This window comes from Curtobacterium sp. MCLR17_055 (assembly GCF_003234305.1).
In the GTDB taxonomy this organism is placed as follows: Bacteria; Actinomycetota; Actinomycetes; order Actinomycetales; family Microbacteriaceae; genus Curtobacterium; species Curtobacterium flaccumfaciens.
Genome location: NZ_QKSX01000017.1, coordinates 1 through 56,212, shown reverse-complemented (window position 1 = coordinate 56,212; position 56,212 = coordinate 1). Strand labels below are relative to the sequence as shown.

Here is a 56,212-nt window from a genome sequence, read left to right as displayed (position 1 = left end):
GCCGCCGGGCTTGCCGAGCGGACCGAAGTCGCGCAGCACGCGGCCGTGCGGGGTCCGGCCGTAGCCGATGGAGAACACGACGCGGTCGCGGCTCTGCGCCACCGACTGCTCGAGCGTCGCCACGATGAACGGCTCGGCGCGGTCGCCGATGACGAACTCGGTCAGGTCCTTGTGGCCCTGGGCGGCGGTCAGCACGGCCTGCTCGACGCGCACGGCGTGCTTCGCCGATGCGGTGATGACCATGAGCGACTCGGTCGGACGGGTGCGAGCGTGGTCGATGACGAGGCGGACCACGCGGTCCACCTCGGCGTCGACGCTCTCGACGGCACCGGACTCGGGGTCGGGCACGGCCTTGCCGTCGCTGACGTAGTCGAGCGCGATCGAGCCGTGGCCGAGGAACGAGCCGGCCCACGGCAGGGACTCGATCTTGCCGCCGTAGAAGCGACGGTTCACGAGCTCGGCCAGGTCCTCGCCGCCGGCGCGGTACGACCGCGACAGTGACAGGGTCGGCAGCAGGGTGGACAGCTTCGCCAGGGCGGAGTCGGCGTGGAACGCGTCGAGCGTGCCCTCGTCGACCTGCAGCGCCCGGTGCTCGGGGTCCACGGCGATGCGGAACGGCGACGGCGTCTGGGTGACCGGGTCGCCGAACACGACGGTCTGCCGGGCACGTCGGACGGCACCGACGGTCTCGGCGATCGTCACGGCGCCGGCGTCGACCAGGATCACGGTGTCGAACGGCATCGTGTCGGCGATCTGCGGCACCTCGTACGGGCTGGCGAGCCAGACGGGTGCGATCGACCGGGACAGGTGCGGTGCGGAGTCCTGCAGCAGGCGCGAGGTGATCGCGCCGTCGCGGAGCTGGGTCTTGAGCGCGGTCGCTTCTTCGGGCCAGTCGACGAGACCGACCTTCCAGTTCTCGGCGAGCTGCCACGCCAGGCCCTGGGAGACCCCGGCCGCGTGGGCGTCGTCCACCAGGCGGAAGTCGGCCTCGACCCGGTCGAGCATGTCGGTGTTGGCGCCGAGCAGCGCCCGGTCGGACTCGAGCATGGTCTCGAGGGCGGACTGCCACCAGGCGAGCTCGAGCTCGGCCGGCACCTGCACGTCCGGCACGTGCCGGTTCGCCAGGTCGGTGATGAGCGGTTCGAGCTGCAGGTCGCGCAGGGTCTGCATGAGCTCGGTGCGCTCCTGCAGGTTGTGCAGGACGTCGGACTCGGCGGCGAGCTCGGCGATGGTCGGGACGAGCTGGTCGACCGGGGTGTTCGCGAGCTGGCGGTCCCGCTCGGTGCGGCCCAGCGGATCGTCGAGGCGCGCGAGGTCCTCGGCGACGTTCGAGAACAGCACCTGGACGTCGGCGATGCCCGTGGGCACCTCGGGGTTCACGCCGGCGGCGACGTAGCGCTGCCAGAGCACCCGCTGCTGCTGGACGCGGGTCAGGGCCTCGTGCAGGTCGGACACGTGCACGCCCGGTCGGACGTACTCGCGGGCGAGCTTCTTGAGCCGGCGACGGTTCGTCGACGACATCGGGGCGCCCTCGCCGCGGGGGGCGGTGGCGGCCACGAGCTCGGACACCGAGCGGTCGAAGACCACCGGCAGGAAGCGGTCGAGCGTGTCGCGGATCTCGGTGAGCAGGCGCAGGTAGATGCCGAGCTCGTTGATCGTCGTGAACTGGCGCATGTGCGTCGAGCTCACCAGGTCGTGGGCGCGGCGGAGCAGGGTCGGCAGGCCGTCGGCGTCGAGGTCCTTCGCGATGCGGTGCGCACGCTGGGCACCGTCGCTCGAACCGAACTTCGCGCCGTACCAGGGCGAGTCGTCGGGCCCGTAGCGGAACTCACCGAGGTTCGCAGCGCTGACCATCGTCTCGGCGACGCGCGAGCGGCCCTCGACCATCGAGGCGACGGACTGCTTCGACAGGCGCGCGGTGGTCGACGGGGCGACGGGCAGCAGCGACAGGCGCGACAGCTCCACCAGGCAGTCGAGCACCGAGACGCCGAAGTCGGGGTCCTTGCGGGTGAGCGAGCCCCGGTAGTCCTTGAGCACCTTGCGCAGGCGGACCAGGGCGTCGTCGACCTCGCGGAGGTTCGGACGCGCGGCCTTCTCGTTCCGGGCGATGGCACGGACGACGTCACGGCGCAGGGTCGACGGCGTGACCGCGACCCCGGGCAGCTGGACCTCGCCGAAGCGGGCGGCGATGCCCCGCAGGGTGGCGCGGCGCGGGCTCACGACGAGCACGCGCTTGTTCGCGGCGACCAGGCCACCCAGGGCGTTCACGATGGTCTGCGTGCCACCGGTGCCCGGCAGGGTCTTCACGACGATGGAGTTGCCGGCCGTGATCTGCGCGATCACGTTCTCCTGCTCGTCGTCGGCGTCGAGCAGGAGTGTGTCGGTCTCCGGGCTGCGCTCGTCCGACGGGGTCTGCTCGACCGGGTGGTAGGACTGCTCGACCTGCCACTTCGCGCTCGGGTTGCCGGCGAGGGCGTCGAGCACGGGGTGCGACAGGTCGCCGGTGTCCTCGACCATGCCGGTCGCGACCTCGGCGAAGGTGGACACCACGAGGCGTGCGTGCACTGAGAAGCCGGGGATGTGCGCGGTCAGACCACGCAGGCGGTCGATGACGGGGTTCGGCGTGAAGGAGCCGTCCTGCTGCGCGAGGGCCACGAAGGACTGCGCGTCGAGGATGACCCCGAACTGCTCGTGCAGCGCGTCGGCGAGGCCCGGGTTGAGCACCGGTTCGCCGAGCAGGCGAACCTCGAAGTCGCGTCCGTGCCGGCGGATCGCCAGGGGGCGCAGGAGCACCGGGCCGCGGAACTGCTCGTCGCCGTGCTTCCAATCGGCCATGCCGATGCCGAGCTTCACGGCGTCGATGCCGCGCACGGTGGCCAGCTCGGTGCCCTTCGCCTCGACGTGTCCAGCGGCCACGCGGGCGGCACGGAGCGCCACCTCGTCGCGGATCAGGCTGGACAGCAGGGTCGTCTTGCCGGTGATGAACTGCGCGAGACCGCCCGGGTGGGTGGTCGAGAGCTCGATGCGGGCGCGCGGGTGGTCACTGAAGTGCGTGAGCGGGCTCGTGCCGCCGACACCGGTCAGCTGGGTGCGCCAGCCGTCCCACGTCGGTTCGGCCGCGTTGCCGGCCTGCAGCCGCGGGTCGCCGAGGCTGATCGCCTGCGGGCTCGTCATCTGCAGCTCCGGGCGGAGCGTGCGGTCCGGCTCGTCGTCGGTCCGTTCCTGGTCCACGTCCTGCTGCTCGTCTCGATCGTCGTCGGGGCGCGCGCGGGCACCCTCGACGGGGACGTCGTCGATCACGTCGTCCTCACCGTCGGTCACCCTGTCCGCTCGCCACACATCCGACACTGTAGGCGGAACCGGACGGCCTCTCTGGCAATGAACCGAGGTTTCGGGGTTTCCGCACGGACGTGACCGCCGTCCGGCCCGCCGTGCGCCACCGTCCGACCCGACGTGCGGCGCGCCCGATCCGACGGCGGCCCCGTCCGGTGTGGTACCAACGGGGCATGGCCATCGACGACCGCACCGCTCCGTCCGCCCCCACGCCGAACCGGCGTCGATCGGTCCCCGCCGAGATCTCACGGTCGTGGCTGCTGGTGTCCGGCACCGCCACCGACCGGTTCGACAAGTCCCAGCGCTCCCGCGCCGACCAGATCATCCTGGACATCGAGGACGCCGTCGACCCCGCCGCCAAGCCCTCGGCCCGGCAGGGCGTCGCCGCCTGGCTGGCCGGCGGTGGCGAGGCCTGGGTGCGCATCAACGACGTCACGACGGACTTCTGGGCGGACGACGTCGAGGAGCTCCGCGGCCTGCCCGGGCTGCAGGGCGTCATGCTCGCCAAGACCGAGTCCCCCGCCCAGGTCACCGACACCTGGCACCGGCTCGGCGGCCAGACGCCGGTGATCGCCCTGGTCGAGTCGGCCCTGGGCATCGAGGAGTCCGTGTCGATCGCCAAGGCGCAGGGCGCGTTCCGCCTGGCCTTCGGTTCCGGCGACTACCGCCGCGACACCGGGACCAGCGCCGACACGCTCGCGATGGCGTACCCGCGGTCGAAGCTGGTCGTCGCTTCGCGCGTCGGCGACCTTCCGGGCCCGATCGACGGCCCCACGGTCGGGTCGTCGCACCCGATCCTCCGCGAGCAGTCGCAGGTGGCGGTGTCGCTCGGCCTCACCGGCAAGCTCTGCCTGGACACCGAGCAGCTCCCCGTCATCAACGAGGTCATCTCCCCCACACCGACCGACGTCGCCTGGGCGCAGGACTTCCTCGACGACTTCGAGGCCCGCGGCCGGGTCATCCGCGACGGTTCCGACCTGCCGCGGCTCGGTCGGGCGCAGAAGATCCAGCGGCTCGCACAGGCGTTCGGGGTCGAGGCGCGGTAGGACTGCACGCATGACCTGGTCCAACGTCCCCGGCCCTCCGCCGCAGTCCTCCTCCGGTCCCACGGACGCGCAGCGCGCGGCGTGGGAGCGCGGTGGCACCACGCTGTTCCCGCCGGCGAAGCTCGCCGACCGGATCTCGACGGTGCTGCTCCTGGTGTTCGGTGCCGTCATGACCGCGATCACGGCGGTCGTCGGCATCGTCGCGATCGCCTCGGCCACGGCGGAGTGCGACGCCTCGTCGGGCTGCACGCCCGGCGGGTACTTCGGTGGCGCGGCCGTCGCGGTCGGTGGTGCCTTCGTCATCGGGGTCGCCACGATCGTGCTGTCGATCGGCGCGTGGATCCGGCGGAAGCCGTCGTGGTGGATCGCGGCGATCGGCTTCGTGCTCGCGATCGTCGTCATCGTGTGGGGCGGGGTCGTCTTCGCGAACGCCGTCGACAGCGGTTCCGCCTCGTCGTCGGTGTCCGCCAGCGCCTGACCGGCGCACCGACACCACCCTTCCGACCGGACGCCGTCGTCCGACGCCTGCCGGGTCCGAGAACGCGTGTGCGTTCCGGCCTGGAGGCGCGAAGGCGGGGCCGCCACGCGCCTCCAGTCCGCCTGTCGGTCACGGCCACGGCGTGACCACCTGGGCGTGCGAGCGCACCCCCGGCGCATGCTGGGCCGATGAAGCAACGAGTCATCGGAGACGTGTCCGTCAGTGCCATCGGTCTGGGCGGGATGCCCATGTCGATCGAGGGCCGACCGGACGAGCGTCAGTCCATCGCCACGATCCACGCAGCGCTCGAGAACGGTGTCACGCTCATCGACACCGCCGACGCGTACCACCTGGGCGGCCACGACGAGGTGGGGCACAACGAGGAGCTCATCGCGCGGGCCGTCCGGGAGTTCCACGACGACACCTCGGACGTCCTCATCGCGACGAAGGGCGGACACCTGCGCCCCGAGGCCGGCAACTGGGCGCAGAACGGGCACCCGGAGTACCTGAAGGAGGCGGCGAAGGCCTCGGCGAAGCGGCTCGGCGTCGAGCAGATCGGCCTGTACCAGTTCCACCGCCCCGACCCGGCAGTGCCGTACGCCGACTCGATCGGGGCGCTCGCCGAGCTGCTCGACGAGGGCGTCATCCGGATGGCGGGCATCTCGAACGCCGACCCGGACCAGATCCGCACCGCGAACGAGGTGCTCGGCGGACGCCTGGCGTCGGTGCAGAACCAGTACTCGCCGAAGTTCCGGTCGAGCGAGCCGGAACTCGAGCTGTGCGACGAGCTCGGCATCGCGTTCCTGCCGTGGAGCCCCCTCGGTGGCATCGGGAGCGCGGCGGACCTCGGCACGGCGTTCGAGGACTTCGCGTACATCGCCCGCGACCGTGGGGTCACCCCGCAGGTCATCGCCCTGGCGTGGGAGCTGCAGAAGAGCGACGTCGTCGTGCCGATCCCCGGTGCGTCGCGGCCGCAGTCGATCCTGAACTCGATCACGGCGCCGACCGTGCGGCTGCGGCCGGAGGACGTCGCACGCCTCGACGCCTCGCAGCCCGCGGCCGTCTGACGCCCGTTCCCCCGACGGGGGAAGCACGATGCCCCGCCGCTCCTGGTCCAGGAGCGGCGGGGCGTCGTCGTGCGTGGCCGGGCGTGTGCCCGCTCAGCTCTTGGCGGGGCAGACCGCCGAGACCTGGTCGAGCGTGGTCTGCACCTCGGACTGGGCCTTCGTGACCTCGGTGGAGTCCTCGGCCGCGCCGGAGCGGATGGCCGAGCTGTAGCCCTTGGCCGCGCCGGAGAAGTCCTCGAACGTGTCGTGCACCTGGTCGTTCGAGACCTTCGTCAGCGCCGAGTCGATGCGCTGGACGAACTCGTCGACGAGCGCCGCACGGGCCTTCGGCTCGGCCGGGGCAGAGCTGGAACCCTGCTCCTTGAGGAACGACGCGAGTTCGTTCTCGAGCAGCGAGCAGGCTTCCTGCTTGGTCTGGGCGGGTGCCGCTGCGGCGGTCTTCGAGGCCGACGGGGCGCTGGACGAGCCCGAGTCGCCGCCGGAGGAGCCGCCGTCGGACGAACCGCCGTCGCCGCCCGAGCAGCCGGCGAGCAGCGTGAGCGCGAGGCCGGCGGTGGCGAGCGCCGTGAGGGTACGGCGCATCAGGAGTTGCACTCCTTCTGGAACGCGTTGCCGGCGTCCTGCACCTTGGTGCTGGACTTCGTCAGGGCCGAGACGTCGGCAGACTGCGGGTCGTCGGCGATGTCCTCGATGTCGTCGACCAGGTCGCCGTACGCCTCTTCGAAGGCGTCGCCCTTGGCCTTCAGGTCGTCGTCCGACAGGTCGTCGACGCCGTCGGAGATCTTCTCGTCGAGCTCCTTGAGCTTCGTGACGGCGGCGTCCGGGTCGGACTGCAGGTTCGCGGCCTCGGACTGGACGCCCTGGGCGGCGGACTTGACGGTCTTCTCGAACTGCGTGCACTGCTCGGCCTTGGACGGCCCGGTCGAGCAACCGGCGAGCAGCGTGAGTGCGAGGCCGGCGGTGGCCAGCGCGATGAGCTTCTTGGGCATGGTGGAGAGTCCCCCTCGATCTGTCCGCACTCCCCCGGATGAGGTGCAGATCCGTCATCGAGCGTACAGGGAACATCCACAGGGGGACCGGCCGGGTTGTGGGCGACCGGCACCCGGCCGGAGGCACGTGGCGCGTACCGTCGAGGGCATGCGAGCCATCACGTTCGACGACGCTTCCATGTCCGTCACCGACCTGCCCGACCCGGAACCCGGTAGGGACGAGGTCCTGATCGAGGTCGCCGCTGCCGGCGTCAACAACGCCGACCTGCAGCAGCGCGCGGGGAACTACCCGCCGCCGCCCGGAGCCTCGCAGATCCTCGGGCTCGAGGTCTCCGGCACCGTGCGGGCCGTCGGTGCGGGCGTCACGACCGTGGCGGTGGGCGACCGGGTGTGCGCGCTGCTCTCCGGCGGCGGGTACGCGGCACTCGTGGTCGCGCCGGTCACGCAGGTGCTGCCGGTCCCCGATGGCGTCGACCTGGTCGAGGCGGCCGGGCTGCCCGAGGCCGCCTGCACCGTCTATTCCAACATCGGCATGCTCGCCGGGCTCCGACCGGGGCAGACGCTCCTGGTGCACGGCGGTACCGGCGGCATGGGGTCGCACGCGGTGCTGTGGGCGAAGGCCCTCGGTGCGACGGTGATCGCGACGAGCGGCGGCGACCGCAAGGTCGCCGCGTCCCGTGAGCTCGGCGCCGACCTGGTGGTCGACCACCGCACCGAGGACTTCGTGGAGCGCGTCATGGCGTTCACCGACGGTGTCGGCGTCGACGTGGTGCTCGACGTCGTCGGACCGTCCTACCTGGAGCGGAACCTGCAGGCCCTCGCCCCGAACGGGCACATCGCGGTCATCGCCTCGGGCAGCGGCCGCACCGCCGAGCTCGACTTCGGGGTGCTGATGCGGAAGCGCGCGACGATCAGCGGCACGACCCTGCGCGCACGGCCGCTCGCCGAGAAGGCCGCGATCGTCGAGGCGGTCCGCTACAACGTCTGGCCGCTGGTCGCCGACGGCCGGGTGCGCCCGGTCATCGACTCGGTGCTGCCCCTGGCCGAGGTCGAGGAGGCCCACCGCCGCGTGCGCGACGGCGAGGTGATCGGCAAGGTGCTGCTGACGCCCTAGGCGTGCACGCGGGCGAGGAACTCGACGAGCGCCGGGTGCTGCGGGTGGTCGAGGACGTCGGCGGGGGAACCCTGTTCGACGACCTCGCCGCGGTGCAGGAACACGATCCGGTCGGCGACGTTCCGCGCGAAGTGCATCTCGTGCGTCGTCATCAGGATCGTCGAACCCTGCCGCTTCAGCTCGGTGACCAGGTCGAGCACCTCGCCGACGAGCTGCGGGTCGAGGGCGCTCGTGACCTCATCGAGCAGCAGGAGTTCCGGGTCCGACGCGATCGCCCGGACGATCGCGACGCGCTGCTGCTGCCCACCGGACAGGCGGTCGGGGTACGCATCGGCGAACGAAGCGAGGCCGATCCGGTCGAGCAGCCGGCGCGCGGTGTCCTCGGCCTGGGCCCGTCCGATGCCGTGCACCTGGCGGGAGGCGAGCGTGACGTTGTCGAGCACGCTCATGTGCGGGAACAGGTTGAACTGCTGGAACACCACGCCGATGCGTGCTCGAACGGCGTCGACGGCGACGCGCGGGTCGGCGATGTCCGTGCCCTGCAGCAGGATCTCGCCGTCGTCGATGCCCTCGAGCAGGTTGACCGTCTTGAGCAGCGTCGACTTGCCGGAGCCCGAAGCCCCGATGACGCAGATGACCTGGTGGCGGTGGACCGTCAGGTCGATCCCGCGCAGGACCTCGTGCTCGCCGAAGGCCTTGCGCAACCCGCGCAGTTCGAGGACCGCGGCGTCCGTACCGGACGCACCACGGGCCTCCTGGTCGGCCTCGCTCATACGGTCCCTCCGATCTGCTCGCGCCGCTGCTGGCGACGCGCGATCGCGTCCGTGACGCGGATCAGCGGCAGGCTGATCACCACGAACAGCAGCCCGGCGACGAAGTACGGCGTGAAGTTGTAGGTCTCGGCCTGCGCGATCTGGGCGGAGCGGACCGCGTCGACGGCCCCGAGGATCGACACCAGGCCGACGTCCTTCTGCATCGACACGAAGTCGTTCATCAGCGCCGGGGTGACCTTGCGGATCGCCTGCGGCAGCACCACCAGCCGCAGGGTCTTGGCGTGCGAGAGTCCGAGCGACCGGGCGGCCAGGCGCTGCGAGGGGTGCACGGCCTCCATGCCGGCGCGGAGCACCTCGGCGATGTACGACGAGTAGGTCAGGGTGATCGCGATCGTGCCCCAGACCTCGGCGGGGAGCCGCGGGAACACCCCGAGCCCGGGGATGCCGTAGCCCACCAGGTAGAGCACGATGATGAGCGGCAGGCCACGGAACAGGTCCGTGTAGCCGGTCGCGAGCATCCGCAGCGGGAAGAACACCGGGTTGCGCAGGCCGCGGACGACCGCGAGCAGCGTGCCGAACACGGCGACGCCGATGGCGCTGAAGAACAGGATCCGGACGTTCAGCCAGAGGCCCAGCAGGATGTCCGGGAACGTGTCGACCGCGGTCTCCGGGTCGAAGAACGACTGCTGCACCGCTGCCCAGCCGGGGGTGTTCACGACGCCGAAGTACACGACGGCGAGCACGACCAGGGTGGAGACGACCGACACCACGACCGAGCGACGGCCACGCTGGCGGCGGTAGAGCCGACGCTCGAGCTCGACCTGGCTCGGCGCGGGTGCGGCGACCGGGGTGCCGGCCCCTGCTGGCAGGGTCATCCGGTTACTTCAGGACCGGCGTGCCGGTCTCCGACGACAGCCACTTGGTCTGCAGGTCCCGCAGGGTGCCGTCGTCGTCGAGGGTCTTCAGGGCCTTGTCGACCTTGCTCGTCAGCTCCGAGTCCTTCGGCAGGACGAAGCCGAACTGGTCGCCCTTGCCGTCGTCGGGGAACTGCGCGGACACGGTGCCGTCGTCGACCTGGGCCGAGGCCATGTAGAACGCCGTCGGCAGGTCGGTGACGATCGCGTCGATCTGCCCGGACTTGAGCGCGAGCACGGCGTCGTCGTTGGAGTTGAACACCTGCGGCGTGACACCGAGGACGTCCTTGACGCTCGCGATGCTCGTCGAACCGGTCGCGACGCCGATCGCGTCCTGCTTGAGGGCAGCGATCGTGGTGTCGCCGGCGGCCTTCGACCCGGAGGTCGTCACGACCGCCTGGGTCGTCGTGTAGTAGGCGCTCGACATGTCGACGGCCTTCTTGCGCTTCGCGTCGATCGAGAACTGCTGGACGTTGAGGTCCCAGTCCTTCGGGCCCGGCGCGATGGCACTGTCGAAGGTGCTGCGCTTCCACACGACGTCGGACTTGCCGTAGCCCATCTCCTTCGCGACCGCGTAGGCCACGGCGGACTCGAAGCCCTTGCCGGACTGCGGCTTGTTGTCCTCGACCCAGGGCGAGTACGCCGGGTCACCGGTGGCGATCGTGAGCTTGCCGTCGGTCACGGTGCCGTCGGCGTTGCTGCTGCCCCCGGCGGAGCAGGCCGACAGGGCGAGGGCGGCGACCGCGGCGGTGGCGACGGCGAGGGTGAAGCGGAGGGGACGGGTCACGGTCGGGCCTTCGTGCGAGGGGGGTGGGGGCAGGTCGAAGTGTACTTCGCGGTGGGATACCAACGCGAAACGGTGTCGCGGTGCTACTCGGCGGCAGAGTCCCCGTCGTCGGCCATCGTGAAGTCGTGGAACGAGAAGCCCGGCGACACCAGGCAGCTCAGCAGCACCTCGCCGTCGCCCGGGATCGTCCGCTGCCACACCCCGCCGCGCACGAACGCCTGCGCGTCGTTCACCCGGTCGCGTCCGGCGTCCGGGCCGAGGGTGATCGTCGCGCCGGGCTCGGGGACGTCACCGTCGCCGCCGAGCTGCAGGTCGACGGTGTCCGGCCCGTGCCACATCCAGATCTCGTCGCTCGTGACCCGGTGCCAGGCGGAGGCCTCGCCCGGGGGCAGCAGGAAGTGGATCAGGGTGGCGGCGGGACGCTCCCCCGCGGGGGTGGTGACCGTCGCCGGCGAGGTCCAGGTGCGGACGTACCAGCCGCCCTCGGGGTGCGGTTCCATGCCGAGGGCGATCGCGCGCTTCGGCACGTCGAGCCACTCGATCAGCTCACCGGTGACGGTTCGGCGCGCGGCCATTCCGGGGTGGGGTGCGGACTCGGTCATCGTTCCTCCTGGTGCGGTGTGGGGACGTCCATCTGCGGGGAAGCCGGTTCGGTGACGACGCCCGCCGCGGCGCGGACGACCCCACGGATCACGGTGGCGGCCGCCCGCCCGGCGCCGTCCTCGACGAGCTCGGCGAGCGCGTCCGGCACGGTCCGGGCGTCGACGTCGAAGACCGCCAGGTCGGCGCGCGCCCCGACGGCGAGGTGCCCGATGCGGTCCGACCCGACGGCGAGGCCCATCGCGTGCGCACCACCGAGGGTCGCCGCCGCGAGCAGCCGCTCGTGCAGGTCACGGTGCCCGTAGCCCTGGGCACGAGCGATGCGGTGGAGCGCGGTGACGTCGGCCATCAGGTCGAGGGACGGCGACGACGACAGGGAGTCGGTACCGATCGCGATCGGGCTGCCCTCGCGCAGGTAGTCGGCGACGGGCGGCGGGTCGAGGCCGATGACGGCGTTCGACCGCGGGCACAGTGCGACGGCGGTGCCCCGGGCACGCAGGAGGGCCCGGTCGGCGGCGGTCATGTACACCCCGTGGGCGATGTGGCAGTCCGGCCCGAGCACGCCGAGGCGGTCGACGAACGCGGTCGCGCTGGCACCGAAGCCCAGGGCCCGCAGCGCCCGGAACGACGGCACGTTCGCCAGGTGCCAGTCGTTCCCGTGGCCGACGCCGTCGACCCCGTCGAGCCCGGGGACCGGACCGAGGGCGGTGCGCTCCCCCTCGAACGCCGCTTCACCGAGGTGCAGGTGCAGTCGCAGACCGCGCTGCCGCACGATGTCGGGGAGCTCGAGCAGCGGGGCGACCTCGAGCGAGTACGGCGCGTGCGGGGACAGGCCGGCTCCGGGCGTCGTGGGGATCCGGTCGAGTTCGTCGAGCACCTGGTCGCGACCGTGCGACTGCCAGGCGTCGTTCTCCCAGTCCATCACCTCCCAGTACGCGATGCCGCCGAGGCCGGCGTCCTGCAGGGCGGTCGAGGCCTCGATGTCGGTGACGATGTCCGCGATGCTCGTGACGCCGGCCAGGATCGACGCCCGTGCACCGTCCGCGGCTTCGGCCCGCCAGTCGTGCGGTTCGGCGTACTCGACGTTGAACGCTGCGGCCCAGTCCTCGAAACCGCTGTACTGCTGTTGGCCGACACCGGACATGCCGGTGTACTGGAGGTGCGAGTGCGCGTTCACGAGTCCGGGCAGGAGCGCGCCACGCCACTGCCGCTCGGTGAAGGTCGCGTCGGACCCGGTGAGCTGGTCGATGACCCACGACCGGTCGCCGACGTGCAGGATACGGCCGTCCTGTACGGCGACCGCGCCGTCCGCGATCGGTGGCGCCGTCATCGGGACGACGACGCGCGCCGAGTGCACCGTGACCGGGTGCTGTCGGGCGCTCACGCCGGGTCTCCGAAACGGTGCGTCCGGACGTCCGGCTCGCGGTCCGCCGGGTGTTCAGGGGGAAGGCCGGGAGGCCCGACGTGCGTTCCGAACGCGGCGAGCGCCGCGCGGGCGGTCACGTCGTCGACCGCGGGGTCGATCGGCACGACGGCACGCTCCAGCTCGTCGCCGCGCTCCAGGAGCATCCGGACGGCGCCGAGCTGCACGGCGAACGACAGGTCCATGATCTCGACCGGGTTGCCCTCGGCCGCGGTGATGTTGATGCAGCCCCCGTCGTCGAGCACGATCGGCCCACCGTCGGACCCGGGGAACACGAACCGCTCGGCCTTCGGGCCCACGTCCTGGCGCCGGGCCCCGGCCGCGAGCGCGTCGTCGGTGGCGATCTCCTGGTCGACCCCGCCGGCGACGGCGAGGACCGCACCGTCCGCGCAGGCACGGAGCACCTCGAGGTCGATGGTGTCCGGCACCCCGGTGGCGCTCATCACGAGGTCGGCGTCACGCACCGCCTCGACGAGCGGGGCCACGGCGTACCCGGCGAACCGCGCCTGCAGGGCGCGGACCGGGTCGGTCTCGGCGACCGTCACCCGGAACCCGAGGGCGGTGAGCACCAGGGCGACCCCCTCGCCGACGTGCCCGAACCCGGCGACGACCGCCGCGCCTCCCGGCATCACCCGGTGCGTGCCGGACGCGAGCCCGTCGACCAGGTCGAGCACCGCGAACACCGTCGACTGCCCGGTGCCGTACCGGTTGTCGAAGAACGTCTTGGTGCGGGCGTCGTTCACCGCGATCACCGGGATGCCGAGCTCGCCACGCGCCGCAAGTACACGCAGGGGTCGCAGGCCGCTCGTGGTCTCCTCGGCGGCTCCGAGCATCGTCGGCAGCAGGTCGGGGCGTTCCTGGTGGGCGAGCCGGATGACGTGCGAGCCGTCGTCGAGCAGGATGTGCGGCGCGGTGTCGAGCATCGCGAGGGCCAGCTGCTTCTGCTCGGGGAGCGTCGCCGTGCTGCTCGCGAAGACCGCCAGGCCGGCGGACCGCAGTGCCTCGGCGACGGCGTCGTCGGTCTCGTCGGCGTGGGCGTAGACGACGACCTCGGCGCCGGCGTCACGGAGGAGCAGGCTCAGCACCGCCGTCTTGGGCTCGAGGAACATCGCGACGCCGATGGGGGTGCCGCGCAGGAGTCCGCCGTCGCGGAGCTCCGCGGCGACCGAGCGGGCGACCGGCATGGAACGTCGTGCCCAGCGCAAGCGGGCGTCCGCTGCGGGGTCGTCTTCGAGGTCGCGGCCGGTGGACACCAGGAACACGTCGTCGGAGAGCATCGGGACGGCGAGCACGCCGGGGCGGGCCGATGTGACGGGACCGAAGGCGTCCTCGTCGACGGCGGGCAGGTACCGGCCTGCGTCGATGACGACCAGCGTGGTGCCCCGCGGGCGGTCGGCGGCCTGCTCGACCGCGGGGGTCGACTCCTCGGGCGTGCCGAGGCACCAGAGCTGGTCGACGAGGTCGGACGGGTGCTGCCGGTGCTGGTGTTGGTGGTTCGGCTGCTCGGCCTCGCGCGCCCCGAGTGCGGTCAGCAGGTGCCGCAGTGCCGCGGCGTCACGGGGGTCACCGCCGACGATGCGGAACCGTCGGGCGGCGACGAGCAGGTTGGTCGCGGCGGCGAAGCGCCGGACGGCCGCCGAGGCCCAGGCCAGCGTCGCGGGATCGGGTGCTGGCGGCATGTGCCAATCGTAGGGCGAGCGGGGCGCGGGTCCGGCGGCGCTCCGGGAATGCCCGGGGGCGCTCCGACGTACTCTCTGCACATGAACGATGCGACGACTGCCCCCGACCGCGTGACCATGTTCGGTGCCGACTGGTGCCGCGACTGCCGTCGGTCCAAGGCGCTGCTCGACACCCTCGGCGTGGACTACGAGTACGTCGACGTGGAGCAGGACCTGTCCGCGGCCGACCGTGCCGAGGCGATCAGCGGCCGGAAGAACATCCCCGTCGTGGTGCTGCCCAACGGCAAGCACTTCGTCGAGCCGTCGGACGCCGAGCTGCGGGCCGAGCTGGAGGCCTCCGGCGTCGTCTGATCGGCGTTGGCGGTTGCGACTCCACGCGCCCAACGACACCTCACGGGCACTGTGGCGCATGAGGTGTCGCTGAGCGCGAGCGGTCGCCGCACCGGCACCCCGAGCGGACATCGGATGAATCGGGCATCATGAGCGCGTGATCATCGACGCTCACCATCACCTCTGGGATCCCGCCGACCGGCCGTACCCCTGGATGGACGACTCGGTCGCTCCGATCCGCCGCCGGTTCGACGTGGACGACCTCCGCGCCGCCACCCGGAGCACCGACGTCACCCGGACGATCGTCGTGCAGGCCGTGCACGACCCCGGCGAGACCGCCTGGCTCCTCGAGCAGCCCGAGCCGGTCGCCGGGGTCGTCGGCTGGGTGGACCTGACCGCCCCGGACGTCGTCGACCGGATCGCCGCACTGATCGCGGGGTCCGGCGGAGACCGGCCGGCCAGCACCCGCCTGGTCGGCATCCGCCACCAGGCGCACGACGAACCGGACCCGGACTGGCTCGCCCGGCCCGAGGTCGTTCGCGGGGTCCGTGCGGTGGCCGCCGCCGGCCTGGTGTTCGACGTGCTCGTCCGAGCGCGTGAGCACCGCGCTGCCCTCGCGCTGCTCGACGCCGTGCCCGAGGGATCGTTCGTCCTCGACCACGCCGGCAAACCCGACATCGCGGGCGGGGACCCCGGGTGGGCGGGCCGGATCGACGACTTCGCCGCGCGGCCGAACGTCGCCTGCAAGGTGTCCGGAATGTTCACCGAGGCCGGCCCGGAGTGGCGACGGCAGCCCGTCGACCGGTACGTCCGTGCGGTGGTCGAGCGGTTCGGCCCGGAGCGGTCGCTGTTCGGGTCGGACTGGCCCGTCTCGACGCTCGCCACGACCTACGACGACGTGGTGCGGCGGACCACCGACGCGCTGGCCGACCTGACCCCGGACGAACGGCAGTCGGTGCTGAGTCGGACGGCGGAGCGCACGTACCTGCATGGGAGGACCCTCAGCACCCGCGACCTTGTCGGCAACCCGGCGCAGACATAGGATGTCTCTGGTTGCGCCGGTGCAGCCGGAGAGCGAGGAACGATGCAGTTCGCACGACTCGGCCCCGCGGGCGGCGAGATCCCCGTCGCGGTCGACACCGACGGCGAGGTCCTCGACCTCCGGCCGATCACGACCGACATCGGCGGGGCCTTCCTGGCGTCCGACCCGGTCGCCCGCGTCCGGCACGCGCGGAGCGCCGAGGACCTCCGAGCACTGCCGGACGCCGAGGGTCTCCGCCGCGGTGCACCAGTGGCCCGTCCCGGCAAGGTCGTCTGCATCGGCCTGAACTACCGCGACCACGCCGCCGAGACCGGCGCCGAGATCCCGACCGAGCCGATCGTGTTCATGAAGGACCCGATGACGGTGATCGGCCCGGACGACGAGGTCCTGATCCCCCGCGGCAGCGAGAAGACCGACTGGGAGATCGAACTCGCCGTCGTCATCGGGCAGACCGCCCGCTACTGCGACTCCGACGAGGCCGCGAGCGCCTGCATCGCCGGCTACGCCATCGCCAACGACGTCTCCGAACGCGCATTCCAGCTCGAGCGCGGCGGCCAGTGGGACAAGGGGAAGTCCTGCGAGACGTTCAACCCGCTCGGCCCGTGGCTGGTCACCCCCGACCAGGTCGACCCGGCGGCGCTCGCACTCCGGCTCGCCGTCAACGGCGAGGTGCGGCAGGACGGCACCACCGCCGACATGATCTTCCGACCCGTCGAGATCGTCCGGTACCTGTCGCAGTTCATGGTGCTGTACCCGGGCGACGTCATCAGCACGGGCACACCGGCCGGGGTCGCCCTGGCCGGACACGCGCCGTACCTGCAGCCCGGCGACGTGGTCGAGCTCACCGCCGACGGGCTCGGCTCGCAGCGCCAAACAGTGGGAGCAGCCTGATGACCGACACCACCGCGACCGGGATGCCCAGCACCCACGCGGGTCTCCGCGCGATCGTCACCGGTGGTGCCTCCGGCATCGGCGCGGCCATCGCGGCCGCCCTGCACGAGCGGGGCGCAGCGGTCGCCGTGCTCGACCTGCAACCGTCCGCCGCCGAGGGACTCGTCTCCGTCACCTGCGACGTGTCGTCCGACGAGTCCGTCCGTGCCGCCGTCGCGTCGGCCGTCGACCAGCTCGGCGGTCTCGACGTGCTCGTCAACAACGCCGGCATCGGCGCCCAGGGGACGGTCGAGGACAACACCGACGACGAGTGGCGCCGCGTGTACGAGGTCAACGTGCTCGGCGCCGTGCGCCTGTCCCGCGCCGCGCTCCCCCACCTCCGAGCGTCGGACAGCGCGAGCATCGTCAACACGTGCTCCGTCGCGGCCACCGCCGGGCTGCCCCAGCGCGCGCTCTACTCCGCCACGAAGGGGGCGATCTCCGCACTCACCCGCGCGATGGCCGCCGACCACGTCCGCGAGGGCATCCGCGTCAACGCCGTCAACCCCGGCACCGCCGACACCCCGTGGATCGCGCGACTCCTGTCGTCCGCGGACGACCCGGCCGCCGAACGCGCCGCGCTCGAGGCACGCCAGCCGCACGGACGCCTGGTGCAGGCGGCGGAGGTCGCCGAGGCGGTCGCCTACCTGACGAGCCCGCTCGCCCGGTCGACGACGGGCGTCGAGCTGGCGGTCGACGGCGGGATGCAGGCGCTCCGGCTGCGGCCGGCCTGATGGTCGTCCCGCGGCTCAGCCGCACCGGCCTGGAGGCCCGTCCCGGGTATCGTCGGGACGTCCCGTCGCGCACGCGGCCGGGTCCACAGGAGGTGGTGACGTGGCGTCGTTGACCGACGATGCGATCGCACGCATCCAGCAGATGATCGTGAGCGGCGAGCTCCAACCCGGCCAGCGCCTCCCGCCCGAGAAGGAACTGAGCGAGTCGCTCGGGCTGTCCCGCAACAGCCTCCGTGAAGCGGTGAAGGCGCTCGAACTGATCCGCGTGCTCGACGTCCGACGCGGCGACGGCACCTACGTGACGTCGCTCGAACCGGGCGTCCTGCTCGAGGCGGTGTCGTTCGTCGTCGACATGCACCACGACCGGTCGCTCGTCGACCTGCTCGAGGTGCGCCGCATCCTGGAACCGGCGTCCGCCGTCCTGGCGACGGCCCGTGCCACGGAGCAGCAGATCGACGAACTCGCGACCCTGATGCAGTCCGTCGGCGAGGACACCGGCGTCGAGGACCTCGTCGCCCACGACCTGCTGTTCCACTCGACCATCGCGGGCATCGGCGGCAACCAGTACCTGTCCGGGCTGCTCGACGCCCTGTCGAGCAAGACGGTACGGGTGCGGGTGTGGCGCGGACTGACGCAGAACGGGTCGGTGCAGCGCACGCTCGACGAGCACGCGGCCATCGTCGACGCCATCCGGCGCCGCGATCCGCAGCTCGTACAGGCCCTCGTGGTGTCCCACGTCGAGGGTGTCGAGCGCTGGTTGCGGCGCTCCCTCGACTGAACCCGACAATCCTCCCAGGAACCTCGGAGTTGTGTCGGTCCTCGGCCCTGACTCCGGCAACCATGCCGCGGCAACCGCACCCACGAGGAGGACACCGTGCTCGGTCTCATCATCAGCTTGATCATCATCGGACTCATCGCCGGCGCTCTCGCCCGGCTCATCATCCCCGGCAAGCAGAACATCGGCATCCTCATGACGATCGTCCTGGGCATCGTCGGCTCGTTCGTCGGCGGGTTCCTCGGCTACCTGATCTTCAACCACGACGGGAACGACGGCTTCTTCCAGCCTGCCGGCATCATCGGCTCGATCATCGGCGCCATCATCGTGCTGTTCATCTACACGCGCGTCGCCGGCCGCGGTTCGCGCCGCTAGGTACCACGTGTTGCCGGTCCGACCGGCGCACCACCGAAGTCACCCCGAACCACGCAGACGCGTGGTTCGGGGTGACTTTCGTCGTACGTGGCGTCACATCGCGAGCAGGCCCGCTGCACGCAGGTCGTCCCAGAGCGCCTCGGGCACGACGGCGGCGGCCCGGGCGACGTTCGAGCGCACCTGGTCGGCAGACTGCACCCCGAGGGCGATCGCCGCGACCGCCGGGGCCCGACGCGGGAACGCCAACGCGGCCTCGGGCAGCGTGACCCCGTGGCGCTCGCAGACGTCGGCGATGGAATTCGCCCGCGCGAGCAGCTGCGCAGAGGCCTCGGCGTAGTCGTAGGTCGCACCCGCCGAAGGGCGCTCCTGCCCGAGCATCCCCGAGTTGTAGACGCCGACCGCCACGACCGTGACGCCCAGCGACGCACACCGGTCGACGAGCGCCGCCGCCGGTTGCTCGAGCAGGGTGTACCGCCCGGCGAGCATGACGACGTCGCAGAGCCCGGTGTCGACGGCCGCCGACAGCGCCTCGACGGAGTTCGACCCGACGCCGACCGCCCGCACGACGCCCTCGTCGCGGAGCTCGGCGAGCGTCGGCAGCGCCTGGGTCAGACCGTCGGTGAGTGAGTACACGTCCGGGTCGTGCAGGTAGGCGACGTCGACGTGGTCGAGCCCGAGCCGGCCGAGCGACTCGTCGAGCGAGCGGCGCACGCCCGACGGCGACGGGTCCCACTGCCGCACGGTGTCGTCCGGCACCGCGAAGCCCCCGGACGCCAGGTCGTCGCCGTCACCGCGCCCGGGCACGAGCACCCGCCCGACCTTCGTCGACACGAGGAACTCCCTCCGGGGGCGCCCGGCGAGCGCCGCACCGAGCCGCCGTTCGGACAGCCCCAGGCCGTAGTGCGGGGCGGTGTCGAACCCGCGCACCCCGCCGTCCCACGCGGCGTCGACCGTGGCGCGGGCGTCGGCGTCGGACACCGGACAGAGCAGGTTGCCGATGCCGGCCCCGCCGAACCAGAACGGACCGCGGTCGAGGTCCAGGTCGAGGGCCGTCACGGGTCCACCTGGTCCGCGTGGTGCACCTGGTCCGCCAGCGACCAGACCCGTGGGACCCCGTCGTCGTCGCCCGAGTAGTCGTCGTCCGCCTCGAGCAGCGGGTTGATCGTCTCCTGCCACTCGGCGTTGACCGGGTCGTCGGCGAGCGCCCGGCGCATCGCCCGGTGGTCCTCGACCTCGATCAGGTGGACCAGGTCGAGCCCGTCCCGCCAGATCGTCCAATCGTGCACGCCGGCCTCGCGCAGTCGCGCCGCGAGCGCGGGCGGGACCGAGGCGTGCACGGTGTCGTACGCCGCCTCGTTCCCGGCCCGCAGTCGCGTCCGCGTCAGGATCCGCTGCATCAGTCGCGCAGGAACAGCTCGACGACGGGCACGGCGACGTCGGGCCGCACGATCGGCAGCGTCAGGGTGAGCGTGCCGGCGGGCTGACCGCCGAGCCCGGTGTTCTGCGCCCGGGTGCCCGGCGGGATCTCGCGGAAGTGGATCTCCGATGCGTCGTTGAGCAGCTGCGCGTACGCCACCCGGCCGGCGAGGTCGGGCAGGTGCACGTGCTCGAACGGCCACGCGAACAGGTGCAGGTACAGGCGGTTGCCGTTCTGCGTGTAGACGGTGTTCCGCGGGGCGACGAACCGCGACGGCCCCGCCCCGTACACCGAGCGGGCGTGCTGGCGCATCCACGTCCCGATGCCGTCGAGTGTCTGCCGCGAGACCCCGTCGAACTCGCCGCGACCGGTCGGGCCGATGTTGAGCAGCATGTTCCCGTTGTTCGAGACGCCGTCGACGAGCATGCGGACGAGCAGGTCGACCGGCTTCAGGTTCAGGTTGTCGCGGTCGTAGCCCCACGAGCCGTTCAGCGTCTGGCAGGCCTCCCACGGCACCGGGACGCCGTCGACCTCCATCGGCTTGTCGGGCTGGTACTGCTCGGGGGTGACCAGGTCACCGGGGATGTCGAGCCGGTCGTTCACGATGATGCCGGGCTGCAGCCGCTTCGTCAGCGCCATGAGTTCCTCGGACCCCCACTCGTCCCGGCCCTTGCCGCCCCAGATGTCCTCGTGGTCGTTGTCCCGGTACGAGAAGTCGTAGAACAGGTAGTCGATCTGCCCGTAGTCGGTGAGCAGCTCCTCGACCTGACCGTGGAGGTACTCGCGGTAGCGCGACATGTCGCGGCCCTCGTTGAACGCCTCGATCGCCTCCGGCGAGTCGTCGCGCCGGGGGTGCACGCCGTCGACGGTGAAGTCCGGGTGGTGCCAGTCGATGAGCGAGTGGTAGAAACCGACCCGCAGCCCTTCGGCACGGACGGCGTCGACGAACTCCCGCACGATGTCGCGGCCGAACGGGGTGTTCGTGGACTTGTAGTCGGTCAGGGCGGTGTCCCACAGGCAGAAGCCCTCGTGGTGCTTCGTGGTGAGGACGACGTACTTCATCCCCGCCTGCCGTGCCCGACGTGCCCAGTCCGCGGCGTCGAACAGGTCCGGGTCGAAGTGGTCGAAGTACTTCTGGTAGTCCTCGTCGGTGATCCGTTCGCGGTTCTTCACCCACTCGTGGCGCGCCGGCAGGGCGTACAGCCCCCAGTGGATGAACATGCCGAACCGGTCGTGGGAGAACCACGCGGGGAACCCCGCGGAGTCGGTCGCGGTCTGCGGCTCGGCAGGTGCGGTGATGGTCATGAGGCCAGTGTTCCTTTCAGTGGAGGGCGAGGGGGGACGGTCGGCGGTGTCACCGGCCGCCGAGACCGCTGGTGACGATCCCCTTGACGAGGTGCTTCTGGAGCAGGATCAGCAGGACCACCGTGGGCAGCATCGAGATCACCGAGGCCGCCATCACGAGGTTCCACTCGGAGCCCTGCTGCCCGAAGAACTGCTGCAGGCCGAGCGGGATGGTGCCACGGGCCTCGACGTCGTTGACGATGACGAGCGGCCAGAGGAACGAGTTCCAGTACGCGATGAACGAGAACACGGCGAGGACCGCCATCGTCGGTCGGGCCAGCGGGAGCATCACCGAGAAGAACGTCCGGATCGCTCCGGCTCCGTCCACCCGGGCGGCGTCGTCGAGCTCCTGCGGCACGGTGAGGAAGAACTGCCGCACCAGGAACGCGCCGAGTGCCGTGAACGCCCACGGGATGATGAGTGCCTGGAACGTGTCGACCCACCCGAAGCCCTGCATCATCACGTACATCGGGATGACGAGGACGTCCTGCGGGATCATCAGCGTCGCCAGGAACAGGACGAACACCGTGTTCCGGCCGCGCCACCGCAGTCGCGAGAACGCGTAGCCGGACAGCACCGCGACGGCGACGTTGATCGCCGTGCCGGCCGAGGCGACGAAGACGCCGTTCAGGATGAACCGGGCGAACGGCAGGTACGTGAACGCCTGTGCGTAGTTGCCCCACTCGATGGACGAGCCCCAGAGCGTCGGCGGGGTCGTGAACACGTCGGCCGACGGCTTCAGACTCGTCGCCACCATGTAGATGAGCGGCGAGACGAACAGCAGGGCCACCAGGCAGAGCAGCACGTAGCCCACCGCGTGGCGCACCCGGCCGGTTTGCCGGTGCGTGCGGGGCAGCGCCCGCGGGTTGATCGTCCGGTTGGACGAGGTCAGCTCACTCATAGTGCACCCACCGCTTCTGTCCGAGGAACTGGATGGCCGTGATGCCGAGGATGATGACGAACAGCACCCACGCCCCGGCCGATGCGAGTCCGAGCTGCTGGGTCTGGAACCCCGTGTTGTAGATGTACTGCACCAGGGTCTCGGTGGCGGTGCCGGGTCCGCCCTTCGTCAGCACGAACGGCTGCACGAACACCTGGAACGAGGTGATCAGGGTCATCATCGTCGCGAAGAAGATCGACGGCGAGATGAGCGGGAACTTGATCCGCCAGAACATCTGCCAGGCGTTCGCCCCGTCGAGCTGCGCAGCCTCGATCTGGTTCTCCGGCACCGAGTCGAGCGCCGCCGAGAAGATCAGCATGTTGTAGCCGAACCCCTGCCAGACGCTCATCGCGACGACGGCGAGCATGGCCCAGTTGTCGTCGGCCAGGAAGTTCGGGGCGTTCACGCCGACGGTCGACTGCAGCGTCGCGTCGATGGCACCGCCCGGCTGGTACAGCATCCGCCAGACGACGACGTTCGCGACGATCGGTGTGATGGTCGGGATGAAGAACAGCACGCGGAAGACGTGCCGGTGGCGGATCTTCGGCGTGAGCCAGGCCGCGAGCCCGAGGGACACGACCAGGTTGAGCGGCACGTAGAGCACGACGAACAGCACGGTGTTCAGCGTCACGGTGCGGAAGATCGGGTCGGAGAACAGCTGCGCGTAGTTCGACAGGCCGGCCCACGAGCGTTCGCCGAGCATCGGCCAGTTCATGAAGCTCACGACGAGCGACGCGAGGATCGGGAACGCCGTGAACACGACGAGGCCGATCGAGTGCGGAGCGGCGAAGGCGGCGCCCCACCAGGAGCGGCGGCCGAGCTCGGCGTCGGCGCCGCTGTCCTTCCGGCGCGGAGCTGCGCCGGTCGCGACCGCGACCGCGGGGGCGGGCAGCGCCGCCTCGGCGGGTGGGTCCTGGATGGTGGTCATGCGACGACCTCCTCGTCGTTCGCGCGGTCCTGGTCAGGGGATGGGACAGGCCGGGAGGCGCGGGGCGGGGTCCACCCGCGCCTCCCGTCCGTCAGGGGGTGACGCCCGTCACTGCGAGCCGAGCTGGCTCGCGATGGACGACATCGTCTCCTTGCCGGAGGTCTGTCCGTTCACCGCCTGCAGGGCGTACTGCGCGAAGAGCTGGTTGAGCTGGTCGCTCTGCTTGTTGCCGGGCAACGGGGTGGCGTTCTCGAGTCCGGTCTTCAGGGCGTCCTCGACCCCGTCGATGCCGGCGTTGTCGTACCAGGCCTGCTGCGCCGCGGTGCGTGCCGGGAAGGCGCGACCCTGCTCGGCGAGCGAGGTGAGCGTGGCCTCGTTCGTCATCGTGGTGATGGCCTTGAACGCCTGCTCGGGGTACTTGCACTGCTTCGAGATGCCGAAGCCCGACCCGGCGGCGAACGAGCTGGGGCCGTCCGTTCCCGAGGGGATCGTCGTGATGCCCAGGTCGAACTTGACCTTGGCCTTCTGGCTGATGATCGACCAGGGGCCGTCGCTGTACATCGCCACGTCACCGGACACGAACGCGTTGTCGTCGGTGGAACCGTCGGTGCTCGCCTGCGTGGCGTAGCCGTCCTTCACCAGACCGCCGATCCAGTCGAGCCCCTCGGCGAACTCCGCGTTCGAGGCGTCGAGCGTGCCGTCGGCATCGATCACCCGGCCGCCGTTGTAGCCGAGGATCATCGACTCCAGGGGGATGTCCTCCACGCTCGTGCCCCAGATCGGCGTGCCCGCGGCCTTGAGCTCCTTCGCAGCGTCCTCGAACTCGTCGACCGTCCAGCCCGGCTTCGGCTCGTCGACGCCCGCCTTCTCGAAGATGTCCTTGTTGTAGAACATGACCATGGGGCCGGTGTCGTACGGCAGCCCGTAGAGCTTGCCGTCGACCTTCATGCCGTCGAGCCCGGTCTGGTCGTACTCACCCAGGTCGAGGTCGGCCTGCTTCGCCATGTCGTCGATCGGCACGAGCACGTCCGTGTAGTTCGCGGCGCGGAGCGACTGGATGCTCACGATGCAGGGTGCGGTGCCGGTGGACAGCTGGGTGCGGAGCTTGGTCCAGTAGTCGTTGAAGGGTGAGCCCTGGATCGAGACGTCCACGTCGTCGTCGGTCTTGACCGTGTCGGCGACCTTCTGCCACGCGGCCTTGTCCTCCTTCCCGGCGATCCACATGGCCCAGGTGAGGGAGTCCTTCGACTGGCCGTCGCTGGCGTTGCTGCCAGCGGAACAGCCGGTGAGCACGAGCACGGCAGCTGCTGCTGCCGCCAGCCCGGCGGTGCGTCGTCGTTGCATCGGTGTCTCCACTTCGTCGTGGTGATGGGGTGTGCGGTGGGGTGTTCAGGCGACCCGGACGGCGTCCGGGACCCGATTGGGATCGGACTCGGCCCAGACCGGGCCGTCCGGGAACGCGTGGGTGGTCAGGGTGTCGGCGAGCATCTCGGTGCCGGCGCCGGGCGTGGTCGGCGGCCAGTAGCGGCCGTCGTGGACATCGACCGGTGTCACGAAGTGCTCGTGCAGGTGGTCGACGAACTCGATGCACCGGGTGTCGAGGTCGCCGGTCAGGGCGACCGCGTCGAACATCGACAGGTGCTGCACCGCCTCGCACAGGCCGACGCCGCCGGCGTGTGGGCACACACGGACGCCGTGCTTGGCGGCGAGGAGCAGGATCGCCAGGTTCTCGTTCACCCCGGCGACCCGGGTGGCGTCGATCTGCAGCACCGACATCGACCCGGCCTGGATCAGCTGCTTCGCGATCACCCGGTTCGCCATGTGCTCCCCCGTCGCGACCGGGATCGGGGCGATGCGCCGGGCGATCTCGGCGTGGGCGAGGATGTCGTCCGGGCTCGTCGGCTCCTCGACCCACGCGACGTCGAAGGGGCGGAGCCGGTCGATCCACGCCACGGCCTCGTCGACGTCCCAGCGCTGGTTCGCGTCGATCGCGATCCGGACGTCCGGGCCGACGGTGGCGCGGGCGATGCCCATCCGTCGGACGTCCTCGTCGACGTCGCCGCCGACCTTCAGCTTGATCTGGGTGAACCCGTCGTCCACGGCTTCCCGGCACAGCCGCGCGAGCTTCTCGTCGTCGTAGCCGAGCCAGCCCGGGGTCGTCGTGTAGGCGCGGTAGCCCTCACGCTCCAGGCGCGCTCGACGTTCGGCACGCATCGGTTCGGCGGCGCGGAACAGTTCGAGCGCCTCGGCCGGGGTGATCGCGTCGGTCAGGTACCGGAAGTCCACCAGGTCGACGAGCTCCTCGGGTCGCAGGTCGGCGAGCAGGGCCCACAGCGGCTGCCCCGCACGCTTCGCACGCAGGTCCCACAGGGCGTTCACCACGGCGCCGATCGCCATGTGCATGACGCCCTTCTCCGGGCCGAGCCACCGCAGCTGCGAGTCGTGCACCATCGCGCGCCAGGTACCGCCCATGTCGGCCAGGACCGCCTCGGCATCGGCGCCGACGACGTGCCCACGGAGGGCTGCGATCGCCGACTCCTGCACCTCGTTGCCGCGGCCGATGGTGAAGACGAAGCCGGTGCCGACCAGGCCGTCGAGCGCGTCGGTGGTGAGCTCGACGTAGGCGGCGGAGTAGTCGGGTGCGGGGTTCATGGCGTCGGACCCGTCGTGCTCCCGCGAGGTCGGGAACCGGATGTCGTGCACGTGCAGACCGGTGATGCGGCTCATCTGTGTCTCCTGCCGTCCGGTCTCCGTCGACCGAACGGTGCAATCAAAACATCCGATGTCTCGTGCGTCAAGAGCCTTGTTCTTGCGGTTCTGGCGAAAGTGGTCGCCCAACCGTCCGATGACTGCGCGATCGACGGTGTGGACGCGACAACGGCCTGGAGGCGCGGTGCGGGTCCGGCCCGCACCGCGCCTCCAGGCCGTGGTCGCCCCGCGCCGGGGGCGACGCGATGGTCACGCTGGTCAGGCGATGGCGAGCCGCCCCATCTCGGCGACGACCGCGCGCAGCCGCCCAGCGAGCTCGTCGCGGGAGCCGTCCGCCGACCGGTGGGCGGACTCGATCACGGCGGCCATCACGAGGGTGGTCACGGTCCGCGCAGTGTCCTCGTCGACGCGCTCGGCGGCGACCGCCAGCACGGTCTGCCGTGCGTGCGCCATCCACTGCATCATCGCCGGGACCATCTCGGGGCGGGCTCGGACGAGCTCCTTCATGCGCCGGCGGTCCTGCGGCAGGGTGACCGTGTGCGCGACGAGGTCGCAGAGGTCGGCCACGAGCGGACCCGTGGCACCGAGGAACGCTGCGCGCGCCGTGTCCGGGACCGTCGTCGCCGGCAGTCCGAGGGCTGCCTCGGCCTTCGACGGGAAGTAGTTGAAGAACGTCCGCGGGGAGACCCCGGCGTCCGCGCAGATCTGCTCGACGGTCACCCCGGCGAGCCCGTGGTCGGTGACCAGGGCGAGTGCCGACCGGTGGATGGCGGACCGGGTCTGCTGCTTCTTGCGCTCCCGTAGGCCGCAGTCGCTCGCGACGAGGTCCTCGGTGGTGGTGGGCTGGTGCACGTGCTGCGCTCCGTCCTGTTCTCGGGCCCGTGCGACGCCGGGCCTCCGCGTCGTGTGACGGGGAGGCCCGGCGTGGTTCAGACCTGCGACCGACCGCCCTGGACGGGGATCGAACCGGTGACCGGAGCGGTGGGCGAGCCCATCGTGTCCGCGGCCCGCACGGCCTGCGCCTCGAGGTCGTCGGCGGTGCCGGCGTCGTCCGCCTGCTCCTGCAGGGCCGAGCTCTTGCGGAGCGGCGGCGCCTTGAAGAAGAAGCTCAGGACGAACGCGAGCAGGATCACCGCGAAGCCGACCCAGTAGACGGTCACGGCCGAGGCGTTGAACCCGGACATGAACGGCCGGGTCAGGGCCGAGTCCGCACCGTTGAGGTACGACGTGTCGCTCGTCTCGGCGTTCGAGTCGCTCGAGTCGTTCGCGCCCTTGTCGATCTGCTTCGACAGTTCCGGTGCGAGCTGGTCCACCCAGTAGGTGCGCTGCCCCGAGTCCGACCAGTCGACGACGAGTCGGCCGTCCTGCACGCTCGCGTGCGCCTTGTCGGCGGCGGCGGTGAGCGCCTGCTGCTGCACGGCGTCGGGAGCCCCGGCGGTGGCCTGGGTCACCTGGTCGGTGGCGGTGTCGAGTCCGGACTGCACCTGCTGCTGGAGCGGGGTGACGATCGGGTCCCAGATCTGGTCCATGACGCCCTGGTTCGCCTTCGCGCTGGCGACCTCCGGGTCGAGCGCCGCACTGAGGGCGGGCTTCAGGTTCGACTCGTCCGCCGTGGCGTGCAGGATGTTCGTCGGCATGAGCGAGAACAGGACGGACAGCAGGACGGCGGTACCGAGTGTGCCACCGATCTGGCGGAAGAACGTAGCGGACGACGTCGCCACACCCATGTCACGCGGCTCCACCGAGTTCTGCGATGCCAGGGTGATGCTCTGCATGAGCTGGCCGAGCCCGAGACCGATCAGGAACATGCCGATCATCAGGAACCACAGCGGCTTGTCGATCGTCATGAACGTCAGGACGACGTAGCCGAGCGACACCAGGGCCGTGCCGATGACCGGGAAGATCCGGTAGCGGCCGGTGCGGGCCACGATCTGCCCCGAAGCGATCGAGGCGATCATCAGGCCACCGATCATCGGCAGAGTCGCGAACCCGGACTCGGTCGGCGTCAGGCCGGTGACGATCTGCAGGTAGAGCGGGATGGTGAGCATCGCGCCGAACATCGCGAAGCCGACCAGGAAGCCCAGGATGGTCGCCATCGAGAACGTGCTCGAGCGGAAGAGCTTGAGCGGGATGATCGCGTCGTCCTGCATGCGGGTCTCGATCACCAGGAAGGCGACGAGGCCGAGCGCACCGATGACGTAGCAGGCGATCGCGCTGGCCGAACCCCAGCCCCACGTGCGGCCCTGCTCCGCGACGAGGAGCAGCGGCGCGAGCGTGACGATGACCGAGGTCGCACCCCACCAGTCGATGCGCGGCTTGGCCTTGGCCTCGCCGAACTTCGGCAGGTGCAGGAACGCGATCACCATGAGGAGCGCGGCGACGCCGATCGGCACGTTGATCAGGAAGACCCAGCGCCACCCGGTGATGCCGACGATCGAGCTCGCACCGGCGAACAGGCCGCCGATGAGCGGGCCGATCACGGACGAGATGCCGAACACCGCGAGGAAGTAGCCCTGGTACTTCGCGCGCTCACGGGGCGCGAGGATGTCGCCCATGATCGCCAGCGGCAGCGACATCAGCGCACCCGCACCGATGCCCTGGAACGCGCGGAAGGCGGCCAGCATGGTCATCGACGTCGACAGGGTCGAGAGCAGCGACCCGAGGATGAAGACCGCGATGCCGAAGATGTAGAGCGGGCGACGTCCGAAGACGTCGGAGAGCTTGCCGTAGATCGGAGTCGTGATGGTCGACGCGATCAGGTAGGCCGTCGTGACCCAGGCCTGCTGGTCGAGGCCGTGCAGGTCGTCACCGATCGTGCGGATCGCCGTGCCGACGATGGTCTGGTCGAGCGACGACAGGAACATGCCCGCCATCAGGCCGTAGATGACGAGCAGGATCTGGCGGTGCGACATGATCGGCTTGCCCGGCGTGCTCGCCGGGGAGTCCTGTCGTCCGCGCGACACCTCGACGGGTGCGGTGGCAGTGGACATGCGGAGTTCCTCACAGGGGATGTGGCGTGGTGGTCGTCGGCCTGGTCGGGACCCCGAACGGGTGTCAACCTTGCAGGCTCTGCAACTTTACACCGCAAGCACCTTTGCTGCCAACGCAAAGTTGCCGAGCGTGCACGTTCGTGTACGGGTTCTCAGGTAACGTCGGCGCATGGGGCGAACCACCTGGACCGATGTACCGACGACGCTGCGGCAGCAGGTGGAGGGGGTGCTGGGCGGCCCGGTCGTGACCGCCGAGTCCCAGGCGAGCGGGTGGTCTCCCGGCAGCGCCGACCGGGTGACGACCGCGGCGGGACGACGGGCGTTCGTGAAGACCGTGTCACGCTCGCGCAACGAGGCAGCCCTCGAGCTGCACCGCCGCGAGGCCGAGGTCATGGCCCAGCTGCCGACCACCGTGCAGGCACCACGGCTGCTCGACACGCTGCACGCCACGGTCGACGGCGACGACTGGGTCGCGCTCGTGCTCGACGACGTCGCGGGCCAGCACCCGGGCCGGCACCTCGACGGATCGGACACGACGGCCGTGCTCGACGCACTCCACACGCTGCCGCCCGCGACCGGTGGGCTGGCGACGCTCCCCCGCATCGCCGAGGACCTGCGCGGTGAGTTCGGCGCCTGGGACCGGATGCTGGCCGACGACGCGGACGCCGCCCGCGTCGCCGAGGTCGTCCCGCCGCACGTCCTCGACGCCGGCCCCGCGATCGCCCGCGCAGCGTCCGGGGCAGCGGCACTCGTCGACGGCGAACACCTCGTGCACGCCGACTGCCGCGCGGACAACCTGCTCGTCGACGACGCCGGGCTCGTCTGGGTGGTCGACTGGCCCTGGGCGAGCGTGGGCGCGCACTGGCTCGACCCGCTGACCTACCTGCTCGACACGCTCGTCCGCGGTGAGGACGCCGACGTCGAACACCACCTCGCCACGCACCCGGTCTTCGCCGGGGTGCCCGCAACAACGATCGACGCCGTGCTGGCCGGGCTCGCCGGGCTGTTCTTCGAGCACGCCCTGCCCCCGGCGCCGCCGAACATGCCCACGATCCGCGACTTCCAGCGTCGCGAGGGCGTGGCCGCCGCCGACTGGTTGCTCCGGCGCTGGGCCGACTGACAGCGCGCCCGCACGAGCGGGGGACGCGTCTGTCCAGGGAGCGCAGCGCACCGGAGCGTACGGTCCACCGCATGACTGATGAGCACCGCACCCCGCGTCCCGAAGACGACGCCGCGCGCCTCGGTCTCGTCGTCGTCGGAGAAGCAGCAGCCCTGCAGTCCGGCGACGAGGCGGCACTGGACGCGAGCGAGCAGAACATCCGCGACACGATCGACGAACTGGTCGACGAGCCCCTGACCCCGCGGCAGGAGGAGGTCGTCGAGCGACTCGCCGCTGCAGGCGGCACCCTGACCGCCGGACTCAGCGGTGCCCTCGCCGCCCAGAGCGGTCGCAGCGTCGACGACGTGCTCGAGGGTGCGGCCCGCAGTGTCGTGTGGCAGCAGCGGCTCGCGGACGAGCGTGAGGACGCCGGTGCTCAGCAGCGCGACCCGCAGAACGAGAACGGGCACGACGAGGGCTGATCCCCCGTCGCGCCCGCTGCAGGCACCCGATCGGTTACTCGGTGGGCTCGACCTGTTGCACGGACTGCTCGCGCACGACGGCACGGGCAGCCGCCTGACCCGTCGTGGTGCTCTTCACGATGTCGCTCAGGGTGAACCCCGCGGTGGCACCGAGCAGCGCATCGACCTCGCTGAACTGGCTGACGACACTCTTCGACAGTGCACCGGCGCCGTCGGAGGACACCACGGTGAGTGTGTCGATGTTGCTCATCGGAGCAGCGAGCTCGCGGGCGATGCTCGGCAGTGTCTCGATCGCCTTGACCCGCAGGACGGCCTCGGAGTGCTGTGCGAGCGCGTCGGCCTGCGCCTTGGTCGCATCGGCCTCGGCCTGACCCTTCGCACGGATCGCGTCGGCGGCGGCTTCACCCTCGGCGCGTGAGGCATCGGCGGCGAGCTTGCGGGCGTCCGCCTCGGCCTTCGCCTCGGCCGCGACGGCCTCGGCGGAGATCCGGCGGGCCTCGGCCTGGGCGCGGGCGGTCTCGACCTGGGCCCCGGCGGCGGCTTCGGCCTCGACGCGGGTCTTGCGCGCCTGGGCCTCGGCGACGGCGGAGACCTCGGACTCGAGCTCGGCACGGCGCAGCTCGGCACGCTTCTGCGCGGTGATCTGCTCCTGCTCGACGACGCCCTGGGACGCACGCGCCTGGGCGAGCGGGCCGGCGGCAGCGGCTTCGGCGGACGCACGGTCGGCGTCGAGCTGCAGCGCGGCACGGCGGATGGCCAGGGTGTTCTCGGCCTCGGCGATCGCCTGGTCGGCGGTGGCGCGGGCTTCTCGCGCTTCGCGGTCGGCCTGGGCCTCGGCGTTCTCGGCCTCGAGTCGCACGCGTGCACGCTCGGCACGACCGAGGTCGCTGATGTACTCGTTGCGGTCCGAGATGCCCTTGATCTCGAACGAGTCGACGTCGAGACCCTGGCTGTGCAGGGCGTCCTGCGCGACGGTGAGGACCGCGACGGTGAGCTGGTCGCGGTTCCGGATGATCGTCGAGACGTCGGTCGCGCCGATCGAGGCACGGAGCGAGCCGGACAGGACCTCGCGCGCGAAGTCGTCGATCTTCTTCTCCTGGCCGAGGAACCGCTGCGCTGCCGCCCGGATGGACGCGTCGGCCTCGCCGACCTTGACGAGCGCCACGGCCTCGACGTCGATGGTGACGCCGCGGGAGTCCTGCGCGTTGACGTTGATGTCGATCGCACGCGAGCTGAGCGACAGCTTCGCGACCTTCTCGAAGAAGGGGCGGACGAGCACGCCGGCGCCGAGCACGACCTTGATGCCGGACTCGACGGTCTCGGTGCCGTCGGCGTTCTTGACCTTGCGGGAGCGCTTGCCCGTGATGATGAGCGCTTCGTCGGCACCGGCGTTGCGGTACACGACCTTGGCGTAGATCAGCGCGATCACGGCGAGGACGATGATCCCCACGATGATCAGCGGGACGGCTCCGAGCGCGAACAGGACTTCCATGACTCCCCCTCCGGACCAGGCGTCAGCCTGGATTCCGCATCTGTTGTTCCGTTGGCTCCCATCCTAGGAGCGCACGCGGACAGCCGGGGCGCGCTGGGAAGGGTTGGGGACAACAGGCTGGAGGCGCGGTGCAGGATCACCTGCACCGCGCCTCCCGGCCGGGGTTGCGTCAGCGCCTACGCGCCCGCTCGCCACCAGTCGTCGAAGGGCGTCGCCGGCACCTGGCGCTTGTGCTCCGTCGCGCGGTAGCGCGACTCGATCGCCTCGGCGACCTCGACCGGCACGTCGTGGCCCTGCAGGTAGGCGTCGATCTCGGCGTAGGTGAGCCCGAGGTTCGCCTCGTCGGTCTGCCCGGGCAGCTCGTCGAGCAGGTCGGCGGTGGGCGCCTTCTCGTACAGGCGGGCGGGTGCGCCGAGGTGCTCGAGCAGCTGCCGCCCCTGGCTCTTCGAGAGCCCGGTGAGCGGGGTGAGGTCGACGCCGCCGTCGCCGTACTTGGTGAAGAAGCCCGTGACGGCCTCGGCCGCGTGGTCCGTGCCGACCACCAGCAGGCCGCGCTGCCCGGCGATCGCGTACTGGGCGACCATGCGCATGCGCGCCTTGACGTTGCCCTTGACGAAGTCGCTCAGCTCGACGCCCGAGGCCGCGGTGTCCTGCATGACCCCGTCGACCCCGTGCTCGATGTTCACGGTGACGCCCGGGGCGGCCGCGATGAACTGCAGGGCGAGCTGGGCGTCGTCCTCGTCGGCCTGCACGCGGTAGGGCATGCGCACGGTCGTGAACTCGGCCGGGTGCCCCTCGGCGCGGAGCGACTCGACCGCGAGCTGGGTCAGGCGGCCGGCCAGGGTGGAGTCCTGCCCCCCACTGATGGCGAGGAGGTACCCCTTCGCCCCGGTCGTCAGCAGGTAGTCACGCAGGAACCCGACACGACGGGCGACCTCCTGCTCCGGGTCGATGGTCGGCTGGACGTTGAGGTCCGCTGCGATGGCGGCTTGGAGTTCACGCACCACCCCAGTATCACGCCGATCCGGCTCCGTGGACCGGCGGGTTCCCGAAGACGTCCATCGGATCGACCGGGAGGTCCCGGGGCGGCGGTGACCCGATCACCACCGCCCCGGGGATCCGCGACGACCCGAACGCGTCGCGGACCCGGTGAGGCGGACGCCGGTACCCGCCGGCGCCCGTCCTGGTCAGGCGCGACGAACCCGTCGCGCCGGGATCGCGGTGGGTGGTCCGTGGTGTGGCACGGTGCCTCCTCCCCCGACGGGGTCTCCGCCGCTGATCCGCCCCCGGTGGTGAGCCAGGGGATGTGGGGCCCGTCGAACGGGCCGAGGGCGGCTGGTGAGGCCGCTTCCTGTGGAAGGTATCAGGGTCCGGGCAGGGCTCGACACCCCCGTTGTGGGGTCATGACCGGGACTGCCTTCGTTGACAGTTCGATGGCTAACAGTTAGAGTCCTGATCATGCAGGCACCGGACTTCACGACACCGCTCCAGCTCATGCGGTGGATCGGATGGGCACAGCGCAAGGGCGCCGAGGAGTGGGTCCGTGAACGCGACCTCACCCACGAGCAGTCCTTCGTGCTCGGGTACCTGCAGGAACACCCCGGCGCCATCCAGCGGGACGTCGCCGAGGCCACCCGGACCAGCGCGGCCAGCGTCTCGAGTCTCCTGCAGGGGCTCGAGCGGCGTGGCCTGATCGAACGACGACCGGACGCCACGAACGGGCGGACGAAGACGGTGCACGCCACCCAGGCGGGCATCGACCTCATCGCCGGGTTCACCGACGCGATGGTCGCCCTCGACGACTCCCTGCTCGCACCCCTCGACGAGGACGAACGCGGAACCCTACGGCGATTGCTGCAGAAGGTGACCGCGGAACTCGCGCCGCCGACCCGCTAGCCGAACCACCGCACCACCGGCGCCACGCGCACCAGCGCACCACCCGCGCCACCGCACCGACCCGCTCACGCACCACGCGCCTCCCGGCCGGATCCGCCGGCGCGCCCTCGCGACCCCGCGATCCCGCGCCTTCCCGACCCGCGACCCTGCGATCCCGCGACCCCACCAGTCGCGCGCTCCCCCCTGCCGTGCCGGCGTCCGTCGGCGCGCCCACCGTCATGCCCGGAAGGGAACCGTCATGTCCTCCACCACCACCACCGCTGCGGCGACGAACCGCTGGTACCTCTCCGCTGCCCCGATCGCCCGAGCCCTGGTGCACCTGTGCGTGCCGATGGCCGCCGCGATGGTCGTCAGCGCCCTGTACAACGTCATCAACGCGGGCTTCATCGGTGCCCAGCACGACACGTCCCTGCTCGCCGCGATCACCTTCGGCACGCCGCTGCTCGGCCTCGTGATGGCCGTGGGCGGGGTGTTCGGCGTCGGCGGCAGCGCGTTGATGTCCCGGCTGCTCGGCGCCTCGGAACACGATCCCGACAAGGCGCGGGACATCAAGCACGTCGCCTCGTTCGCCCTGTGGGGAGCCGTCGTGACCGGCGCCGTGCTCGGCGTCGTCGGACTCCTGCTGCTCCGCCCACTCGTCGCCGTCCTCGGTGCCGACGCGGCAGCCGTACCCGCCACGAGCGAGTACGTCGCCGTGATGCTCGCGTTCGTCCCCGTCCTCGCCGCGTCCTTCGCGCTCGAGCAGATCGTCCGCTCGGAAGGCGCCGCGAGGCAGGCGATGATCGGCCTGGTCCTGTCCACGGTCGGCAACCTGGTGTTCGACGTCCTGTTCATCCTGGGGCTGCACTGGGGCGTCGGCGGCGCCGCACTCGCGGTGGGCCTGGCCAACGTGGTGTCGATCGCCTACTGGGTGACGTGGCTGCAGCGGAACAGCGAGAACGTCAGCTTCGCGCCGAAGTGGTTCACCCTGCGTGCGGACATCCTGAAGCCCGTGTTCGGCATCGGCGTCGGCGAGCTGCTGCAGTCCGCGTTCCTCATCGTCACCACACTCGTCCTCAACAACCTCGCCGCCGCCTACGGTGACGACCCGCTGGCAGCGATGGGCGTCGCGGTCCGCATCGCCCAGGTGCCGGAGTTCCTGGTGATGGGCGTGACCATCGGCGTGCTGCCGCTGCTCGCCTACGCGTTCGGAGCGGGTGACGCAGCTCGACTGCGCTCCGGCCTGCGCGCTGCGGCCCTGACCGTCGGCGGCATCGTGCTCGTCTTCTCCGGCACCGTGTTCGTGTTCCGCGAGCAGGTCTTCACGATCTTCTCCGGTGACCACTCCGTGCTCGCGATCGGCATGACGATCCTGACGGCACAGCTCGTCGCCGCCGTCGTCAACGGGTTCACGGGGCTGCTCACCTCGCTGTTCCAGGCGACCGGGATGGTCATGCCCGCGATGGTGCTGTCGATGGCGCAGGGCGTGCTGTTCATCCCGATCGTGATCGCCGGCAACGTGTGGTTCGGGCTCGCCGGGATCATCTGGGCGCTCACCGTCACCGAGGGCATCGTGTTCGTCGCCGCCGTCGTCCTCTGGCTGGCGACGCGGGGCCGCATCGCCCGCGGCCTGGCCGAGGGCAGCGCGGCACGCGCCGACGCCGCGCTGGAGGCCGCCCCCGTGGCGTGAGGCGCGTCGCCCCCGGCGTCACGCACCACGTGCGGACGGGAGGCCCGGTGCCGGTCTGGCACCGGGCCTCCCGTCCGTCGCGTGGTCACGTTCCGTGCGCCGCCTGCGCTGCGTGGGCTCGCTGCGTGAGCAGGAATGGTCGGGTGCGCGCGTGCGACCCGACCGCTTCTGCTCACGAAGCGCGCGTCGCGGCGACGCGCGCGCTACGCGCTGCGGCCGCGCCGCAGCAGCAGCACGACGACCGCGCCGGCCACCAGGACGGCTCCGGCGCCGAGGCCGATCCACACGCCCGGCGCGATGCCCGGCGACGAGGACGGAGCACCGTCCGAGGCTCCGGTGGCCGTCGCGGTGGCACTCGACGTGGGAGCGGTGCTCGCCGTCGGGGTCGGGGTGACGCTCGCGCTCGGGGTCGACACGGGCGCTGCGGCCCGGTACTCGAACGCGAGCGTGCCCTCGATCGGGTGGCCGTCCGGCGACACGTACCGCCAGAGCACCGTGTAGCGGCCCTGGTCGAGGTCGACCGCGCGGCGCATGGTCGTTCCGGAGACCGTCACGTCACCCGTGGCGACGTCGGCACCGGAGGCGTCCGTCACCTGGATCCGGAGTCCGGCGTCGAGGCCGGCGAGCGGTGCCTCGGAGAAGGTCAGGTCGACGGACTCGAGCGGTTCGGTGACGACCGCCCCGTCCGCCGGGGTACTGCTGGTCAGGGCCGAGTGGGCCGACGCGGGCTGGACACCGACGAGCGTCAGCAGTCCCGCCGCGACGATCGCCAGTGCCGCCGCCGTGGTTCGAGCTGTGCGCATGCGCAGACTCTACCGACGGTCGAGCGGCAGCCCGCTGGGGGTCAGAGCTGCTCGCCGAGGAAGTCCGCGTAGGTGGGCTCGTAGCGCGCTTCACTGACGCTGACGAGCTGGTGGCCGGTTCCTTCGAGGCGTTCGGCGACGAGGGCGGCGAGGTCTTCGGGCGAGCGGAGGCCGTGGCGGTGCCAGGCGTTCTGGATGGTGGCGGTCATGGCGACCAGCCCTTCGTCGAGATGATGCGCATCTCGGATCCGTCCGGGTCGACCCGCTGTGCCAGACCTCACAGATCGTGAGGAGCATCGTGACGACGAGTCCCTGATGACTGACCCGGTACCGCAACGATACGGTCGCGCCGGAGCGCCGTCGAGGCGGATGCGTTTCGCGGCTGACGGACGCGGCGGACCGGCGAGGCGAGTGCGCTGTAGCGTCGGCCCATGGAGATCCTCTTCGTCCACGGCGCGCTCGTCCGCGACGGCGACTGGTGGTGGCAACCCACCGCCGACCTGTTGTTCGACCGCACCGGTGTCCGCAGTCGATCGGTGGCGCTGCCGTCCTGCGGCGAGGGCCCGTCCGGCCGCCCCGAAGGCGGGCTCGCCGAGGACGCGGCAGCGCTCCGGGCCGCGCTCGACCGCAGCGACGGCGCGATCGTCGTCGGGCACTCGTACGGTGGCACGGTCATCGCCGAGGCCGGCCCGCACGATGCCGTCGAGCACCTGGTCTACGCGTCGTCCTACCTGCCCGACGTCGGATCGGCCCAGGCCGGGATCATGTCGGACGAGCCCGATCCGGTGGCGATCGGTGATGCCGGGGACGGAGCCCTGGCAGTGGTCGGGTACGACGCCTCATCGTTCGGCGCGCGGTTCCTGCAGGACGCCGACCCGGAGGTGCAGCGAGCTGCGTGGGACCGTGTCACCGCACAGTCCGCTGCCGCGTTCGTCACGCCGACCACCGCGGCGGGCTGGCAGGGCGTCGACTCGACCTACCTGGTCTGCACCGAGGACCGGAGCACCACCGTCGGCCTCCAGCGAGCGCACGCGGCACGGGCGACGCGGAGCGTCGACGTCCCCAGCGGGCACCATCCCTTCATCACCCGGCCCGAGCTGGTCGTCGAGCAGCTCGAACTGCTGCTCGGGAGCACCGCGGCCTGAGACGTCGCGACGACGGACGGGAGGCTCGGTGCCAGCTGGCACCGGGCCTCCCGTCATCAGGGGGTCGCGCCCAGGGCGCGGGTCCGCTCGATCAGTCGGTGCCGGAGTCGAAGGCAGCGCCCTCGGAGGCGAGGTCCGTGCGACGACCCATCGCGTCCTCGGCGTCGGAGGCGACGATCGCGCCGCCGAGGATCTCCTCGGCCTCGCCCGCCTCGAGCTCGCCGACGAGCTCGGCCGTCGCGCCACCGATGAGGCCGGCGGCAGCGTACTGCTCGAGCCGCGAACGGGAGTCCGCGATGTCGAGGTTGCGCATGGTGAGCTGGCCGATGCGGTCGTCCGGGCCGAAGGCGGCGTCGCCGACGCGCTCCATCGACAGCTTGTCCGGGTGGTACGACAGCGCGGGGCCCGTGGTGTCGAGGATCGTGTAGTCGTCGCCGCGACGCAGGCGCAGCGTGACCTCGCCGGTGACGGCGGAGGCGACCCAGCGCTGCAGCGACTCGCGGAGCATGAGGGACTGCGGGTCGAGCCAGCGGCCCTCGTACATCAGGCGACCGAGACGGCGACCCTCGTTGTGGTACGAGGCGACCGTGTCCTCGTTGTGGATCGCGTTGAGCAGGCGCTCGTAGGCGATGTGCAGCAGCGCCATGCCCGGAGCCTCGTAGATGCCACGGCTCTTCGCTTCGATGATGCGGTTCTCGATCTGGTCGGACGCACCCAGGCCGTGGCGGCCACCGATGGCGTTCGCCTCGTAGACCAGGGCGACCGCGTCCGTGTACTCGACGCCGTTGATCGCGACGGGGCGACCGGCCTCGAACCGGACGCTGACGATCTCGGTCGCGACCTCCACGTCGTCACGCCAGGCGGCGACGCCCATGATCGGCTCGACGATGTCCAGGCCGCTCGACAGCTCTTCGAGGCTCTTCGCCTCGTGCGTCGCGCCCCAGATGTTCGCGTCGGTCGAGTACGCCTTCTCGGTGGAGTCGCGGTACGGGAACCCCCGGGCGACGAGCCACTCGCTCATCTCCTTGCGGCCGCCGAGCTCCTCGACGAACTCGGAGTCGAGCCACGGCTTGTAGACGCGCAGACGCGGGTTGGCCATCAGGCCGTAGCGGTAGAACCGCTCGATGTCGTTGCCCTTGTAGGTGGAGCCGTCGCCCCAGATGTCGACGCCGTCTTCCTTCATCGCGCGGACGAGCATCGTGCCCGTCACCGCGCGGCCGAGCGGCGTCGTGTTGAAGTACGTCTTGCCACCGGAGCGGATGTGGAACGCGCCGGTCTGCAGGGCGACCAGGCCCTCTTCGACCAGGGCGCTCTTCGCGTCGACCAGTCGGGCGATCTCGGCGCCGTACTCGTGGGCGCGGCTCGGGACGGCGTCGATGTCCGGCTCGTCGTACTGGCCGATGTCGGCCGTGTACGTGCAGGGGATCGCTCCCTTCTCGCGCATCCAGGCAACGGCGCAGGAGGTGTCGAGACCCCCTGAGAACGCGATGCCGACTCGTTCGCCGACGGGGAGACTGCTCAGGACCTTGGACACGGGGTCAATCGTACGGGGCCAGCGGGGTCGACTACCGTCCGGGGCGACGGTTGTGGAGAACTGACCTGCCACCTGACCCGCCGTCACACCAGGAAGGGAACGAGATGACTGCCGAAGCCCTCGTCGTTCGGGCGGAACTCCGCGCGCTGATCGAGCACGGTTCCGTCGCACCCGACGCGATCGCGCAGATGACCGGGATCTCGGAGTCCACGCTCTCCGCGTACCTGGACGGACCAGGAACCGAGCACCAGGGTCTGACCGCCCTCGGGGTTGGGCTGACTCCCGACGAATCGCAGCGACTCGCCGTCTTCGCAGCCATGCTGGCCGCTGCTCGGAGCGTGACCGACGACGACCGCGTCCGCGGCATCCTCGAGGGGCTCACGCAGGTCTCCGGGCTGACGGTCGCGAACATCGCGTCGCTCACCGGGATCGCGGAGTCCGACCTCGACGCGTTCTCGAGCGATCCGACCGGGGTGAGCGATGCCGTGAAGTACACGATCGCGACCCGGACCTCGTTCCTCGTGAACGCCGTCAACCTCGCGACGCCGAGGCACTGAGCGACACCGAGACACTGAATCCTGCTGGTGCCCCTGGACGGCACTGCAGGGACTCGAACCCCTCCGACCTGCTGGTGCCCCGGGACGGCACTGCAGGGACTCGAACCCCTTCGACCTGCTGGTGTGCCCCTGGAGGGACTCGAACCCCCAACCGTTTCCTTAGGACGGAACTGCTCTTCCATTGAGCTACAGAGGCTGGCCCGTCCACTCTAGCGGCGGAAGGGCCCCAGGAACGCGTGCAGTTCGTCGACGAACAGGTCGGGCTGCTCGAACGGCGCGAAGTGCCCGCCGCGGTCGAGTTCGTGGTGGAACACGAGGTTCGTGGTGCGCTCGAGCCACTCCCGCGGCGCCCGCACGATGTCGCCGGGGAAGATCGAGAACCCGGACGGCACCTCGACCCGTCGTTCCAGCTGCTCCGCCGGGATCGCCGCGTTCGCGTGGTACATCCGCATCGCTGAGCCGATCGTGGCGGTGGCCCAGTACTCGGTGAGCAGCGCCAGGACCTCATCGCGCGTGTAGACCGACCACAGGTCCCCGGCGCAGTCGCTCCACGCCCGGAGCTTCTCGACGATCCAGGCAGCGAGACCCGCGGGTGAGTCGTTCAGCCCCACGGCGGCGGTCTGCGGCTTCGTCCGGTGCAGCATGGCGTAGGCGCCCTCGGCGGTGCGCCACCGATCGGTCGCGGCAACGAACTCCTGCTCGGCCCCGGACAGCGTCGACGGGTCGAGCCCCGGCCAGGCGAGCCCGCCGTCGATGCGGTGCACGGCGACGACCCGGTCGGGGTGGTCGAGCGCCAGGTAGCGGGCGACGTGTGTGCCGATGTCGCCACCGGACACCGCGAACCGCTCGTACCCCAGGTCCGTCATCAGCGTCGCCCACATGCCGGCCACCTGCCGGGCGTCGAGCACCTGCGGCGGCGCATCCGAGAAGCCGTACCCGGGCATGTCCGGCACGACGACGTCGTACCCGGCGGCGACGAGCATCGGCAGCACCTTGCGGTACCGCCAGCCGGAGTCCGGCCAGCCGTGCGCGAGCAGGACCGGCAGGGCGTCGGGCTGCGGAGCACGGGCGTGCAGGACGTGGATGCCGATGCCGTCGACGATGACACGGCGCGAGGGCAGCGCGGCGAGCTCGGCGCGGTGCGCGTCGGAGTCGAACCCGTCGGCCCAGTACTCGACGAGCGGGCGCAGGACGTCGAGGTCCACGCCGAGCGACCAGCCGACCCCGGCGGGTGCGTCCGGCCAGCGCGTGGCGCGCAGCCGCGCGCGCAGGTCGTCGATGGTCGCGTCGTCGATGTGCGGTGTCTCGCCCATGCGGCCGACGCTACTCAGCGCCACCGACGCAGATCGGCGAGCGCGGACCGGAGCCGCTCCCCCTGGCGGACCGACTGCATGTCCGCACAGGCCGTGACGAGCCTCCCGGCGGCGTTCACCTGGCGGACACCCGCGCATCCTCTGCCCGCAACGGGGTGCGTCGACGCTGGTCGGACCGCGCCGGTCCCGGCGTGACGGCACGTACCCAGGAGTCCCATGATCTCGCTCGTCTGCCTCGACATGGCAGGAACCACCGTCGACGACGGTGGCGTCGTCCTCGACGCCTTCCGCACCGCGCTCACCGACGTCGGCCTCGAGCGCGGGAGCACGGAGCACGACCGCGCCGTGCAGTACGCGGTCGACACCATGGGCCAGTCGAAGATCGCCGTCTTCACGGCACTGTTCGACGGTGACGGTGTCCGCGCCGAGGCCGCGAACACCGCCTTCGAGCGCGCCTACGCACGAACCCTCGACCGCGGCGTGCGGCCGGTGGACGGCGCCGTCGAGACGCTCGTCGCCCTCCGCGCAGCGGGGCGACGGATCGCGCTGACCACCGGTTTCTCGCCGGCGACGCGCGACGCGGTGCTCGACCTGCTCGGCTGGCGGCCGCTGGTCGACCTCGCGCTCTCGCCCGCCGACGCCGGGCGCGGGCGCCCGTACCCGGACATGGTGCTCACCGCCGTGCTCCGGACCGGCACGGACGACGTCCGTGACGTGGCAGTCGTCGGGGACACCGTCGCCGACCTGCTCACGGGACACCGCGCCGGCGCCTCCGTCGTGGCGGGCGTGCGGACCGGCACGCATCAGGACGCCGACTTCGCGACCGTCCAGCACACCCACGTCCTCGACTCTGTCGCCGAGCTGCCGTCGGTGCTCGCCGAGGTCGACGACGCAGCTGCCACGGTGTGACGACCGCGTGACGACCTCACCGGTGCCGGAAGCCGCCGGGGTCGCACCGTTCGCCGCGTGGCCGGGGCTCCGCGACTGACGGTCTCCCTCAGCCGAGGACCGTCGGCGCGATGCCGAGGCCGGTCGTCATGCCGATGCCCGTGGTGACCGTCACGACGTCGACCCCGGGGACCGGCTGGTCGATGAGGAACTCCCGCCCCGGCGCCGATGCGTAGACGCCCTGCCACCGGTCGACCACCGAGACCGGCGCACCGAACAGCCGCTCGGTCTCGGTGACGAGCAGCCGGAAGCCGTCCTCGTCCTGGAACGGCGGCGCGTCGACCCCGCGCTCGTGGGTGTCCCCGACGATGACGCTGCCGTCCGGCGGTGACGTGTACATCTGGTTGAGGTCCCAGCGGATCCCCTCGGGCAGGTCGGCGGTGAGCCGGTCCCGCAAGGCACCCGCTCCGGGCATCGCGGCGAACCCCGAGTAGCGCAGCAGCGACCATCCGGTCAGCAGCGGTGTGGCGAGCGGGAAGGCGAGCGGGATCGTCGCACGCAGCATGTGGAGCCGGCAGCGGACCAGGCCGATCGACTCGGCGAGCTCCGGGAAGAGCTGGTCGAGGTCGTGGTTGGTGCAGACGACGATCCGGGTGCCCTCCACGACGCCGCGACCGGTGCGGACGGCGCCGGTGGTGACCTCGAGCGCGGGGGTGCGCCAGTGGAAGGTGACCCCCTGCCCGGCGAGCCAGCGCGCGATCGCGGGTGCCGCCTCCCGGGGGTCGACCTGCAGGTCGTGCGCGAGGTGCGCGCCGCCGAGGGCCGAGCCGGGGGCGACCGGCACCGCCGCTGCGATCTCGGCCGCGTCGGCCAGCCGCAGGTCCGCGCCGGAGTCGCGGTACTCCTCGAGCACCGCCAGCTCCTCGGGACGACGGGCGACGACGTGGGCACCGCGTTCGCGGGCCGTGAACCCGGCGAGCTGCGCGAGTGCGAGCCAGCGGCGGCGTGCTTCCTGGGCGTACCCGGCCGCCTCCCCGGTCTGCGGGGTGACGCAGGCGTGACCGAAGTTCCGGACGCTCGCCCCCACGACCGCGCCCGCACGATCAACCACCGCGACCCGGGCGCCCTGCAGGAGCGCCTCGTAGGCCATGCCGAGCCCGACGATGCCCGCGCCGACCACGACGACGTCGTACCGTTCGGTCAGCGGCTGGTGGTCCGTCTCAGCGTCGAGTGCGGTGTGTGCGGAGCGGGGCATGAAGACCTTTCGGGCGGCGCGGAGTGCCGGTCCGGCGCGGATGCCGCAACTGTCGCAGGTCAGCGGTGGGGCGGGGTTCCGTCCCGGTGCACGTGGCGTGGACGGCGCGTGAACTCGGCGGGCACCTGTCCGGACAGGCGAGGACGCCCGCGGCGGTGCCGGGAGTCGCGGTGCGACCGTCGGACTGGAGGCCCGTGGCGGCGTCGCCACGGGCCTCCAGTCCGTCTGGTGGTGCGGACCGACGGCCGCTACGCGGCCACGAGGTACTCGTCCCACTCCGCCTGCGGACGCTCGATGCCGCGCACGACCCACGAGGACCCGTGCGGCACCTTCGGCGGGAACCGGAGGCGCCAACCCATCTCCTGCGGGGTGCGGTCACCCTTGGTGTTGTTGCAGGCCAGGCAGCAGGCGACGAGGTTCTCCCACGAGTCCTGCCCACCGCGCGACCGCGGCTGCACGTGGTCGATCGTGGTGGCGTGCCGGCCGCAGTAGGCACAGTGGTTGCCGTCCCGACGCAGCACACCGCGACGGGACACCGGCACGAGCCTGGAGTGCGGGATGCGCACGTAGCGGGTGAGGATGATGACGGACGGACGGTCGTAGCTCGACGTCGACCCGGTCACCGGGTGTTCGACGTCGGCGGCGACGATGGCGGCCTTCTGGTTCATGACCAGCACGAGGGCTCGTCGGAACGAGATCACCGCGAGGGGCTCGTAACCGGCGTTGAGGACGAGAGTGCGCATGGGTTCCCTTCCGACGTGCCTGGACGGCTTCCAGGCGCTGCGGGTGCGTCGGACCGACGACGCGAACGGGTGAGGACGACCTGTTCACACCCCTGGAACCACGAAGAGCACCACCCGGATGGGCAGTGCTCTCGTCATGCAGGGGCGTGCTCGTGCACGCAGGCTGTGCTCGACCATATGTCAACGCGCGCGCGCGGACCCATGGTGCGGGTCGTGCGGAACATCGACATGAGGGTCTCCTGTTCGCGCCGGTGCGGACCGGTGCAGCGTCAGGTTAACCCAGAAACCGGCCCGGCACGAGGGTGTGCGGGCCGGTTCTGGAGAAGTTCACACTCCCCCGGGGGCAGTGTTCGCTAGATGCCGAAGCGGACGATGTGGTAGTCGCTGGTCCAGATCGGACGGATCTGCACGGTGCCGCCGGGCTTCGGGGCGTCCATGATCATGCCGTTCCCCATGTAGAAGCCGTCGTGCGCCTCGTTGTTGAAGATGACGACGTCGCCGGGCTGCGCCTCGGACTCGGGGATCGTGGTGCCGGCCTGGTCCTGCAGCGGCACCGAGTGCGCGAGGTTGATGCCGTACTGGGCGTACACGAACATGATGAAGCCCGAGCAGTCGAAGCCCGACGGGTCCGCGCCACCGAAGACGTACGGGGTGCCGATGTACTGCTTGCCCGTGGCGACCACGGCCGGCAGCGAGAACGGGGTGTCTGCGGCGGACGAGCTGGCCGCGTACTCGGCGGCGGTGGGCCCGGTGTACGAGGAGTACTGCTTCGCGGTCGCGGCACGGGCAGTCTGGGTCTGCTCGGCCTGCTCGGCGGCTTCCTTGGCTGCGGCGGCCTGGTCCGCGGCAGCCTGCTTCGCGGCCTTCTCGGCGTCGAGCGTCGCGGTGGACGTCGCGCCGAAGCCGTCACGGCTCGTGTCGGCGAGCGCCACGGCGTCGGAGACCGACAGTTCCTGGCTCTGCGTGGCCCGGACCTGACGCTGGGCGTCGGCGGCGGCGGTCGAGTTGCTCGAGGTCGTCGCTGCGAAGGCCGGGGCGACCGCGACCGTGCCGAACATGCCGGCGGCCACGGTGAGGACGACCGGTGCGAGGAACTTGCGCTTGCGCGACGAGGAGCTGGCCTTCGCGGTGTTCGCGGCTGCCGCGGCCTGCGCGGCACGACGACCACCGGGCAGCGGTGCGGAGCGCACCGGCACGACCTTGCGGACCGGGCGGCCCTCGGTCTCGCGCACGGCCCGCCGGGTGAGCGGGGCGGTGGTGGCGTTCTCGGTGTTCGTCGGGTTCGCGGGCGTCTGGTCGTCCGCGGCGGTACCGGTCTGCGTCAAGAGGTGTGTCTCCAACGTCTCGTCATCACGCCGCCGTGGGTGTCCGGCGGTGTGCAACCCCATCCGTTCGTCATCGTTTCCGATCGAGGCAGGAGACGGGTTCGAGACGTCCTGCCACGGGTCTCCGGCTCAGGGGCAGCGCGGCGACTCGGACGAGTGTACGGAAGCGTCGTTACCGAGTCGAGACCAAACGCCCCGTGGGTAACGAAACGGTAAAGACTCTCAGGAACGACCAGGAACGGTCAGCCGCGTTCGATGTAGACGTGCTGCGCGACCTCGATCGGCAGCTCGATGCCCGAGTCCTCACCCTCGACGCGGACCGCGACGTAGGCGCCAGCACGCTGCACGCTCGCCACGCGCCCGGGCATGACGCCGGCGGTGCGGAGCTGGTGCAGGAGTTCCGGTTCGAACTGCACGGGCTCGCCCAGGCGTCGGACGACCCCGGTCGTGACGGCGTCGGTGCCCTCGGTCGCGGCGACGATGTTCTGGACGCCGTCGAGGAACCCGGCGGCCGCGGGGCCACCGATCTCGGCGAGCCCGGGAATGGGGTTGCCGTAGGGGGATTCCGTCGGGTTGCCGAGCATCTCGAGCAGGCGGACCTCGACCTGCTCGCTCATGACGTGCTCCCAACGGCAGGCCTCGTCGTGCACGAAGGCCCAGTCGAGTCCGATGACGTCGGCCAGCAGGCGTTCGGCCAGACGGTGCTTGCGCATCACGTGCGTGGCGCGGGAACGGCCCTCGTCGGTGAGCTCCAGGTGCCGGTCGCCGGAGACGACGACCAGGCCGTCGCGCTCCATGCGGGCGATGGTCTGCGAGACCGTCGGGCCCGAGTGTCCGAGGCGCTCGGAGATGCGCGCGCGCAGCGGCACGATCGCCTCTTCCTCGAGGTCGAGGATGGTGCGAAGGTACATCTCCGTGGTGTCGACGAGATCGGTCACGGTCCGCCTCTCATGTCTGGGCCCAGCGCCGACCACACTACTTGTTCGCACCGACGAACACCGACCGGCGCCCGGGTGCACGTGAGAAAGGGTCATCCGACGCGGTGGACAGGTGGGTCGGACCCTCCCCGTCCGGCCGGTACACGGGCTCGGGCAGGCGGATCGGCGTCGGTAGGATCGGTGCATGGCAGACATCGTCATCCCGGCCGAACTCCTCCCCACCGACGGTCGCTTCGGCTGCGGTCCGTCGAAGATCCGCGGCGCCCAGCTCGAGTCCCTCGTGACGCGCGGCGCCACGATCCTCGGCACCTCGCACCGCCAGAAGCCCGTGAAGGACCTGGTCGGCAGCGTCCGCTCCGGCCTCGCAGACCTGTTCCAGATCCCCGAGGGCTACGAGGTCGTCCTCGGCAACGGCGGCTCGACCGCGTTCTGGGACGCCGCCGCCTTCGGCCTCATCGAGCGCCGTGCCGAGAACCTGTCCTTCGGCGAGTTCGGGTCGAAGTTCGCCAAGGCCGCAGCGGCCCCGTGGCTCGAGGCGCCGCACGTCGTCGAGGCGCCGGGTGGCTCCCTCGCTGCCCTCGAGCCGGTGGAGGGCGTGGACGTCTACGCCTACCCGCACAACGAGACCTCGACGGGCGTCATGGCCCCGGTCGTCCGCGCGACCGGTGACGCCGGCGCCCTCACCGTCGTCGACGCGACGAGCGCCGCCGGTGGTGCCCTGTTCGACGTCAGCGCCACCGACGTCTACTACTTCGCCCCGCAGAAGAACTTCGCCTCGGACGGCGGCCTGTGGCTCGCGCTGCTCTCCCCCGCCGCGATCGAGCGGATCGAGCGGATCGCCGCCTCCGACCGGTACATCCCGGAGTTCCTGTCGCTCAAGAACGCCGTCGACAACTCGCGCCTGAACCAGACCCTGAACACCCCGGCGATCTCCACGCTGCTGCTCCTCGACGAGCAGGTGCGGTGGATGAACGAGTCCGGCGGCCTGGCATGGGCAGACCTCCGCACGAAGACGTCGTCGTCGACGATCTACGACTGGGCCGAGGCCAGCGACTCCGCGACCCCGTTCGTCACCGACGCCGCCGCTCGGTCCCAGGTCGTCGCCACGATCGACCTCGACGACTCGATCGACACCAAGGCCGTGGCCGCGACCCTGCGCGCGAACGGCATCGTCGACACCGAGCCGTACCGGAAGCTCGGCCGCAACCAGCTGCGCGTCGCGACGTTCACCGCGATCGACCCGGACGACGTCGCGAAGCTCGTGCGCGCGATCGACTTCACGATCGACGCCCTGCGCTGACGTCGGGGACACCCGCCGGAACGAGGACGGGCCCGGCACCACCGGATCGGTGGTGCCGGGCCCGTTCGTCGATCCGGGTGGGTCAGGCGCGGTGGAAGCCCGGATCGGCCTCGCCGGCGTCGAGCTGGTCGACCTCGAGATCGGCGTCGGGCTCGAACGGCTGCACGCGGCGGGCACGGCGACGACGGGGCGGCTGCGGGGCCTCGTCCTCGGTGTCGGTGTCGCTCACATCGGCGAGCGCATCGACGTCCACACCCTCGATGTCGTCGTCGTCCGACTCGTCGAGGTCGTCCTCGTCGGCGTCGAACTCGTCGTCATCGTCATCGTCCGACTCGTCGTCGTCCTCGTCGTCATCCGAGTCGTCGTAGTCGTCGTCCTCGTCCGAGTCCTCGTCGTCCTCGTCCGACTCGTCGTCGTCCTCATCCGACTCGTCGTCGTAGTCCTCGTCGTCCGAGTCCTCGTCCGACGCGTCCTCGCCCTCGTGCTCCTGTGCGGCCCGGTACTCGGCCAGTCGCTCGGACCACGGCACCCACTCGGGCGCGACGAGCGAGCCGTCGCCGGGCATCAGCTCGACCTCGAGCACGGTGGGTTCGTCGTCGCCGATCTTCGCAACGCTGACGGTCCAGCGCCACCCGGGGTACCCGGGCAGGCGGTTGGCGAACAGGACGGACACGACGCCGTCCCCTTCGTCCACCGTGCCGACGGGTGCGCCGACGGTCGACTCCGGGGTGACCTCGAGCAACGCCTCGCGCGCCAGGTCGGTGTAGTCGATGGACGCTGCGTCGACGGATGCTACGTCGGTGGACGCAGCGTCGGGAGCCGTCTCGGCCCCTGCTGTCTCGGACTCGGTCATGGGGTCACGCCTCCAACTGGTCTGCGACGTGCCGCAGGATGGCGGCGATGCGATCGCCGTTCTTCGGGTAGCGGCCGTGGCGGAGGTCTCCGCTGATCCGGTCGAGTTCCTTCACCAGGTCCTCGACGATCACGGCCATGTCGTCCGCGGAGCGACGGGTCATCCGCGACAGCGACGGCTGGGGCTCGAGCAGCCGCACGGACAACGCCTGCGACCCCTTCTTGCCCTGGACGACGCCGTACTCGAGCCGCGTGCCGGCCTTGACGGTCACGACGCCGTCGGGCAGCGAGGACGCGTGCAGGAACACCTGGTCGCCGTCGTCTCCGGTGATGAAGCCGAAGCCCTTGTCGTCGTCGTAGAACTTGACCTTGCCGGTGGGCATGCGTGGACTCCTCGAGGTCGTGGTACGGCCGTGGTGCGTCGGATATCCTGGGTCGATGGCCAAGCCGACCCGATCAACCGGGAACCCGCAGGACTCCGCAGAACCCCCGGTGACGTTCAATCGTACCGAACGCGCTCTGGCGTTCATGATCGGTGGGATCATCATCCTCGGCCTGCTCTGCTTCGTCGCGATGATCATCATGTGGCTCACCGCTCCCAGCGCCCAGGGTGCGATGCCGTGGCCGGTGGTCATGGCGATTCCGCTCTACGGCTTCCCGATCGCCATGGTGCTGGTCTTCACGCTCCTCGGCATCACCTGGACACGTCGCGCACGAGCGAACCGGACGGCTCGCTGACGTCCGCCCCGGACGCTGGCACCGGACGATGACGACCACCGCCGACCTCGCCGCCCGACTCCGGGCGATGCCGGACGATGCGCTCGAGCGCCTCGTCGCGGCGAGGCGACTCCCCACCGCTGCACTCGCCGAGACCGGCCCGCAGCGCATCACCGACTTCTTCGACCTCGCCGAGGCGCTCCGCAGCGACGACGCCGTGGACGCCGCCGTCGAGCACCTGCCGCGCGCCACGATCCTGGCGCTGCGCGACGGCGGAGCGGTCGACGCGCTCGGCCCCGCGATCGAGCTCGGCCTCGCCGACGAGGACGGCGCCGTCGACGACGCGGTCGCCGCACGCGTGGCCGCCCACCCCGACCTCACCTCGCTCGACGAGCAGCCTGGAGGCCCGGAGCAGGTCCGCCCCGCTGCTCCCGCCCTCGACGCCGCGGCGCTCGAGCGTGCGCGCACCACCGGCGCGGAGCAGGCGTTCGCGACGATGACCGTGCTCGCCGAACTGCTGCGGGCGGTCGACGCCGGCGCCGTCCGCGAACTCGTGAAGGGCGGGATCGGCATGCCGCTCGCCCGCACCCTGGCCGAGCGCATCGGCACCGATGCCGAGCTCGTCGCCGGTCGCCTGGCGCTGCTCGACGGCATCGGGTTCGCCGACCCTGACACCGGACGCTGGATCGTCACCGATCCCGGGCACGCGTGGTTGCTCGCGAGCTGGCCGGAACGCTGGGTGTCGCTGGTGGCCGCGTGGTCGGACACGCTCCCGCCCGCCGTGCACCAGGTGCTCGAGCTGGCCGACGGGGACCTGCGCGACCTCGTGCCGCTCGGGCGCTGGGCGTACCCGGCGGGGTCCCGCTGGCTCGACGCCCTGCTGCTCGACGTCGCCGGCACCGCGGCGTCGCTCGGCCTGGCGGTCGACGGCATCGTGACGAGCACCGGTCGGGCGCTCCTCGACGGCGACGCCGAGCAGGCCGCCGACGACCTGCCGGGCACCGTCGAGCGGGTCTACCTGCAGCACGACCTCACCGTCATCGCACCGGGGCCGCTCGCGCCGGTGGACGACGACGCCCTGCGCACCGTCGCCGTGCTCGAGGCACCGGGACTCGCGGCGCGCTACCGCATCTCCGAGGACACCCTGCGCGCGGCGTTCCGGGCCGGACACTCCCGCGACGACCTGCTGTCCCTGCTCGGACGGCTGTCGGCCACCGGGATCCCGCAGCCCCTCGCCTACCTGATCGACCAGGTGGCCGGACGCGACGGCAGCATCGTCGTCGACCGGGGGCCGGGCGGCGTCGGGACCGAGGTCCGCGGCACCGCCGACCAGCTCGACCTCGTCGGGGTGGACGCCGAGCTCCGGCAGCTCGCGTGGGAGCGGCCCGACCTGACGACGCTGACCACTCGCTACCCGCCGCACGTCGTGCACACCGCGCTCGAGGACCAGCGCTACCCGGCCGTCCTGACGACCGCAGCCCGCCCCGAGGCGCACCACGGGCCTCCCGGCCGGCGCAGCCCCACCGGACGCTCGCCGGAGCAGTCGGCGCACGCACTCGTCGAACGGCTCCGCCTGACGACGCAGCGCGGCGACGCGGAGCCGGAGCAGGAGTGGCTCGGTCGGCAGATCGACCTGGCCGTGCGCGGACGCACGCCGATCCGTGTGACCGTCCGGATGCCGGACGGCTCGGAGCGGCCGTTCTCGATCGTGCCGACCTCGGTCGCGGCCGGACGCGTCCGCGGGCGGGACACGGCCGTCGACGTCGAGCGCACCCTGCCGCTGTCACTCGTGGTGTCGGTCGAGAGCGACGCCTGAGCCGCGCGGTCACCCGCACGCAGGTGCCGACGGCTAGGCTGGCAGGTCATGAACGGACCGCTGATCGTGCAGAGCGACCGCACCGTGCTCCTCGAGGTCGCGCACCCCGATGCCGAGGACGCACGCCACGAGCTCGCGGCCTTCGCCGAGCTCGAACGCGCTCCCGAGCACGTGCACACCTACCGGATCACCCGCCTCGGACTCTGGAACGCGCGCGCCGCGGGCCACGACGCCGAGGCGATGATCGACACCCTGGAACGCTTCGCGAAGTTCCCCGTACCGCAGAGCGTCACGGTCGACATCCGCGACACGGTCTCGCGCTACGGCCGGCTCGTGATCCGTCGCGAGGAACGGCCCGACGCGCCCGTGATCGCGAACTCCCCGACCGAGGAACTCGAGCGCCTGCCGCTCCTGCTCCTCACCGCCGAGGACCCGTCGGTGCTGGCCGAGGTCATCCGGTCGAAGCGCATCAAGCCGTTGCTCGGTGACATGCGGTCCTCGACCGAGGTCGAGCTGCAGCCGTGGGCGCGGGGGCAGATCAAGCAGGAGCTCGTGAAGCTCGGCTGGCCGGCGGAGGACCTGGCGGGCTACACCCCGGGCCAGCCGCACCCGATCGACCTGGACACCGCCGAGTGGCACATGCGGCCGTACCAGGAGCAGGCGGTCGACACGTTCTTCGCCCAGGGCTCCGGCGTCGTCGTGCTGCCCTGTGGCGCGGGCAAGACGCTCGTCGGCGCGGGTGCGATGGCGACCGTCAAGGCGACCACGCTCATCCTCGTGACGAACACCGTGTCGGCGCGGCAGTGGCGCACCGAGCTCCTCAAGCGCACGACCCTGACGCCGGAGGACATCGGCGAGTACTCGGGCAGCGTCAAGGAGATCCGGCCGGTCACGATCGCGACTTACCAGATCCTCACCGCCCGCCGGAAGGGCGAGTACACGCACCTGTCGCTCCTCGACGCCCTCGACTGGGGGCTCATCGTCTACGACGAGGTGCACCTGCTGCCCGCGCCGGTGTTCAAGCTGACCGCCGACCTGCAGGCCCGCCGACGCCTGGGCCTCACCGCGACGCTCGTGCGCGAGGACGGCCGCGAGGGCGACGTCTTCTCGCTCATCGGGCCGAAGCGGTACGACGCCCCGTGGAAGGAGATCGAGGCGCAGGGCTACATCTCGCCGGCCTCCTGCTACGAGGTCCGCATCGACCTGCCACACCAGGACCGCCTGGAGTACGCGGCGTCGAGCGACGACGAGCGCTACCGGCTCGCCGCGACGTCCCCGGCCAAGACCCCGGTGGTGCGGGAACTCATCGAGAAGCACCGCGGTGAGCAGATCCTGGTGATCGGGCAGTACATCGACCAGCTCGACGAACTCGCTGCGTCGCTCGACGCCGCGGAGATCACGGGGGCGACCCCGGTCGACGAACGGGAGCGGCTGTACGACGCGTTCCGGTCCGGCGAGGTCGACGTGCTCGTCGTCTCGAAGGTCGCGAACTTCTCGATCGACCTGCCCGACGCGACCGTCGCCATCCAGGTCTCCGGCTCGTTCGGGTCCCGGCAGGAAGAGGCGCAGCGGCTCGGCCGGCTCCTCCGCCCGAACAAGGACGGCCTGCCCGCGTCGTTCTACACGCTCGTGGCCCGGGACACCGTCGACCAGGACTTCGCGCAGAACCGGCAGCGGTTCCTGGCGGAGCAGGGCTACTCGTACACGATCCTGGATGCCGACCAGGTCCAGACGCCCGTGGGCTGACGCACGAACCGCTCCCAGGAAACCCCGAGGGAACAGTCAGAAGATAGGACCATGAGCGATGGCCCCAAGATCCTGATCGTCGACGACGAGCCGAACATCCGCGACCTCCTGACGACCTCGTTGCGCTTCGCCGGCTTCGCCGTGCGTGCGGTGGGCAACGGGGCACAGGCGATCTCCGCCGTGCTGGAAGAAGAGCCGGACCTCATCATCCTCGACGTGATGCTGCCCGACATGAACGGCTTCGGCGTGACCAAGCGCCTGCGCTCCTCGGGCTACACCTCGCCGATCCTGTTCCTGACGGCGAAGGACGACACCGAGGACAAGATCACCGGCCTCACCGTCGGCGGCGACGACTACGTCACCAAGCCGTTCTCGCTCGACGAGATCGTCGCCCGCATCAAGGCCATCCTCCGTCGCACCATGAACGACGAGGAAGACGCGATCATCCGCGCCGGCGAGCTCACGATGGACCAGGACACGCACGAGGTCACGATCGGCGACGCCCAGATCGAGCTCTCGCCCACCGAGTTCAAGCTGCTCCGCTACCTGATGCTCAACCCGAACCGCGTGCTGTCGAAGGCGCAGATCCTCGACCACGTGTGGGAGTACGACTTCAACGGTGACGCGGGCATCGTCGAGAGCTACATCTCGTACCTGCGCCGCAAGCTCGACCAGTACTCCGCCGAGCCGATCATCCAGACCAAGCGCGGCTTCGGCTACATGCTGAAGGCGTCCAAGGCTTCCTAGGAGCAGGAGTCCCTCGGGGCTCGACTTCACGGCGGTCGTCCGGTTTCACCGGGCGGCCGCTGTCTATCGTTGGGGCAGCATGCACACGCGAATGAACCACTGGTGGGACGGGATCTCCCTGCGCACCAAGATCACCGGGATCACGGTGCTGCTCGTCGCGCTCGGATTGCTCGTCGCCGGACTCGGCACGATGACCGTGCTGTCCACCTACCTCATGCAGCAGCTCGACAACACGGTCAAGCAGACGACCGAGCAGCTCGAGGGCCAGAACATCAGCGACGGCGAGCAGTACTGCAAGCTGTCCGTGGTGGTGTCGCAGAGCGCCTACGTCGCCGCGTACGACGCCGACGGCGACCGGATCTGCCAGACGAAGGCGTCGAGCCGGCCCGACGTCCGCGAAGCCACCCTGGTCGAGGCATCGCAGGCGAACCAGCGCATCTCGCTCTACGACAGCCAGCACAACCACGAGTGGCGTGCGCAGATCATCCCGGCGTCGCTGCAGAACCAGTCCGACGGCACCACCGAGACCGGCTACGTGCTCATCGCGGTCTCCAGTGCCGGTACCGACGAGACGATCGGCAAGTTCACCGCGATCTTCCTCGGGTTCGGTGCCTCGGTCATCCTGCTCGGCGCCATGCTCACCCGGCTGCTCGTCACCGCGACCTTCGACCCGCTGCGCGACGTCGAGGACACCGCCGCACGGTTCGCCGCGGGTGACTTCAACCAGCGCCTCGAGGCCGACACCCCGAACACCGAGGTCGGCCGCCTCAACCGCTCCCTCAACGTCATGCTCGAGCGGATCGACTCCGCGTTCGAGGACCGCGAGCGCACCATCGCCCAGATGCGCCGGTTCGTCGGGGACGCCTCGCACGAGCTCCGCACGCCGCTGGTGTCCCTGCGCGGGTACGCCGAGCTGTACCGGATGGGTGCCCTGCGCAAGGAAGAGGACGTCGCCCAGGCGATGGAGCGCATCGAGAAGGAAGCGCAGCGGATGGGCCTGCTCGTGCAGGACCTGCTGCAGCTCGCCCGCATCGACGAGTCGAAGCCGCTCGAACTCGGCCCGGTCGACCTCGTCGCCATCGCCCGTGACTCGGCGCTCGACACGATGGCCTCCAACCCCGACCGCGAGATCCAGGTCCTCGTCGAGGACTCCCTGACCGGCGAGAGCGTGCCCCAGGCCGTCCGCCCGTCGGCGTCGTCGTCCATCGGCTCTCCGGACTCCGGCGAAGCACCGCCCGTGTCGCCCACCTCGGCGAACACCACCGGGCCGATCGCGTTCTCGCGCCAGACCATCGCGCGCCTGCGGGCCCGTCGGACCCGCGCCATGAACATCGACGCCGGTGCCGCCCCGACCGACGAGACCACCCCGCTGCCCACGGTCGTGCTGCCGAAGCGCCCGCCGATCGTCCTGGCGGAAGAGAACAAGATCCGCCAGATCGTCACGAACCTGATGGGCAACGCCATGCGGTTCACGGCGAACGACGACCCGATCGAGATCGGCATCGGCGTGGACGACGAGCGCGGCATGGCACACCTCGACGTGATCGACCACGGTGAGGGCATCCCGCCGCAGCTGCGCGAGAAGATCTTCCAGCGCTTCTGGCGTGCGGACACCTCCCGCGCCCGGGACACCGGCGGCTCGGGCCTCGGGCTCGCCATCGTGTCGGGCATCGTCGCGGCGCACCACGGCTCCGTCGAGGTCTTCGACACCGAGGGCGGCGGCGCCACCTTCCGCGTCTGGCTCCCCCTGCTCCCCCGCGACTTCGCCGCCTGACCCGGGCGGGCCGCTGACCGGGCGCTCGTGTCCCGCGTCCCGGGCGGTCACAACACCCCGTCCGACGCCGCCGAGCGGTCACGATCTGTCGTCTGCGCGCCCGCTGACCGACAGTTCGTGACCGGCCGGCGCACAGCCGACGGCATGTCGTGACCGCCCGGCGAAGAGATCTTCAGCGTGGCGATCACTGCCGTCACGCTGACCGCCGACGACTTCCGACCGCTCGGACCTCGAACGCCTGGCGGAGTCGCTCGAACAACACCGCGGGTCGGTGTGCGTCCGATGCCGTCGCGTGGATCACGAGCCAGTCGTTCACCACGAACCCGTTGTCCCGTCGTTGATCGTGTCGGAAGGTGTCGCGCTCCCGGTGGTGATCGCCGTCGTACTCCAACGCGATGCGGAACTCCGGCCACGCCATGTCGACGCGTCCGAGGAACCGCCCCGCACCGTCGTGCACGTCGACGTTCAGCTCCGGCTCGGGGAACCCCGTTTCGACCACGGCCAGACGGAGCCAGGTCTCCTGCGGCGACTCCGCCCCGGCCCGGACGAGGTCCAACGCGCGCCGAGCAGCGAGCGCGAAGCGTGTGCCGGGGCGGATCGACACACGGAGGTCGTCCGCCGTCGCCAGCCCGGCTGGTCCGACGAGGTGGTCCCCGATCGCGACCAGCGCGTCACGTGCGAGCACGCCGGCGCACTCGAACCACATCTGCGCGGGGACACTGACCGGGAACCCGCGGTGTTCGACGGTCCTCGGCCGGTCCAGCCGGTGCGCGACCACGCCGGGCCGACGCATCCGGCTCCCGTCCCTCGCGGTCGAGACGTGCACCGGGCCGACCGAGCGCACCGACTGCGGCAGTGGCGCACCCCAGATCGCGGCGGCGGTCGTGTGGCTGAAGAACTGGTCGGGACGCATGACCAGGGCGACGGCGTCGATGAAGTCCACCGAGTCGATCGGAGCACGCACACCGTGCACCGGGGCTGCCAGGTCGGCGCGTCGGAGCCGTTCCGGATCGATGCCGTGACCGACCGCATCGGCCACGCGGAAGGTGGATCGGTCGAACGGAGCAGGGAGGCGACGGGCAGCTGGCATGCCGTCATGGTCGTTGCGGGGCACGTGAGCCGGCCACGCGCACTCGGGACCTGTGGAGAACGAGGTGAGCCGGGCCTCCTGTGCGGGAGAGAAGACCCATGACACGTGCAAGCCGCACGCACGAGCCGGCCACGACTCCCCGCTCCTGTGCCGCCGGACGGTCACGAAGTGTCGACTGGAACGGGCACAACCGACGGTTCGTTACCGCTCGGCGAACCTGAGCGGGGTGTTGTGACCGTTCGTGATAAGCTTGTTCTCACCCCGCGTCGCGGCGGGCGCGGTGTTCCCGGACCTCCGCCCGCTTGCCGCACCCC

The 56,212-nt window shown here is 71.1% G+C and carries 54 protein-coding genes and 1 tRNA gene (1 of these 55 cut by a window edge); 23 read left to right on the top strand and 32 right to left on the bottom strand.

The window, feature by feature from the left end; translation table 11 throughout:
* Window positions 1-3,321: the 5' portion of an ATP-binding protein gene (locus DEJ09_RS14565; RefSeq protein ID WP_111089061.1), read on the bottom strand. Its footprint begins 507 nt before the window's first position; the window shows 3,321 of its 3,828 coding nt (coding positions 1-3,321); the start codon lies at window positions 3,319-3,321; its stop codon lies beyond the left edge, outside the window.
* Window positions 3,322-3,506: 185 nt separating this feature from the next.
* Between DEJ09_RS14565 and DEJ09_RS14560 the strand changes: the two genes are divergently transcribed.
* From DEJ09_RS14560 to DEJ09_RS14550, 3 genes are all read left to right on the top strand, one after another.
* Window positions 3,507-4,379 (top strand): CoA ester lyase, encoded by an 873-nt coding sequence (locus DEJ09_RS14560; RefSeq protein WP_017887994.1) that lies wholly within the window; start codon window positions 3,507-3,509, stop codon window positions 4,377-4,379.
* Window positions 4,380-4,389: 10 nt separating this feature from the next.
* Window positions 4,390-4,857: a DUF6264 family protein gene (locus DEJ09_RS14555; RefSeq protein ID WP_111089060.1), complete on the top strand. Its 468-nt coding sequence runs from the start codon at window positions 4,390-4,392 to the stop codon at window positions 4,855-4,857.
* A 188-nt stretch (window positions 4,858-5,045) separates the two neighbouring features.
* Complete coding sequence (locus DEJ09_RS14550; RefSeq protein WP_071244093.1) at window positions 5,046-5,924, top strand: aldo/keto reductase; 879 nt, start codon at window positions 5,046-5,048, stop codon at window positions 5,922-5,924.
* A gap of 93 nt (window positions 5,925-6,017) precedes the next feature.
* On the opposite strand, the gene DEJ09_RS14545 is transcribed toward DEJ09_RS14550, so the two are convergent.
* Window positions 6,018-6,506, bottom strand: a complete 489-nt coding sequence (locus DEJ09_RS14545; RefSeq protein ID WP_111089059.1) for a hypothetical protein — start codon at window positions 6,504-6,506, stop codon at window positions 6,018-6,020.
* Complete coding sequence (locus DEJ09_RS14540) at window positions 6,506-6,913, bottom strand: hypothetical protein (RefSeq protein ID WP_071404030.1); 408 nt, start codon at window positions 6,911-6,913, stop codon at window positions 6,506-6,508. Before DEJ09_RS14540 ends, DEJ09_RS14545 begins: the two co-directional genes overlap by 1 nt.
* 148 nt (window positions 6,914-7,061) lie before the next feature.
* Here DEJ09_RS14540 and DEJ09_RS14535 point away from each other — a divergent pair, with 148 nt between their 5' ends.
* Complete coding sequence (locus tag DEJ09_RS14535) at window positions 7,062-8,027, top strand: NAD(P)H-quinone oxidoreductase (protein WP_111089058.1); 966 nt, start codon at window positions 7,062-7,064, stop codon at window positions 8,025-8,027.
* Here the strand turns inward: DEJ09_RS14535 and DEJ09_RS14530 are convergent.
* The 6 genes from DEJ09_RS14530 to DEJ09_RS14505 form a co-directional block, all read right to left on the bottom strand.
* The gene (locus tag DEJ09_RS14530; protein WP_111089057.1) at window positions 8,024-8,800 is read right to left on the bottom strand and encodes an amino acid ABC transporter ATP-binding protein; all 777 of its coding nucleotides are present in this window, start codon (window positions 8,798-8,800) and stop codon (window positions 8,024-8,026) included. The genes DEJ09_RS14535 and DEJ09_RS14530 overlap by 4 nt on opposite strands.
* On the bottom strand, window positions 8,797-9,675 hold the full coding sequence (locus DEJ09_RS14525) for an amino acid ABC transporter permease (RefSeq protein WP_110862374.1): 879 nt from the start codon (window positions 9,673-9,675) through the stop codon (window positions 8,797-8,799). Before DEJ09_RS14525 ends, DEJ09_RS14530 begins: the two co-directional genes overlap by 4 nt.
* 4 nt (window positions 9,676-9,679) lie before the next feature.
* Window positions 9,680-10,501, bottom strand: a complete 822-nt coding sequence (locus DEJ09_RS14520) for an ABC transporter substrate-binding protein (RefSeq protein ID WP_111038990.1) — start codon at window positions 10,499-10,501, stop codon at window positions 9,680-9,682.
* A gap of 83 nt (window positions 10,502-10,584) precedes the next feature.
* The gene (locus DEJ09_RS14515) at window positions 10,585-11,103 is read right to left on the bottom strand and encodes a cupin domain-containing protein (RefSeq protein ID WP_258373919.1); all 519 of its coding nucleotides are present in this window, start codon (window positions 11,101-11,103) and stop codon (window positions 10,585-10,587) included.
* On the bottom strand, window positions 11,100-12,485 hold the full coding sequence (locus DEJ09_RS14510) for an amidohydrolase family protein (RefSeq protein ID WP_258373918.1): 1,386 nt from the start codon (window positions 12,483-12,485) through the stop codon (window positions 11,100-11,102). Before DEJ09_RS14510 ends, DEJ09_RS14515 begins: the two co-directional genes overlap by 4 nt.
* Window positions 12,482-14,203, bottom strand: a complete 1,722-nt coding sequence (locus DEJ09_RS14505) for an adenosylhomocysteinase (RefSeq protein ID WP_111089055.1) — start codon at window positions 14,201-14,203, stop codon at window positions 12,482-12,484. Before DEJ09_RS14505 ends, DEJ09_RS14510 begins: the two co-directional genes overlap by 4 nt.
* An 81-nt stretch (window positions 14,204-14,284) precedes the next feature.
* On the opposite strand from DEJ09_RS14505, the gene DEJ09_RS14500 reads away from it, so the two are divergent.
* From DEJ09_RS14500 to DEJ09_RS14475, 6 genes are all read left to right on the top strand, one after another.
* On the top strand, window positions 14,285-14,554 hold the full coding sequence (locus tag DEJ09_RS14500) for a glutaredoxin family protein (protein ID WP_111024318.1): 270 nt from the start codon (window positions 14,285-14,287) through the stop codon (window positions 14,552-14,554).
* 136 nt (window positions 14,555-14,690) lie between these two features.
* Window positions 14,691-15,575, top strand: a complete 885-nt coding sequence (locus DEJ09_RS14495; protein WP_111089054.1) for an amidohydrolase — start codon at window positions 14,691-14,693, stop codon at window positions 15,573-15,575.
* A 42-nt stretch (window positions 15,576-15,617) separates the two neighbouring features.
* Window positions 15,618-16,466 carry a fumarylacetoacetate hydrolase family protein gene (locus DEJ09_RS14490; RefSeq protein WP_111089053.1) on the top strand — a complete coding sequence of 283 codons (849 nt, stop codon included), beginning with the start codon at window positions 15,618-15,620 and terminating at the stop codon, window positions 16,464-16,466.
* A complete protein-coding gene (locus tag DEJ09_RS14485; RefSeq protein WP_258373917.1) occupies window positions 16,466-17,239 on the top strand; it encodes an SDR family NAD(P)-dependent oxidoreductase in 774 nt (257 codons plus the stop codon). The genes DEJ09_RS14490 and DEJ09_RS14485 overlap by 1 nt, the downstream gene beginning before the upstream one ends.
* 100 nt (window positions 17,240-17,339) lie before the next feature.
* Window positions 17,340-18,017 carry a FadR/GntR family transcriptional regulator gene (locus tag DEJ09_RS14480; protein WP_110862381.1) on the top strand — a complete coding sequence of 226 codons (678 nt, stop codon included), beginning with the start codon at window positions 17,340-17,342 and terminating at the stop codon, window positions 18,015-18,017.
* Window positions 18,018-18,113: 96 nt separating this feature from the next.
* Window positions 18,114-18,389, top strand: coding sequence for a GlsB/YeaQ/YmgE family stress response membrane protein (locus DEJ09_RS14475; protein ID WP_110865416.1), 276 nt, complete (start codon window positions 18,114-18,116; stop codon window positions 18,387-18,389).
* Between the two features lie 93 nt (window positions 18,390-18,482).
* Here DEJ09_RS14475 and DEJ09_RS14470 read toward each other — a convergent pair whose 3' ends face one another.
* From DEJ09_RS14470 to DEJ09_RS14430, 9 genes are all read right to left on the bottom strand, one after another.
* A complete protein-coding gene (locus DEJ09_RS14470; RefSeq protein WP_111089052.1) occupies window positions 18,483-19,445 on the bottom strand; it encodes an aldo/keto reductase in 963 nt (320 codons plus the stop codon).
* Window positions 19,442-19,786: an L-rhamnose mutarotase gene (locus DEJ09_RS14465; RefSeq protein WP_110865414.1), complete on the bottom strand. Its 345-nt coding sequence runs from the start codon at window positions 19,784-19,786 to the stop codon at window positions 19,442-19,444. Before DEJ09_RS14465 ends, DEJ09_RS14470 begins: the two co-directional genes overlap by 4 nt.
* A complete protein-coding gene (locus DEJ09_RS14460; protein ID WP_111089051.1) occupies window positions 19,786-21,111 on the bottom strand; it encodes an alpha-L-fucosidase in 1,326 nt (441 codons plus the stop codon). Before DEJ09_RS14460 ends, DEJ09_RS14465 begins: the two co-directional genes overlap by 1 nt.
* A gap of 49 nt (window positions 21,112-21,160) precedes the next feature.
* Entirely contained in the window at window positions 21,161-22,051 is an 891-nt protein-coding gene (locus DEJ09_RS14455; protein ID WP_111089050.1) for a carbohydrate ABC transporter permease, read from the bottom strand.
* Window positions 22,044-23,018: a carbohydrate ABC transporter permease gene (locus tag DEJ09_RS14450; RefSeq protein WP_111032368.1), complete on the bottom strand. Its 975-nt coding sequence runs from the start codon at window positions 23,016-23,018 to the stop codon at window positions 22,044-22,046. The genes DEJ09_RS14455 and DEJ09_RS14450 overlap by 8 nt, the downstream gene beginning before the upstream one ends.
* Before the next feature lie 108 nt (window positions 23,019-23,126).
* Window positions 23,127-24,362, bottom strand: coding sequence for a sugar ABC transporter substrate-binding protein (locus DEJ09_RS14445; protein WP_258373916.1), 1,236 nt, complete (start codon window positions 24,360-24,362; stop codon window positions 23,127-23,129).
* A 45-nt stretch (window positions 24,363-24,407) separates the two neighbouring features.
* Entirely contained in the window at window positions 24,408-25,745 is a 1,338-nt protein-coding gene (locus DEJ09_RS14440; protein WP_111089049.1) for an enolase C-terminal domain-like protein, read from the bottom strand.
* Between the two features lie 240 nt (window positions 25,746-25,985).
* Window positions 25,986-26,579: a TetR/AcrR family transcriptional regulator gene (locus DEJ09_RS14435; RefSeq protein ID WP_111089048.1), complete on the bottom strand. Its 594-nt coding sequence runs from the start codon at window positions 26,577-26,579 to the stop codon at window positions 25,986-25,988.
* A 77-nt stretch (window positions 26,580-26,656) separates the two neighbouring features.
* Window positions 26,657-28,717 carry an MDR family MFS transporter gene (locus tag DEJ09_RS14430; RefSeq protein WP_111089047.1) on the bottom strand — a complete coding sequence of 687 codons (2,061 nt, stop codon included), beginning with the start codon at window positions 28,715-28,717 and terminating at the stop codon, window positions 26,657-26,659.
* A 169-nt stretch (window positions 28,718-28,886) separates the two neighbouring features.
* Between DEJ09_RS14430 and DEJ09_RS14425 the strand changes: the two genes are divergently transcribed.
* On the top strand, window positions 28,887-29,837 hold the full coding sequence (locus DEJ09_RS14425) for a phosphotransferase family protein (protein ID WP_111089046.1): 951 nt from the start codon (window positions 28,887-28,889) through the stop codon (window positions 29,835-29,837).
* 71 nt (window positions 29,838-29,908) lie between these two features.
* Window positions 29,909-30,298, top strand: a complete 390-nt coding sequence (locus DEJ09_RS14420) for a hypothetical protein (protein ID WP_071244081.1) — start codon at window positions 29,909-29,911, stop codon at window positions 30,296-30,298.
* Between the two features lie 34 nt (window positions 30,299-30,332).
* On the opposite strand, the gene DEJ09_RS14415 is transcribed toward DEJ09_RS14420, so the two are convergent.
* On the bottom strand, window positions 30,333-31,790 hold the full coding sequence (locus DEJ09_RS14415) for an SPFH domain-containing protein (protein ID WP_111089045.1): 1,458 nt from the start codon (window positions 31,788-31,790) through the stop codon (window positions 30,333-30,335).
* 176 nt (window positions 31,791-31,966) lie between these two features.
* Window positions 31,967-32,794: an ammonia-dependent NAD(+) synthetase gene (nadE, locus tag DEJ09_RS14410; protein ID WP_111089076.1), complete on the bottom strand. Its 828-nt coding sequence runs from the start codon at window positions 32,792-32,794 to the stop codon at window positions 31,967-31,969.
* A gap of 454 nt (window positions 32,795-33,248) precedes the next feature.
* Between nadE and DEJ09_RS14405 the strand changes: the two genes are divergently transcribed.
* Window positions 33,249-33,686, top strand: coding sequence for a MarR family winged helix-turn-helix transcriptional regulator (locus DEJ09_RS14405; RefSeq protein ID WP_111089044.1), 438 nt, complete (start codon window positions 33,249-33,251; stop codon window positions 33,684-33,686).
* 238 nt (window positions 33,687-33,924) lie between these two features.
* Window positions 33,925-35,355: an MATE family efflux transporter gene (locus DEJ09_RS14400; protein WP_111089043.1), complete on the top strand. Its 1,431-nt coding sequence runs from the start codon at window positions 33,925-33,927 to the stop codon at window positions 35,353-35,355.
* Between the two features lie 203 nt (window positions 35,356-35,558).
* On the opposite strand, the gene DEJ09_RS14395 is transcribed toward DEJ09_RS14400, so the two are convergent.
* Both DEJ09_RS14395 and DEJ09_RS18235 read right to left on the bottom strand, forming a co-directional pair.
* Window positions 35,559-36,158 carry a copper resistance CopC family protein gene (locus DEJ09_RS14395; RefSeq protein ID WP_111089042.1) on the bottom strand — a complete coding sequence of 200 codons (600 nt, stop codon included), beginning with the start codon at window positions 36,156-36,158 and terminating at the stop codon, window positions 35,559-35,561.
* A gap of 41 nt (window positions 36,159-36,199) precedes the next feature.
* Window positions 36,200-36,367, bottom strand: a complete 168-nt coding sequence (locus DEJ09_RS18235; protein ID WP_155896891.1) for a hypothetical protein — start codon at window positions 36,365-36,367, stop codon at window positions 36,200-36,202.
* Window positions 36,368-36,589: 222 nt separating this feature from the next.
* Between DEJ09_RS18235 and DEJ09_RS14390 the strand changes: the two genes are divergently transcribed.
* Window positions 36,590-37,303: an alpha/beta hydrolase gene (locus DEJ09_RS14390; protein WP_111089041.1), complete on the top strand. Its 714-nt coding sequence runs from the start codon at window positions 36,590-36,592 to the stop codon at window positions 37,301-37,303.
* Window positions 37,304-37,394: 91 nt separating this feature from the next.
* On the opposite strand, the gene argG is transcribed toward DEJ09_RS14390, so the two are convergent.
* Window positions 37,395-38,837 (bottom strand): argininosuccinate synthase, encoded by a 1,443-nt coding sequence (argG, locus tag DEJ09_RS14385; RefSeq protein WP_042540079.1) that lies wholly within the window; start codon window positions 38,835-38,837, stop codon window positions 37,395-37,397.
* Window positions 38,838-38,941: 104 nt separating this feature from the next.
* On the opposite strand from argG, the gene DEJ09_RS14380 reads away from it, so the two are divergent.
* Entirely contained in the window at window positions 38,942-39,394 is a 453-nt protein-coding gene (locus tag DEJ09_RS14380; RefSeq protein WP_111089040.1) for an HTH domain-containing protein, read from the top strand.
* Between the two features lie 124 nt (window positions 39,395-39,518).
* Here the strand turns inward: DEJ09_RS14380 and DEJ09_RS14375 are convergent.
* Together DEJ09_RS14375 and DEJ09_RS14370 are read right to left on the bottom strand one after the other, a co-directional pair.
* A tRNA-Arg gene (locus DEJ09_RS14375) sits at window positions 39,519-39,590 on the bottom strand.
* Window positions 39,591-39,603: 13 nt separating this feature from the next.
* Window positions 39,604-40,707 (bottom strand): epoxide hydrolase family protein, encoded by a 1,104-nt coding sequence (locus tag DEJ09_RS14370; protein WP_111089039.1) that lies wholly within the window; start codon window positions 40,705-40,707, stop codon window positions 39,604-39,606.
* Window positions 40,708-40,923: 216 nt separating this feature from the next.
* Here DEJ09_RS14370 and DEJ09_RS14365 point away from each other — a divergent pair, with 216 nt between their 5' ends.
* A complete protein-coding gene (locus DEJ09_RS14365; RefSeq protein WP_111089038.1) occupies window positions 40,924-41,616 on the top strand; it encodes an HAD family hydrolase in 693 nt (230 codons plus the stop codon).
* 88 nt (window positions 41,617-41,704) lie between these two features.
* Here the strand turns inward: DEJ09_RS14365 and DEJ09_RS14360 are convergent, their stop codons facing one another.
* The 4 genes from DEJ09_RS14360 to DEJ09_RS14345 all read right to left on the bottom strand — a co-directional run bounded on the left by DEJ09_RS14360 (window position 41,705) and on the right by DEJ09_RS14345 (window position 45,856).
* Complete coding sequence (locus tag DEJ09_RS14360; RefSeq protein WP_111089037.1) at window positions 41,705-42,850, bottom strand: TIGR03364 family FAD-dependent oxidoreductase; 1,146 nt, start codon at window positions 42,848-42,850, stop codon at window positions 41,705-41,707.
* Window positions 42,851-43,098: 248 nt separating this feature from the next.
* Window positions 43,099-43,593, bottom strand: coding sequence for an HNH endonuclease (locus DEJ09_RS14355; protein ID WP_027466591.1), 495 nt, complete (start codon window positions 43,591-43,593; stop codon window positions 43,099-43,101).
* A gap of 353 nt (window positions 43,594-43,946) precedes the next feature.
* Window positions 43,947-44,918: a C40 family peptidase gene (locus DEJ09_RS18490; RefSeq protein ID WP_111089036.1), complete on the bottom strand. Its 972-nt coding sequence runs from the start codon at window positions 44,916-44,918 to the stop codon at window positions 43,947-43,949.
* A 242-nt stretch (window positions 44,919-45,160) separates the two neighbouring features.
* Window positions 45,161-45,856, bottom strand: coding sequence for a metal-dependent transcriptional regulator (locus tag DEJ09_RS14345; protein WP_071404062.1), 696 nt, complete (start codon window positions 45,854-45,856; stop codon window positions 45,161-45,163).
* Between the two features lie 184 nt (window positions 45,857-46,040).
* On the opposite strand from DEJ09_RS14345, the gene serC reads away from it, so the two are divergent.
* Window positions 46,041-47,156 (top strand): phosphoserine transaminase, encoded by a 1,116-nt coding sequence (gene serC, locus DEJ09_RS14340; RefSeq protein ID WP_111089035.1) that lies wholly within the window; start codon window positions 46,041-46,043, stop codon window positions 47,154-47,156.
* An 82-nt stretch (window positions 47,157-47,238) separates the two neighbouring features.
* Here the strand turns inward: serC and DEJ09_RS14335 are convergent, their stop codons facing one another.
* A complete protein-coding gene (locus DEJ09_RS14335) occupies window positions 47,239-48,009 on the bottom strand; it encodes a DUF3027 domain-containing protein (RefSeq protein ID WP_111089034.1) in 771 nt (256 codons plus the stop codon).
* A 4-nt stretch (window positions 48,010-48,013) separates the two neighbouring features.
* On the bottom strand, window positions 48,014-48,391 hold the full coding sequence (locus DEJ09_RS14330; protein ID WP_017888041.1) for a cold-shock protein: 378 nt from the start codon (window positions 48,389-48,391) through the stop codon (window positions 48,014-48,016).
* Window positions 48,392-48,446: 55 nt separating this feature from the next.
* Between DEJ09_RS14330 and DEJ09_RS14325 the strand changes: the two genes are divergently transcribed.
* The 5 genes from DEJ09_RS14325 to DEJ09_RS14305 all read left to right on the top strand — a co-directional run bounded on the left by DEJ09_RS14325 (window position 48,447) and on the right by DEJ09_RS14305 (window position 54,808).
* The gene (locus tag DEJ09_RS14325) at window positions 48,447-48,746 is read left to right on the top strand and encodes a hypothetical protein (RefSeq protein ID WP_128780559.1); all 300 of its coding nucleotides are present in this window, start codon (window positions 48,447-48,449) and stop codon (window positions 48,744-48,746) included.
* Window positions 48,747-48,774: 28 nt separating this feature from the next.
* Window positions 48,775-50,541, top strand: a complete 1,767-nt coding sequence (locus DEJ09_RS14320) for a helicase-associated domain-containing protein (protein WP_111089033.1) — start codon at window positions 48,775-48,777, stop codon at window positions 50,539-50,541.
* Window positions 50,542-50,589: 48 nt separating this feature from the next.
* Complete coding sequence (locus DEJ09_RS14315) at window positions 50,590-52,287, top strand: DNA repair helicase XPB (protein WP_027466594.1); 1,698 nt, start codon at window positions 50,590-50,592, stop codon at window positions 52,285-52,287.
* Between the two features lie 51 nt (window positions 52,288-52,338).
* Window positions 52,339-53,034 (top strand): response regulator transcription factor, encoded by a 696-nt coding sequence (locus tag DEJ09_RS14310; protein ID WP_017888045.1) that lies wholly within the window; start codon window positions 52,339-52,341, stop codon window positions 53,032-53,034.
* 79 nt (window positions 53,035-53,113) lie between these two features.
* Complete coding sequence (locus DEJ09_RS14305) at window positions 53,114-54,808, top strand: cell wall metabolism sensor histidine kinase WalK (protein WP_111089032.1); 1,695 nt, start codon at window positions 53,114-53,116, stop codon at window positions 54,806-54,808.
* Window positions 54,809-55,001: 193 nt separating this feature from the next.
* On the opposite strand, the gene DEJ09_RS14300 is transcribed toward DEJ09_RS14305, so the two are convergent.
* Window positions 55,002-55,898: a hypothetical protein gene (locus DEJ09_RS14300; protein ID WP_146245739.1), complete on the bottom strand. Its 897-nt coding sequence runs from the start codon at window positions 55,896-55,898 to the stop codon at window positions 55,002-55,004.
* Window positions 55,899-56,212 lie beyond the last annotated feature (314 nt).

Coding starts and splice junctions, on each gene's coding strand:
- DEJ09_RS14485 (WP_258373917.1), top strand. CDS start 16,466: ATGACCGACACCACCGCGACCGGGATGCCCAGCACCCACGCGGGTCTC.
- DEJ09_RS14560 (WP_017887994.1), top strand. CDS start 3,507: ATGGCCATCGACGACCGCACCGCTCCGTCCGCCCCCACGCCGAACCGG.
- DEJ09_RS14320 (WP_111089033.1), top strand. CDS start 48,775: ATGACGACCACCGCCGACCTCGCCGCCCGACTCCGGGCGATGCCGGAC.
- DEJ09_RS14490 (WP_111089053.1), top strand. CDS start 15,618: ATGCAGTTCGCACGACTCGGCCCCGCGGGCGGCGAGATCCCCGTCGCG.
- DEJ09_RS14515 (WP_258373919.1), bottom strand. CDS start 11,103: ATGACCGAGTCCGCACCCCACCCCGGAATGGCCGCGCGCCGAACCGTC.
- DEJ09_RS14500 (WP_111024318.1), top strand. CDS start 14,285: ATGAACGATGCGACGACTGCCCCCGACCGCGTGACCATGTTCGGTGCC.
- DEJ09_RS14330 (WP_017888041.1), bottom strand. CDS start 48,391: ATGCCCACCGGCAAGGTCAAGTTCTACGACGACGACAAGGGCTTCGGC.
- DEJ09_RS14310 (WP_017888045.1), top strand. CDS start 52,339: ATGAGCGATGGCCCCAAGATCCTGATCGTCGACGACGAGCCGAACATC.
- DEJ09_RS14525 (WP_110862374.1), bottom strand. CDS start 9,675: ATGACCCTGCCAGCAGGGGCCGGCACCCCGGTCGCCGCACCCGCGCCG.
- DEJ09_RS14390 (WP_111089041.1), top strand. CDS start 36,590: ATGGAGATCCTCTTCGTCCACGGCGCGCTCGTCCGCGACGGCGACTGG.
- DEJ09_RS14420 (WP_071244081.1), top strand. CDS start 29,909: ATGACTGATGAGCACCGCACCCCGCGTCCCGAAGACGACGCCGCGCGC.
- DEJ09_RS14335 (WP_111089034.1), bottom strand. CDS start 48,009: ATGACCGAGTCCGAGACAGCAGGGGCCGAGACGGCTCCCGACGCTGCG.
- DEJ09_RS14460 (WP_111089051.1), bottom strand. CDS start 21,111: ATGACCATCACCGCACCTGCCGAGCCGCAGACCGCGACCGACTCCGCG.
- DEJ09_RS14305 (WP_111089032.1), top strand. CDS start 53,114: ATGCACACGCGAATGAACCACTGGTGGGACGGGATCTCCCTGCGCACC.
- DEJ09_RS14360 (WP_111089037.1), bottom strand. CDS start 42,850: ATGCCCCGCTCCGCACACACCGCACTCGACGCTGAGACGGACCACCAG.
- DEJ09_RS14400 (WP_111089043.1), top strand. CDS start 33,925: ATGTCCTCCACCACCACCACCGCTGCGGCGACGAACCGCTGGTACCTC.
- DEJ09_RS14370 (WP_111089039.1), bottom strand. CDS start 40,707: ATGGGCGAGACACCGCACATCGACGACGCGACCATCGACGACCTGCGC.
- DEJ09_RS14415 (WP_111089045.1), bottom strand. CDS start 31,790: ATGGAAGTCCTGTTCGCGCTCGGAGCCGTCCCGCTGATCATCGTGGGG.
- DEJ09_RS18235 (WP_155896891.1), bottom strand. CDS start 36,367: ATGACCGCCACCATCCAGAACGCCTGGCACCGCCACGGCCTCCGCTCG.
- DEJ09_RS14545 (WP_111089059.1), bottom strand. CDS start 6,506: ATGCGCCGTACCCTCACGGCGCTCGCCACCGCCGGCCTCGCGCTCACG.
- DEJ09_RS14530 (WP_111089057.1), bottom strand. CDS start 8,800: ATGAGCGAGGCCGACCAGGAGGCCCGTGGTGCGTCCGGTACGGACGCC.
- DEJ09_RS14550 (WP_071244093.1), top strand. CDS start 5,046: ATGAAGCAACGAGTCATCGGAGACGTGTCCGTCAGTGCCATCGGTCTG.
- DEJ09_RS14380 (WP_111089040.1), top strand. CDS start 38,942: ATGACTGCCGAAGCCCTCGTCGTTCGGGCGGAACTCCGCGCGCTGATC.
- DEJ09_RS14425 (WP_111089046.1), top strand. CDS start 28,887: ATGGGGCGAACCACCTGGACCGATGTACCGACGACGCTGCGGCAGCAG.
- DEJ09_RS14440 (WP_111089049.1), bottom strand. CDS start 25,745: ATGAGCCGCATCACCGGTCTGCACGTGCACGACATCCGGTTCCCGACC.
- serC (WP_111089035.1), top strand. CDS start 46,041: ATGGCAGACATCGTCATCCCGGCCGAACTCCTCCCCACCGACGGTCGC.
- DEJ09_RS14540 (WP_071404030.1), bottom strand. CDS start 6,913: ATGCCCAAGAAGCTCATCGCGCTGGCCACCGCCGGCCTCGCACTCACG.
- DEJ09_RS14445 (WP_258373916.1), bottom strand. CDS start 24,362: ATGCAACGACGACGCACCGCCGGGCTGGCGGCAGCAGCAGCTGCCGTG.
- DEJ09_RS14535 (WP_111089058.1), top strand. CDS start 7,062: ATGCGAGCCATCACGTTCGACGACGCTTCCATGTCCGTCACCGACCTG.
- DEJ09_RS14365 (WP_111089038.1), top strand. CDS start 40,924: ATGATCTCGCTCGTCTGCCTCGACATGGCAGGAACCACCGTCGACGAC.
- DEJ09_RS14315 (WP_027466594.1), top strand. CDS start 50,590: ATGAACGGACCGCTGATCGTGCAGAGCGACCGCACCGTGCTCCTCGAG.
- DEJ09_RS14465 (WP_110865414.1), bottom strand. CDS start 19,786: ATGCAGCGGATCCTGACGCGGACGCGACTGCGGGCCGGGAACGAGGCG.
- DEJ09_RS14450 (WP_111032368.1), bottom strand. CDS start 23,018: ATGACCACCATCCAGGACCCACCCGCCGAGGCGGCGCTGCCCGCCCCC.
- DEJ09_RS14325 (WP_128780559.1), top strand. CDS start 48,447: ATGGCCAAGCCGACCCGATCAACCGGGAACCCGCAGGACTCCGCAGAA.
- DEJ09_RS14355 (WP_027466591.1), bottom strand. CDS start 43,593: ATGCGCACTCTCGTCCTCAACGCCGGTTACGAGCCCCTCGCGGTGATC.
- DEJ09_RS14455 (WP_111089050.1), bottom strand. CDS start 22,051: ATGAGTGAGCTGACCTCGTCCAACCGGACGATCAACCCGCGGGCGCTG.
- DEJ09_RS14300 (WP_146245739.1), bottom strand. CDS start 55,898: ATGCCAGCTGCCCGTCGCCTCCCTGCTCCGTTCGACCGATCCACCTTC.
- DEJ09_RS14395 (WP_111089042.1), bottom strand. CDS start 36,158: ATGCGCACAGCTCGAACCACGGCGGCGGCACTGGCGATCGTCGCGGCG.
- DEJ09_RS14505 (WP_111089055.1), bottom strand. CDS start 14,203: ATGCCGCCAGCACCCGATCCCGCGACGCTGGCCTGGGCCTCGGCGGCC.
- DEJ09_RS14405 (WP_111089044.1), top strand. CDS start 33,249: ATGCAGGCACCGGACTTCACGACACCGCTCCAGCTCATGCGGTGGATC.
- DEJ09_RS14555 (WP_111089060.1), top strand. CDS start 4,390: ATGACCTGGTCCAACGTCCCCGGCCCTCCGCCGCAGTCCTCCTCCGGT.
- DEJ09_RS14430 (WP_111089047.1), bottom strand. CDS start 28,717: ATGTCCACTGCCACCGCACCCGTCGAGGTGTCGCGCGGACGACAGGAC.